Source organism: Micromonospora sp. CPCC 206060 (assembly GCF_036906895.1).
Lineage (GTDB): Bacteria > Actinomycetota > Actinomycetes > Mycobacteriales > Micromonosporaceae > Micromonospora.
In genome coordinates this window covers 170,319-225,121 of sequence record NZ_JBAKHU010000002.1, presented here as the reverse complement: position 1 = coordinate 225,121, position 54,803 = coordinate 170,319, and the positions used below count along the sequence as shown (strand labels likewise).

66 protein-coding genes, 3 tRNA genes and 1 riboswitch (2 of these 70 cut by a window edge) are annotated in these 54,803 nt (G+C 69.6%); of the genes, 2 read left to right on the top strand and 67 right to left on the bottom strand.

What is annotated here, in order from left to right; translation table 11 throughout:
* Positions 1–506, top strand: partial view of a hypothetical protein gene (locus tag V6U90_RS03445; RefSeq protein WP_334431058.1) — the final stretch only. It extends 1,171 nt beyond the left edge of the window; the window shows 506 of its 1,677 coding nt (coding positions 1,172–1,677); the start codon falls outside the window, past its left edge; its stop codon occupies positions 504–506.
* Between the two features lie 325 nt (positions 507–831).
* Here the strand turns inward: V6U90_RS03445 and thiC are convergent, their stop codons facing one another.
* The 11 genes from thiC to V6U90_RS03390 form a co-directional block, all read right to left on the bottom strand.
* The gene (gene thiC, locus V6U90_RS03440; RefSeq protein WP_334431057.1) at positions 832–2,424 is read right to left on the bottom strand and encodes a phosphomethylpyrimidine synthase ThiC; all 1,593 of its coding nucleotides are present in this window, start codon (positions 2,422–2,424) and stop codon (positions 832–834) included.
* 16 nt (positions 2,425–2,440) lie between these two features.
* Positions 2,441–3,238 carry a bifunctional hydroxymethylpyrimidine kinase/phosphomethylpyrimidine kinase gene (gene thiD, locus V6U90_RS03435; RefSeq protein ID WP_334431056.1) on the bottom strand — a complete coding sequence of 266 codons (798 nt, stop codon included), beginning with the start codon at positions 3,236–3,238 and terminating at the stop codon, positions 2,441–2,443.
* On the bottom strand, positions 3,235–3,849 hold the full coding sequence (locus tag V6U90_RS03430; protein WP_334431055.1) for a thiamine phosphate synthase: 615 nt from the start codon (positions 3,847–3,849) through the stop codon (positions 3,235–3,237). The genes thiD and V6U90_RS03430 overlap by 4 nt, the downstream gene beginning before the upstream one ends.
* Before the next feature lie 106 nt (positions 3,850–3,955).
* Entirely contained in the window at positions 3,956–4,744 is a 789-nt protein-coding gene (locus V6U90_RS03425; RefSeq protein WP_334431054.1) for a thiazole synthase, read from the bottom strand.
* On the bottom strand, positions 4,741–4,941 hold the full coding sequence (gene thiS / locus V6U90_RS03420) for a sulfur carrier protein ThiS (RefSeq protein ID WP_334431053.1): 201 nt from the start codon (positions 4,939–4,941) through the stop codon (positions 4,741–4,743). The genes V6U90_RS03425 and thiS overlap by 4 nt, the downstream gene beginning before the upstream one ends.
* Positions 4,932–6,068: a glycine oxidase ThiO gene (gene thiO / locus V6U90_RS03415; protein WP_334431052.1), complete on the bottom strand. Its 1,137-nt coding sequence runs from the start codon at positions 6,066–6,068 to the stop codon at positions 4,932–4,934. The genes thiS and thiO overlap by 10 nt, the downstream gene beginning before the upstream one ends.
* Positions 6,062–6,589: a thiamine phosphate synthase gene (locus V6U90_RS03410; RefSeq protein WP_334431182.1), complete on the bottom strand. Its 528-nt coding sequence runs from the start codon at positions 6,587–6,589 to the stop codon at positions 6,062–6,064. Before V6U90_RS03410 ends, thiO begins: the two co-directional genes overlap by 7 nt.
* Before the next feature lie 198 nt (positions 6,590–6,787).
* Positions 6,788–6,896, bottom strand: a riboswitch (TPP riboswitch).
* 108 nt (positions 6,897–7,004) lie between these two features.
* Positions 7,005–7,949, bottom strand: coding sequence for an aldo/keto reductase (locus V6U90_RS03405; protein ID WP_334431181.1), 945 nt, complete (start codon positions 7,947–7,949; stop codon positions 7,005–7,007).
* A gap of 109 nt (positions 7,950–8,058) precedes the next feature.
* The gene (locus tag V6U90_RS03400; RefSeq protein ID WP_334431051.1) at positions 8,059–8,856 is read right to left on the bottom strand and encodes a nucleotidyltransferase domain-containing protein; all 798 of its coding nucleotides are present in this window, start codon (positions 8,854–8,856) and stop codon (positions 8,059–8,061) included.
* On the bottom strand, positions 8,853–10,532 hold the full coding sequence (locus V6U90_RS03395; RefSeq protein WP_334431050.1) for an ABC-F family ATP-binding cassette domain-containing protein: 1,680 nt from the start codon (positions 10,530–10,532) through the stop codon (positions 8,853–8,855). Before V6U90_RS03395 ends, V6U90_RS03400 begins: the two co-directional genes overlap by 4 nt.
* Positions 10,533–10,573: 41 nt before the next feature.
* Positions 10,574–11,179 (bottom strand): class I SAM-dependent methyltransferase, encoded by a 606-nt coding sequence (locus V6U90_RS03390; protein ID WP_334431049.1) that lies wholly within the window; start codon positions 11,177–11,179, stop codon positions 10,574–10,576.
* Positions 11,180–11,838: 659 nt separating this feature from the next.
* Between V6U90_RS03390 and V6U90_RS03385 the strand changes: the two genes are divergently transcribed.
* Positions 11,839–12,630 (top strand): hypothetical protein, encoded by a 792-nt coding sequence (locus V6U90_RS03385; protein WP_334431048.1) that lies wholly within the window; start codon positions 11,839–11,841, stop codon positions 12,628–12,630.
* 109 nt (positions 12,631–12,739) lie between these two features.
* Here V6U90_RS03385 and truA read toward each other — a convergent pair whose 3' ends face one another.
* From truA to V6U90_RS03105, 56 genes are all read right to left on the bottom strand, one after another.
* Complete coding sequence (gene truA, locus V6U90_RS03380) at positions 12,740–13,570, bottom strand: tRNA pseudouridine(38-40) synthase TruA (protein WP_334431047.1); 831 nt, start codon at positions 13,568–13,570, stop codon at positions 12,740–12,742.
* 70 nt (positions 13,571–13,640) lie between these two features.
* Positions 13,641–14,198, bottom strand: a complete 558-nt coding sequence (gene rplQ, locus V6U90_RS03375) for a 50S ribosomal protein L17 (RefSeq protein WP_334431046.1) — start codon at positions 14,196–14,198, stop codon at positions 13,641–13,643.
* A gap of 32 nt (positions 14,199–14,230) precedes the next feature.
* A complete protein-coding gene (locus tag V6U90_RS03370) occupies positions 14,231–15,253 on the bottom strand; it encodes a DNA-directed RNA polymerase subunit alpha (RefSeq protein WP_208810899.1) in 1,023 nt (340 codons plus the stop codon).
* Positions 15,254–15,348: 95 nt separating this feature from the next.
* Positions 15,349–15,975, bottom strand: coding sequence for a 30S ribosomal protein S4 (gene rpsD / locus V6U90_RS03365; protein ID WP_334431045.1), 627 nt, complete (start codon positions 15,973–15,975; stop codon positions 15,349–15,351).
* Between the two features lie 14 nt (positions 15,976–15,989).
* A complete protein-coding gene (rpsK, locus tag V6U90_RS03360; RefSeq protein WP_208810897.1) occupies positions 15,990–16,397 on the bottom strand; it encodes a 30S ribosomal protein S11 in 408 nt (135 codons plus the stop codon).
* A gap of 18 nt (positions 16,398–16,415) precedes the next feature.
* Positions 16,416–16,796: a 30S ribosomal protein S13 gene (gene rpsM, locus V6U90_RS03355; protein ID WP_184534351.1), complete on the bottom strand. Its 381-nt coding sequence runs from the start codon at positions 16,794–16,796 to the stop codon at positions 16,416–16,418.
* A gap of 263 nt (positions 16,797–17,059) precedes the next feature.
* A complete protein-coding gene (gene rpmJ / locus V6U90_RS03350; protein ID WP_208810910.1) occupies positions 17,060–17,173 on the bottom strand; it encodes a 50S ribosomal protein L36 in 114 nt (37 codons plus the stop codon).
* 97 nt (positions 17,174–17,270) lie between these two features.
* Positions 17,271–17,492: a translation initiation factor IF-1 gene (infA, locus tag V6U90_RS03345; RefSeq protein ID WP_007073013.1), complete on the bottom strand. Its 222-nt coding sequence runs from the start codon at positions 17,490–17,492 to the stop codon at positions 17,271–17,273.
* 303 nt (positions 17,493–17,795) lie between these two features.
* Positions 17,796–18,320, bottom strand: a complete 525-nt coding sequence (locus tag V6U90_RS03340) for a DUF1707 domain-containing protein (protein WP_334431044.1) — start codon at positions 18,318–18,320, stop codon at positions 17,796–17,798.
* Between the two features lie 71 nt (positions 18,321–18,391).
* A complete protein-coding gene (map, locus tag V6U90_RS03335) occupies positions 18,392–19,243 on the bottom strand; it encodes a type I methionyl aminopeptidase (protein WP_334431043.1) in 852 nt (283 codons plus the stop codon).
* Positions 19,244–19,308: 65 nt separating this feature from the next.
* The gene (locus V6U90_RS03330; protein WP_334431042.1) at positions 19,309–19,962 is read right to left on the bottom strand and encodes an adenylate kinase; all 654 of its coding nucleotides are present in this window, start codon (positions 19,960–19,962) and stop codon (positions 19,309–19,311) included.
* Complete coding sequence (gene secY, locus V6U90_RS03325; RefSeq protein ID WP_334431041.1) at positions 19,963–21,288, bottom strand: preprotein translocase subunit SecY; 1,326 nt, start codon at positions 21,286–21,288, stop codon at positions 19,963–19,965.
* A gap of 233 nt (positions 21,289–21,521) precedes the next feature.
* Positions 21,522–21,965, bottom strand: coding sequence for a 50S ribosomal protein L15 (rplO, locus tag V6U90_RS03320; RefSeq protein WP_334431040.1), 444 nt, complete (start codon positions 21,963–21,965; stop codon positions 21,522–21,524).
* Entirely contained in the window at positions 21,965–22,147 is a 183-nt protein-coding gene (gene rpmD / locus V6U90_RS03315) for a 50S ribosomal protein L30 (RefSeq protein ID WP_091555401.1), read from the bottom strand. The genes rplO and rpmD overlap by 1 nt, the downstream gene beginning before the upstream one ends.
* Complete coding sequence (rpsE, locus tag V6U90_RS03310) at positions 22,147–22,761, bottom strand: 30S ribosomal protein S5 (RefSeq protein ID WP_334431039.1); 615 nt, start codon at positions 22,759–22,761, stop codon at positions 22,147–22,149. Before rpsE ends, rpmD begins: the two co-directional genes overlap by 1 nt.
* A gap of 33 nt (positions 22,762–22,794) precedes the next feature.
* Positions 22,795–23,184, bottom strand: coding sequence for a 50S ribosomal protein L18 (gene rplR, locus V6U90_RS03305; RefSeq protein WP_208810890.1), 390 nt, complete (start codon positions 23,182–23,184; stop codon positions 22,795–22,797).
* On the bottom strand, positions 23,181–23,723 hold the full coding sequence (gene rplF / locus V6U90_RS03300) for a 50S ribosomal protein L6 (protein ID WP_334431038.1): 543 nt from the start codon (positions 23,721–23,723) through the stop codon (positions 23,181–23,183). The genes rplR and rplF overlap by 4 nt, the downstream gene beginning before the upstream one ends.
* Positions 23,724–23,739: 16 nt before the next feature.
* On the bottom strand, positions 23,740–24,147 hold the full coding sequence (gene rpsH / locus V6U90_RS03295; protein ID WP_013288624.1) for a 30S ribosomal protein S8: 408 nt from the start codon (positions 24,145–24,147) through the stop codon (positions 23,740–23,742).
* Positions 24,148–24,275: 128 nt separating this feature from the next.
* Positions 24,276–24,461 (bottom strand): type Z 30S ribosomal protein S14, encoded by a 186-nt coding sequence (locus V6U90_RS03290; protein ID WP_007073023.1) that lies wholly within the window; start codon positions 24,459–24,461, stop codon positions 24,276–24,278.
* A gap of 4 nt (positions 24,462–24,465) precedes the next feature.
* The gene (gene rplE, locus V6U90_RS03285) at positions 24,466–25,035 is read right to left on the bottom strand and encodes a 50S ribosomal protein L5 (protein ID WP_334431037.1); all 570 of its coding nucleotides are present in this window, start codon (positions 25,033–25,035) and stop codon (positions 24,466–24,468) included.
* Entirely contained in the window at positions 25,035–25,355 is a 321-nt protein-coding gene (gene rplX, locus V6U90_RS03280) for a 50S ribosomal protein L24 (RefSeq protein WP_208810887.1), read from the bottom strand. The genes rplE and rplX overlap by 1 nt, the downstream gene beginning before the upstream one ends.
* Entirely contained in the window at positions 25,352–25,720 is a 369-nt protein-coding gene (rplN, locus tag V6U90_RS03275; protein WP_007465279.1) for a 50S ribosomal protein L14, read from the bottom strand. The genes rplX and rplN overlap by 4 nt, the downstream gene beginning before the upstream one ends.
* Positions 25,721–25,820: 100 nt before the next feature.
* Positions 25,821–26,099, bottom strand: coding sequence for a 30S ribosomal protein S17 (gene rpsQ / locus V6U90_RS03270; protein WP_334431036.1), 279 nt, complete (start codon positions 26,097–26,099; stop codon positions 25,821–25,823).
* The gene (rpmC, locus tag V6U90_RS03265) at positions 26,096–26,332 is read right to left on the bottom strand and encodes a 50S ribosomal protein L29 (RefSeq protein ID WP_334431035.1); all 237 of its coding nucleotides are present in this window, start codon (positions 26,330–26,332) and stop codon (positions 26,096–26,098) included. Before rpmC ends, rpsQ begins: the two co-directional genes overlap by 4 nt.
* Complete coding sequence (rplP, locus tag V6U90_RS03260) at positions 26,332–26,757, bottom strand: 50S ribosomal protein L16 (RefSeq protein WP_007465292.1); 426 nt, start codon at positions 26,755–26,757, stop codon at positions 26,332–26,334. The genes rpmC and rplP overlap by 1 nt, the downstream gene beginning before the upstream one ends.
* Positions 26,758–26,760: 3 nt before the next feature.
* Positions 26,761–27,627, bottom strand: coding sequence for a 30S ribosomal protein S3 (gene rpsC / locus V6U90_RS03255; RefSeq protein ID WP_334431034.1), 867 nt, complete (start codon positions 27,625–27,627; stop codon positions 26,761–26,763).
* Complete coding sequence (gene rplV / locus V6U90_RS03250; protein WP_208810882.1) at positions 27,627–28,097, bottom strand: 50S ribosomal protein L22; 471 nt, start codon at positions 28,095–28,097, stop codon at positions 27,627–27,629. Before rplV ends, rpsC begins: the two co-directional genes overlap by 1 nt.
* Positions 28,098–28,198: 101 nt before the next feature.
* Complete coding sequence (gene rpsS / locus V6U90_RS03245; RefSeq protein ID WP_013735950.1) at positions 28,199–28,480, bottom strand: 30S ribosomal protein S19; 282 nt, start codon at positions 28,478–28,480, stop codon at positions 28,199–28,201.
* A 15-nt stretch (positions 28,481–28,495) separates the two neighbouring features.
* A complete protein-coding gene (gene rplB / locus V6U90_RS03240; RefSeq protein ID WP_334431033.1) occupies positions 28,496–29,335 on the bottom strand; it encodes a 50S ribosomal protein L2 in 840 nt (279 codons plus the stop codon).
* Between the two features lie 12 nt (positions 29,336–29,347).
* Positions 29,348–29,650 (bottom strand): 50S ribosomal protein L23, encoded by a 303-nt coding sequence (rplW, locus tag V6U90_RS03235; protein ID WP_334431032.1) that lies wholly within the window; start codon positions 29,648–29,650, stop codon positions 29,348–29,350.
* Complete coding sequence (gene rplD, locus V6U90_RS03230) at positions 29,647–30,297, bottom strand: 50S ribosomal protein L4 (protein ID WP_334431031.1); 651 nt, start codon at positions 30,295–30,297, stop codon at positions 29,647–29,649. Before rplD ends, rplW begins: the two co-directional genes overlap by 4 nt.
* On the bottom strand, positions 30,294–30,956 hold the full coding sequence (gene rplC, locus V6U90_RS03225) for a 50S ribosomal protein L3 (RefSeq protein WP_334431030.1): 663 nt from the start codon (positions 30,954–30,956) through the stop codon (positions 30,294–30,296). Before rplC ends, rplD begins: the two co-directional genes overlap by 4 nt.
* A gap of 11 nt (positions 30,957–30,967) precedes the next feature.
* Entirely contained in the window at positions 30,968–31,276 is a 309-nt protein-coding gene (rpsJ, locus tag V6U90_RS03220; RefSeq protein WP_007073037.1) for a 30S ribosomal protein S10, read from the bottom strand.
* A 349-nt stretch (positions 31,277–31,625) separates the two neighbouring features.
* Positions 31,626–32,819, bottom strand: coding sequence for an elongation factor Tu (gene tuf / locus V6U90_RS03215; RefSeq protein WP_334431029.1), 1,194 nt, complete (start codon positions 32,817–32,819; stop codon positions 31,626–31,628).
* Positions 32,820–33,029: 210 nt separating this feature from the next.
* Positions 33,030–35,126, bottom strand: coding sequence for an elongation factor G (gene fusA / locus V6U90_RS03210; protein WP_334431028.1), 2,097 nt, complete (start codon positions 35,124–35,126; stop codon positions 33,030–33,032).
* A gap of 76 nt (positions 35,127–35,202) precedes the next feature.
* A complete protein-coding gene (gene rpsG, locus V6U90_RS03205; RefSeq protein ID WP_121158400.1) occupies positions 35,203–35,673 on the bottom strand; it encodes a 30S ribosomal protein S7 in 471 nt (156 codons plus the stop codon).
* Between the two features lies 1 nt (position 35,674).
* A complete protein-coding gene (gene rpsL, locus V6U90_RS03200; protein ID WP_014440718.1) occupies positions 35,675–36,049 on the bottom strand; it encodes a 30S ribosomal protein S12 in 375 nt (124 codons plus the stop codon).
* 505 nt (positions 36,050–36,554) lie between these two features.
* On the bottom strand, positions 36,555–37,247 hold the full coding sequence (locus tag V6U90_RS03195; RefSeq protein WP_334431027.1) for a DUF4190 domain-containing protein: 693 nt from the start codon (positions 37,245–37,247) through the stop codon (positions 36,555–36,557).
* Between the two features lie 91 nt (positions 37,248–37,338).
* Positions 37,339–37,692 (bottom strand): hypothetical protein, encoded by a 354-nt coding sequence (locus V6U90_RS03190; RefSeq protein ID WP_334431180.1) that lies wholly within the window; start codon positions 37,690–37,692, stop codon positions 37,339–37,341.
* 89 nt (positions 37,693–37,781) lie between these two features.
* A complete protein-coding gene (locus tag V6U90_RS03185) occupies positions 37,782–41,669 on the bottom strand; it encodes a DNA-directed RNA polymerase subunit beta' (protein ID WP_334431026.1) in 3,888 nt (1,295 codons plus the stop codon).
* Positions 41,670–41,793: 124 nt separating this feature from the next.
* Entirely contained in the window at positions 41,794–45,225 is a 3,432-nt protein-coding gene (gene rpoB / locus V6U90_RS03180) for a DNA-directed RNA polymerase subunit beta (RefSeq protein WP_334431025.1), read from the bottom strand.
* Positions 45,226–45,780: 555 nt separating this feature from the next.
* Positions 45,781–46,164, bottom strand: a complete 384-nt coding sequence (gene rplL, locus V6U90_RS03175; RefSeq protein WP_334431024.1) for a 50S ribosomal protein L7/L12 — start codon at positions 46,162–46,164, stop codon at positions 45,781–45,783.
* A gap of 56 nt (positions 46,165–46,220) precedes the next feature.
* Positions 46,221–46,766: a 50S ribosomal protein L10 gene (gene rplJ, locus V6U90_RS03170; RefSeq protein ID WP_334431023.1), complete on the bottom strand. Its 546-nt coding sequence runs from the start codon at positions 46,764–46,766 to the stop codon at positions 46,221–46,223.
* 373 nt (positions 46,767–47,139) lie between these two features.
* Complete coding sequence (locus tag V6U90_RS03165; protein WP_442933520.1) at positions 47,140–47,832, bottom strand: hypothetical protein; 693 nt, start codon at positions 47,830–47,832, stop codon at positions 47,140–47,142.
* Between the two features lie 5 nt (positions 47,833–47,837).
* Positions 47,838–48,587: an ABC transporter ATP-binding protein gene (locus V6U90_RS03160; protein ID WP_334431021.1), complete on the bottom strand. Its 750-nt coding sequence runs from the start codon at positions 48,585–48,587 to the stop codon at positions 47,838–47,840.
* An 82-nt stretch (positions 48,588–48,669) separates the two neighbouring features.
* Positions 48,670–49,386, bottom strand: coding sequence for a 50S ribosomal protein L1 (gene rplA, locus V6U90_RS03155; RefSeq protein WP_334431020.1), 717 nt, complete (start codon positions 49,384–49,386; stop codon positions 48,670–48,672).
* 79 nt (positions 49,387–49,465) lie between these two features.
* Entirely contained in the window at positions 49,466–49,900 is a 435-nt protein-coding gene (gene rplK, locus V6U90_RS03150) for a 50S ribosomal protein L11 (RefSeq protein ID WP_334431019.1), read from the bottom strand.
* A gap of 188 nt (positions 49,901–50,088) precedes the next feature.
* Positions 50,089–50,805, bottom strand: a complete 717-nt coding sequence (nusG, locus tag V6U90_RS03145; protein ID WP_208810862.1) for a transcription termination/antitermination protein NusG — start codon at positions 50,803–50,805, stop codon at positions 50,089–50,091.
* 30 nt (positions 50,806–50,835) lie between these two features.
* A complete protein-coding gene (secE, locus tag V6U90_RS03140; protein ID WP_334431018.1) occupies positions 50,836–51,222 on the bottom strand; it encodes a preprotein translocase subunit SecE in 387 nt (128 codons plus the stop codon).
* A gap of 215 nt (positions 51,223–51,437) precedes the next feature.
* Positions 51,438–51,510: transfer RNA gene (locus V6U90_RS03135), tRNA-Trp, on the bottom strand.
* 170 nt (positions 51,511–51,680) lie between these two features.
* A complete protein-coding gene (locus V6U90_RS03130; RefSeq protein WP_334431017.1) occupies positions 51,681–52,070 on the bottom strand; it encodes a MaoC family dehydratase in 390 nt (129 codons plus the stop codon).
* Between the two features lies 1 nt (position 52,071).
* Positions 52,072–52,515 (bottom strand): MaoC family dehydratase N-terminal domain-containing protein, encoded by a 444-nt coding sequence (locus V6U90_RS03125; RefSeq protein WP_334431016.1) that lies wholly within the window; start codon positions 52,513–52,515, stop codon positions 52,072–52,074.
* Positions 52,516–52,636: 121 nt separating this feature from the next.
* A complete protein-coding gene (rpmG, locus tag V6U90_RS03120; protein ID WP_013288652.1) occupies positions 52,637–52,804 on the bottom strand; it encodes a 50S ribosomal protein L33 in 168 nt (55 codons plus the stop codon).
* Positions 52,805–52,934: 130 nt separating this feature from the next.
* A tRNA-Met gene (locus tag V6U90_RS03115) sits at positions 52,935–53,007 on the bottom strand.
* 26 nt (positions 53,008–53,033) lie between these two features.
* Positions 53,034–53,106: transfer RNA gene (locus V6U90_RS03110), tRNA-Thr, on the bottom strand.
* A gap of 103 nt (positions 53,107–53,209) precedes the next feature.
* Positions 53,210–54,803, bottom strand: the 3' portion of a protein-coding gene (locus tag V6U90_RS03105; protein WP_334431015.1) for a putative bifunctional diguanylate cyclase/phosphodiesterase. Its footprint extends 932 nt past the window's final position; only the last 1,594 of its 2,526 coding nucleotides appear in the window; the start codon falls outside the window, past its right edge; its stop codon occupies positions 53,210–53,212.

Genomic DNA, 54,803 nt, shown 5'->3' with positions numbered 1-54,803 from the left:
CCGCGCCCGCCCTCGCTACCCACACGGAAACAACCCTCGCTCCCCACGCGGAAGCCACCACCAGTCCCGGTATGGAATCCACCACCGGCCCGAGCATGCAGATGAAATCGTCTGCCGGTCCCGCTACGGAGCCGGCCACCGGCCTGCCCGACGGTCCGGCCCCGGAGAGGGACGATCCCCCGCCCCCGCCCCCGCCCACGACCCCGGGACCGGGGACGGGGACGGGGACGGGGACGGGGACGGACGATCCCACGATTCCGGTCCCGGAGACCCCACCGGGGCGGGGCGAGCGGAGCCGCCGAGGTCTGTTCCGGCGGGGCCGGGCCGAGCGGAGCCCGGACACGCCGGCCGGCCGGGACGGCGATGCGCCCCTACCCGACCAGGACGCGGAGTACGTCGACTGGGTCAACCGGCTGAGCAATCCGGTCCCCGACCCGGTGCCCCGGCGGGACGACCACATCCCGCGCCGTACCCTGCGCTCGCCGGGTCGGCACCAGGCCGACTGACCGGTCGCCGGTTCGCCGGACTGGCCGACGGCCAGCTCTACGGCGACAGCCAGGATGTCCGGGTGGCCTTCGAGGCGTTGGACTCTCGGGCATCCAGGCGACCATCGGCACGCTCGACGGTAGGACGTACGCCACCGGCACGTTGCAGGCCAGGTACGAGCTGACCCGCGGCCTGCACGAGCTGGCCGTGACCGCCACGGACAAGGCCGGCAACCCGACGACCTCGACCGTGCGGTTCTACGTCATCACCTCGCAACGGGACATGCAGAACCTGCTCGACCGGTTCAGGGCGACCGGCCGGTACCAGCCCGATCAGCGGATCAGGTCAGGCCAACGGCAGGTAGACCCGGCCACCGCCGGAGCGGAACTCCTCCGACTTGTCGGCCATCCCCCGCGCCGCGTAGTCCTTCAACTCCTGGGTGATCTTCATCGAGCAGAACTTCGGCCCGCACATCGAACAGAAGTGGGCCGTCTTCGCCGGCTCGGCCGGCAGCGTCGCGTCGTGGTACGACCGGGCGGTGTCCGGGTCCAGCGCCAGGTTGAACTGGTCGGACCAACGGAACTCGAACCGGGCCTTCGACAGCGCGTCGTCCCAGGCCTGCGCGCCCGGGTGACCCTTGGCCAGGTCGGCCGCGTGCGCCGCGATCTTGTACGCGATCACGCCGGCCTTCACGTCGTCCCGGTCCGGCAGCCCGAGGTGCTCCTTCGGGGTCACGTAGCAGAGCATCGCGGTGCCGAACATGCCGATCATCGCGGCGCCGATCGCCGAGGTGATGTGGTCGTACGCCGGGGCGATGTCCGTGGTCAGCGGACCGAGGGTGTAGAACGGCGCGGAGTGGCACAGCTCCTGCTGGAGGTCGACGTTCTCCTTGATCTTGTGCATGGGTACGTGCCCCGGGCCCTCGATCATCACCTGCACGTCGTACTCCCAGGCGATCCTGGTCAGCTCACCCAGGGTGCGCAGCTCGGCGAACTGCGCCTCGTCGTTGGCGTCCGCGATCGACCCGGGGCGCAGCCCGTCGCCGAGGGAGAACGTCACGTCGTACGCGGCCAGGATCTCGCAGAGCTGGACGAAGTTGGTGTAGAGGAAGTTCTCCTCGTGGTGCGCCAGGCACCAGGCGGCCATGATGGATCCGCCCCGGGAGACGATCCCGGTGACCCGGTCCACCGCCAGCGGCACGTACGGCAGCAGCACCCCGGCGTGCACCGTCATGTAGTCGACGCCCTGCTCGGCCTGCTCGATGACGGTGTCCCGGAAGACCTCCCAGGTCAGCTTCACCGGGTCGCCGCCGACGGACTCCAGCGCCTGGTAGATCGGCACGGTCCCGATCGGCACCGGCGAATTGCGGACGATCGCCTCGCGGGTCTCGTGGATCCGCTTGCCCGTGGACAGGTCCATCACGGTGTCCGCACCCCACCGGGTGGCCCAGGTCAGCTTCTCCACCTCCTCGGCGACGGAGGAGGTGACCGCCGAGGTGCCGATGTTGGCGTTCACCTTCACCAGGAACCGGTTCCCGATGATCATCGGCTCGGACTCGGGATGGTTGACGTTGGCCGGCAGCACCGCCCGCCCGGCGGCGATCTCGTCGCGGACCAGCTCCACCGGCAACTGCTCGCGCAGCGCCACGAACTCCATCTCCGGGGTGACCTGCCCGGCCCGGGCGTACGCGAGCTGGGTCGGCCGCCGACCGGGGCGACCGGCCAGCGGGGTACCGGCACCCCGCGCCGGCGCCACGTCGTCCCGCTCGGCGATCCACGCCCCGCGCAGCGGTGGCAGCCCCACCTCCGGGTCCGACCCCGGTCCGGCAGTGTCGTAGAGCCGGACCGGCGGGTTCTCCCCGGTCAGCGTGACCTCGGTGAAGGGCACCCGGATGTCCGGGCGGGAACCCTGGACGTACACCCTGCGCCGTGCGTTCATGCAAGCCTCCTGATATTCATCGGTGGGACCAGCCGAAGTGGTCGAGTGGGCCGCGTCCCGCGCCCAGCTCCCAGTTCCGGGCGCCGGCCAGCGCGCGGGTGACGTACTCCTTGGCGGTACGGACCGCGACCGGCACCGGGTCGCCGAGCGCCAACCGGGCGGTGATTGCCGCCGAGAACGAGCAGCCGGTGCCGTGGGTGTGCCGGGTGTCGACGCGGGCCGCCCGCAGCAGCGTGGTCACCCCGCCGCTGTGCAGCACGTCCACCGCGTCGCCGCCGGCCGACTCGGCCAGGTCACCCCCGGTGACCACGACCGCCGCCGCGCCGCCGGCCGTGAGCTGCGCGGCGGCGGACACCATCTCGTCCAGGGTGGTCACCGGACGACCGAGGATCGCCGCCGCCTCCGCGCAGTTCGGCGTCGCCACCATCGCGTACGGCAGCAGCCGCTCGACCGCGTCCACCACGCCGAGCCGGACCCCGCTGGTGGCCACCAGCACCGGGTCGACCACCAGGTTCGGCAACCGGCCGGCCCGGGCGGCGACCGCCACCGCCTCGGCGACCTCCGGTCCGCCGAGCATCCCGGTCTTCACCGCCCGCACGCCGAAGTCCCCGAGCACCGCGTCCAGTTGGGCGGTCACCGCCTGCGGGGACATCGGGAACACCGCGTCCACGCCCCGGGTGTGCTGGGCGGTGACTGCGGTGATGACCGACGTGCCGTACGCCCCGAGCGCGGCGAAGACCTTCAGGTCGGCCTGGATGCCGGCACCCGCGCCGGAGTCCGAACCGGCCACGGTGAGCACCACCGGGGGCGTCACCGGTCAGCCCTCGCCCCGACGGTCGTCCCACCTGCGGCGGCGACCAGGTCGGCGGCCACCCGGGCCGGGTCGGTGGCCCGCATCAGCGCACCGAGCACCGCGACCCCGACCGCCCCGGCGGCCAGGCAGGAGGCAACCCGCTCCGGGGTGTCCACCCCGCCCAGGGCGAGTACCGGCACCCTGGCGAGCCGGGTCAGCCGACCCAGCCCCTCCGGTCCCAGCACCGGCCCGTACCCGGGTTTGCTCGGGGTGGGGAAGACCGGCGACAGCGTCACGTAGTCCTCGGTGCTCAGCCGGGCCAGTTCGGCCTCGTCGTGGCAGGATCGGCCGACCAGCGCCAGTCGGGGCGGCGGGTACGGCCCGGCGGCCGGCAGGTGCACCGCCGCACCGCCGAGCGGGTCCGGACCGGCCACGACCAGCGTCCCACCGGCCGGGTGCAGGATGTCCCGCAGCTCGGCGGCGAGCGCGGCCCGCTCGGCACCGGGCAGATCCTTCTCCCGGAGCACCACCCAGCGCACCCCGCCGTCGACCGCCGCCCGGACCATTTCGGTCAACGGCCGGCGGGCCTGCCGCCGGTCGGTCAGCAGCACCACCCCACGTGGGTTGTTCACAGAGCCCGCCCGCCGTTCGCGACTGCGGGGCTCCGCTCCGCTCTCCCTCGCATTCCTGCGCGGTCGCGTCCCACGCGAACCGCCCAGGAACGCTCGCTCCTCGCGCTCACAGGTCAGGGCGCCCTTCGTCCGGGGTGGAGGCCAGCGCGTGGAACCGGCGGGCAATCCGGCCGGAGCGGGCGGCGAGCCGACCGGCGAGCACCGCATGCCGCATCGCGGTGGCCATCCCGACCGGGTCCTCGGCCCGGGTGACCGCGCTGGCCAGCAGGACCGCGTCGCAGCCCAGTTCCATGGCGAACGCGGCGTCCGAGGCGGTACCGATACCGGCGTCGAGGATCACCGGTACGTCCACGCTCTGCCGGATCAGCCGGATGTGGTGCGGGTTGCCGATGCCGAGGCCGGAGCCGATCGGCGCGCCGGCCGGCATCACCGCCGCACAACCGGCGTCCGCCAGCCGGCGGGCCAGCACCGGGTCGTCGGAGGTGTACGGCAGCACGGTGAAGCCCTCGTCGACGAGCTGCTCGGCGGCGCGCAGCAGCTCCACCCCGTCCGGCAGCAGCGTACGGTCGTCGCCGATGACCTCCAGCTTGATCCAGTCGGTGGCGAAGGCGTCCCGGGCGAGCCGGGCGACCTTGACCGCCTCGGCTGCGGTGTAGCAGCCGGCCGTGTTGGGCAGCAGCCGCACCCCGCACCGGTCCAGCAGGTCCAGCAGACCGCCGGGCTGCCCGGCGGTCTGCGGGTCGACCCGGCGCAGCGCGAGGGTGACCAGCTCGGTGCCGGAGGCCCGGATTGCGCCCTCCAGGACGTGCAGGTTCGCCGCCCCGCCGGTGCCCAGGATCAGCCGCGAACCGAACGTCTCACCGCCGAGCAGGAAGGTGTCCGTCACCCCGGTCACCCGCCCTGGCTCGCGGTCAGCACCTCGACCCGGTCGCCGTCCCGCAGCGCGGTACCCGCCCAGGCCGCCCGTGGTACGACCTCACCGTTGACCGCGACCGCCACCCCGCGCGCCACGCTGGTCAGGGTGACGACCAACTCGGCCACCGTCGTCCCGCCGGGCAGCGTCCGCCCGGCCCCGTTCACCGTCAGCTCCATGGCTGCCCCTCCGCGATCCTGGTTGTCGTGAACCGGTCGGGTGCGAACGCCGCGAGCTGCGGGTCCGGCACGCCGGTCGAGATCAGGTCGGCGATCAGGTCGGCGGTCAGCGGGGTGAGCACGATGCCGTGCCGGTGGTGCCCGGCGGCCACGAGCACACCCGGCCGACCGGGTAGCGGCCCGAGGACCGGGGCGTTGTCCGGTGTCCCGGGGCGCAGCCCGGCCGCCGTCTCCACCAGCTCGTACTCGGCCAGCTCGGGTACCAGCTCGACGGCGGCGCGGAGCAGTCGCAGGACGGCGTCGACGGTCACCTGCCGGTCGGACCGCTCCTCGACGGTCGCGCCGACCACCACCTCACCGTCGACCCGGGGCACCAGATAGACCTGCTGGCCGTCGGCGTACCCCCGGACCACGTGCCGGAAGCCGGGTACCCCGCCGTCCGGGGTCCGCAGCCGCAGTAGCTGCCCCTTGACCGGCCGGACCGGCAGCCCGGTGAGATCGGCGGTGGCCCAGCCGGCCGCCACCACGACCGGCCCCTCCGCCACATCTGACAGTTGCTCGACGGGTTCCGGCACAAGGACCGCCCCGGCCCGCTCAGCCGCCACCCGCAGCGCGGCGACCAGCCGCCGGGGGTCCACCTGATGGTCGCCGGGGGCCCAGGCACCGCCGCGCACCCGGGGTGCCAGCAGCGGCTCCCGTTCCCGCAGTTCCGTTGGGCGCAGCGGGGTGATGGCCAGCCCCAGCTCCTGCTGGTACGCCCAGAGCCGGCGCGCCTCGGCCACATCGTCGCCGGTCAGGCCGACCATCAGCGTGCCCTCGGTCCGGTAGCCGAGGTCCAACCCACTCGCCTCGGTCAGCTCGGCGGCGAATCCGGGCCAGCGGGCGGCGGACCCCACGAGCAGCGCGGTCAGCTCCCGTTCCCCGAAGTACGCCTCGGCGACCGGGGCGAGCATCCCGGCGGCCACGCCCGACGCCCCGGACCCGGGGGCCGGATCGTGCACGGTGACCCGCATCCCGCGCTGGGCGCACCGCCAGGCGACCGCCAGCCCGACAACCCCCGCCCCCACCACCGTAAGGAAGGGCCCCCTGTTAACGCTTTCGGTAGAGGAAGGGCCCCCGCTTAACATCCGAGGGCCGCCAGCAGCTCAGTCGTCGCCCGCGCCGGATCGGCGGCTCCGGAGACCGCACCGACCACCGCCACCCCGTACGCCCCGGCGGTCAGCAGCCGTGGCACGTCGGTCACGGTCACCCCGCCGATCGCGATGACCGGTACGGGCACCGCCTCGGCGACCGCGCGTACCCCGGCCAGCCCGATCGGGTCCGGCAGACCGTCCTTGGTGCTGGTGGCCCGGTACGGCCCGACCCCGAGGTACCCGGCACCGGCGGTGACCGCTGCCGCCGCCGTGACCGGCTCCCGGGCGGTCGCGCCGAGCACAGCCTCCGGGCCGAGTACCCGCCGGGCCGCAGCGACCGGCAGGTCGAGTGCACCGACGTGGCCGCCTGCGGCGCCCACCGCCAGGGCAACGTGCAGCCGGTCGTTGACCAGGCAGATGACCCCGGCCGGCGCACAGATATCGATGATCCGGCCGGCCAGGTCGTACGCCTCACGGTCGCTGGCCGAGTCCTCGACCCGGACCTGGACGACCAGTCCGGCCCCGGCGGACCCCGTGCCGGCGGCACGGACGTGGCCGGCGCCGGTCGGGACGGCAGCGCGGCCGGCCGAGACGGCAGCGCGATCAGCCGAGACGGCAGCGCGACCGGCCACGGCGCGGACCGCAGCCTGGACCACGGTGAGCGGATCGCGCCCGGGACGGGTGTCGGTGATCAGATGCAGTCGTCCAAGGGACGGCACGGCAACTCTCCTCCCTGCGCCGGCATTACCCGGATCAGGTTCGACGGTCGGGGGCTCCAGCCCCCCTCTCAGCCCGGTACACCGGGCTCCCGTGGGTTACTTGCGTGCCACACCGTACGACGGAACGGCGGGACGAGCCAATACCCCTGTTGCCGGGATCCTGGTGACCTACGCCGCAGCGGGGGCGTAGGTCACCAGGACCGCCAGGACGTCAGAGGATCGCGCGCAGCGCGGCCAGGTCCTCATCGGACGGCTGCCACGCACCGGCGGCAGCGTTGTCGCGTACCTGCTCAGGCGTGGTGGCACCGGCGATGACCGAGGTCACCGCCGGCTGCGCGGCCAGTCCACCGATGGCCACCTGGAGCAGGTTGAGCCCCCGCTCGGCGGCGTACGCCTCGATCGCCTCGATGGTGTCCCACGGCGCGGCGGCGAGCCGGGCCGCGTACCGGCCACCCTGCGACAACCGGCTCCCGGCCGGTGGCGCCTCGCCTCTCCGGTACTTGCCGGTGAGCAGCCCGTTGGCCAGCGGGAAGAACGGCAGCAGCCCGAGACCGAAGCGCTCGCAGGCCGGCGCCACCTCGGTCTCGGCGGACCGTTCCACCAGGCTGTAGTGGTTCTGCGCGCTGATGAACGGGGTCATCCCGGCGGTGCGCGCCACCCAGTCGGCGTCCGCGATCTGCCAGCCGCTGAAGTTGGAGTTGCCCAGGTAGCGGACCTTGCCGGCGGTCACCAGATCGTCCAGGGCGCGCAGCGTCTCCTCGATCGGCGTACCCGGGTCCGGCTCGTGCATCTGGTAGAGGTCGATGTGGTCGGTGCCGAGCCGGCGCAGCGACGCCTCCACCGCGCGGGCGATGTACCGGCGCGCACCCCGGGCGCCGAAGTCCGGCCCGTTCATCCCGGACATGTCCATGCCGAACTTGGTGGCGAGCACCACGTCGTCCCGGCGTCCCTTCAATGCGGCACCGAGCTGTTCCTCGGACCCGCCCTGCGGTTCGCCGTAGATGTCGGCGGTGTCGAAGAAGTTGATGCCGGCGTCGAGGGCGGCGTCGACCACTGCCAGGGTGCCGTCACGGTCGAGTTTGCGGCCGAAGTTGTTGCAGCCTATGCCGACCACGGACACCATGAGCCCGGAGTCGCCCAGCCGGCGGTACGTCATTTCAGTCACATGATCAACCCTATGCCGCCGGTGCCGGTCCGCGCCTGCGAGAACCCGGCCCGAGGCAGCAGCCGGCCCGACGCAGCAGCGGCCAGGACAGCCCAGCGGCTCAGGTGAGCACGTCGGCGACCAGATGCCGGGCTTCGGCCAGGGTCGCGGCCAGCTCGTCCGGCCGCCGACCCGGCGTGGCCAGCAGCCGGTGGGCACGCTCGGCGAAACCCGGCGGGGCGTCCGGCAGCGTACCGGCCACGTCGACCATCCCCTTCTCGTTGACCAGCCAGCGGCCGGCCCGGCCGTGCAGCGCGTGGACCAGCACCCCGACCACCCGGAACAGACAGCCGGCGACATAACTGCTGTCCCCGGCCGGTACCGCCTTGGCCGCGCCGTCGAGCAGGAAGCCGGCCTCCCAGCCGCCGGCGACCAGGGCCGCGCCGAGCGCGGGCGGATAGTGCCGGGTCGCGGCGTGCAGCGTGGCCAGCTCCCCGGTCGGGTCGGCCAGCACCCGTCCGAGGGCCACCTCCCCGGCGTACGCGTGGGAGTAGAAGCCCAGCGGATGCCCGGCCTGCGTGCCCACCTGGTACCGGCCGGCCCGGCAGTCACCCCAGACCGACCGCACCCGGTCCAGGTCCCGGTAGATCCAGTCGACCGCGACCCCGCCGATGCGCAGCCAGCCGCCGCCGTCGACCCATGGCCCCCAGCCGCCCGGGGCGGTCAACTCGACCGGGCCGTCCGCCACGGTGGCGGCGACCGCGCGCAGCCCGTCGACGTCCAGCCGGCCCCGGTAGTAGATGCCGAGATCCCAGTCCGAGTCGGGCCGGTGGGTGCCCCGGGCCCGGCTACCGCCGAGCGCGACCGCCACCACCCCGTCGACCTGCGCGAGCCGGTCGGGCAGATCGTCCGGGATCACGCCACGTCCCAGACCGGCTCCGGGGTCTCCACCACCTCGTTGTCTCCCCGGAACAGCAGGAACCGGTCGAAGGAGCGGGTGAACCAGCGGTCGTGGGTCACCGCGATCACTGTGCCCTCGAACGCGCGCAGCGCCTCCTCCAGAGCCTCCGCGCTGGCCAGGTCCAGGTTGTCGGTGGGTTCGTCGAGCAGCAGCAGGGTCACGCCCGACAGCTCCAGCAGCAGGACCAGGAACCGCGCCTGCTGCCCACCGGAGAGGGTGCCGAACCGCTGGTCGCCCTGCGCGGCCAGCTCGTACCGGCTCAGCGCGGCCATCGCCGCGTGCCGGTCCATTCCGGCCCGGTGGTCGTCGCCCCGCCAGAGCACCTCGACCAGGGTCTTCGCCATCAACTCCGGCCGGTCGTGGGTCTGCGAGAAGTGGCCGGGGCGGACCCGGGCGCCGAGCCGCGCCACTCCGTCGTGTCTCACCGGGGCGAGGGCCAGGCCGCTGTCGACCGGGGTGTTGGCCGGGTCGGGGTCGGTGCCGCCCCGGGCCAGCAGGCGCAGGAAGTGCGACTTGCCGGTGCCGTTGGCACCGAGCACCGCCACCCGGTCGCCGTACCAGATCTCCAGGTCGAACGGGTAGGTCAGGCCGTCCAGTTCGAGCTGTTCGCAGACCACCGTCCGCTTGCCGGTCCGCCCGCCACCCAGCCGCATTCGGATGTCCTGGTCCTTCGGCGGTACCGGCGGCGGCCCGGCCTCCTCGAACTTACGCAGCCGGGTCTGCGCGGCGTGGTAGCGCGACGCCATCCCGTCGTTGTACGCGGCCTTCTGCTTGTACATCAGCATCAGCTCGCGCAGCTTCTGGTGCTCCTCGTCCCAGCGGCGGCGCTGCTCGTCGAGCCGCGCGTGCCGGGCCACCCGGGCGTCGTACCAGCTCGCGAAGCCGGCCGGGTGGGTCCAGGCCGAGCCGCCCTCCACGGCCACCACCCGGTCGCTGCTCTGCGCGAGCAACTCCCGGTCGTGCGAGACGTAGAGCACCGACTTCACCGACTCGCGGAGCCGCCGCTCCAGCCACCGCTTCCCGGGTACGTCGAGAAAGTTGTCCGGCTCGTCGAGAAGCAGCACCTCGTCGGTGCCGCGCAGCAGCAGTTCCAGCGCGAACCGTTTCTGCTGCCCGCCGGAGAGGGTCCGGACCGGACGGTCCCGGCAGGCATCCCAGGACAGGTCGAGCACGATGGTGGCGACGGTGTCGAAGAGCACCTCCGCGTCGTACCCGCCGGACTCGCCCCAGGCGGCCAGCGCGTCCGCGTACGCCAGTTGGGCCTTCCCGGCGGCGGTGCTGTACTTCCCGCGCACCTCGGCCGTCCGCAGCGCCGCCTCGGTCTCGGCGAGCCGTCGCCCGGCGGCCTGCAACGACGGTGGGGAGAGGGAGAGCGCCAGGTCGGCGAGGGTCGTCTCGTCGCCGATCATGCCGATGAACTGGCGCATCACCCCGAGCCCGCCGAACCGGGCGATGGCACCGACCTGTACCGGCAGGTCGCCGGCGACCATCCGCAACAGGGTGGTCTTACCGGCCCCGTTCGGCCCGACCAGGGCCACCTTGGCGCCCTCACCGACCCGGAACGACACGTCGGTGAAGAGTTCCCGACCGTCCGGCAGCGTGTGCGCGACCCCGGCGACGTCCACGTATCCCACGCCGGCATCCTGCCGGAGCGGCCCGCACGGGCGACAGCCAATTACCGGGTGATCCGCAGGACGCGGTACCCCTTCTGGCTGGCGTGCCGGGTGACCTGCCAGCCCTGCTCCACCAGCCACTGGTGCAGCGAGTCGCCGCCCAGGTGCCGGGCGACCACCAGCCAGCCCACCCCGTCCGGGGCCAGCCGGGGCAGCCAGCGGCGCAGCAGTTCGTGCAGCTCGGCCTTGCCGATCCGGATCGGCGGATTGGACCAGAGCTGGGCGAAGGTGACCTCGTCCGGTACCTCCTCGGGGGCGACGACCCGGACCCGTTCGGCGACGCCGGTCCGTTCGGCGTTGGCCGCCGCCAGGTCCCGGGCCCGCGCGTTGACGTCGACCGCCCAGACGGTCGCCCGGGGCGCCTCGGTGGCCAGCACGCAGGTGATCGGTCCGTAGCCGCAGCCGAGGTCGAGCAGCGGGCCGTCCGTCGCGGCGGTCGGCAGGTCAGCCTTGCGCAGGAGTACGGCGGTACCGGGGTCGAGGCGGCCGGCAGAGAAGACCCCGCCGGCCGAGGCGAGGGCGTAGTCCCGCCCACCGGCGGAGAACCCGATCTCCCGTTGGTGGGTGGCGGTGCTGGGCTCGGCGCTGAAGTAATGGTCCCCGGTCACGCCTGGCATTCTCGCCTATCCGACACCGGCCACCACAATTCACCAGTTGCACGACTGAAACGCACGAAGCAACTACTCTCTGCAACATGGTCCATCGCCCGGAGTCCGACGAGGAACCGCTCACCATGTTCGACGCCGATCGTGCCGCCGGGCCAGCGGGACCGGTTCCCCCGCTCGGTCCCGCACCGGCCCGCTTCCCGACCCCGGCGCTGCCGCGGATACGGCGTGCGCCGTCGACGACCCGACCTGCTCCGCTGGAGCCGGCCGTCCGACCGGCACGGCGAACCGTTCCCGCCCCCGTCCCGCCCGACATCACGTCGGGGCAGGACTCCACGTCGGGGCAGGACACCACGCCGGGCCCCGACACCGCGTCACGACAGCCTGCCATGCCGGTCCCGCCGGCCGTTCCCGTTCCGGAGCCGGATCCCCCGGCAACCGTCCGGGCCTCCGCCCCGGTAACGCCGATGGCCCCGGTAACGCCGGTGACGCCGGTGACGCCGGTGACGCCGATGGCCCCGGTAACGCCGATGGCGCCGATGACGCGGATGACGCCGATGGCCCCGGTGCCGGTGCCGGCACCCGTCCCGGATGCCGCTCCCCCGGTACCGGTCCGGGCGTCGGCACCGGTGTCGCCGGCGGTCTGGCCACCTTCGGCCCTGTTGACGGACCTGCTGGCCACCAACGGTCGGGAGCGGGGCACCGGGGCCGACGAACGTACCGGCCACCGGCGCAGTCGCGGGGCCATCGTGGCAACCGCCGCGCTGCTCGTACTGGTGGCTGGGAGCGCCGTGACCGTCCCGCTGCTCATCGGCAACAGCCGGACACCGGATCCGGCGCCCCCGGCGGCGGCACCCCCCACCGACCCCATCTTCGGGGACGTGATGCCGGACGACCTCCAGTCGCGGACGGTCGACCCGCAGCCGCTGACCGCGAAGGAGGTCTTCCCGGCCCGCGACCTGGTGGTCACCGACGGCGGGCCGGCGTACCGGGTGCTGAAGACGCATTCGAGTGCCAGCTGCGGGGTCGCCGCGACCGGGGCGATCAACGACCTGCTCAAGCAGCTTGGCTGCAACCAGGTGGTACGCGGCACCCTGCGCACCCCGGACGGGACCTACCTGATGACGGCCGGTCTGTTCAACCTGGCCGACCGGGACGGTGCCGAGCAGGCCCGGGACCGGATCAAGTCCCTGGTGGACCGCCGCGAGGGCCGTTTCCAGGGCATGCCGGCAGGTCGGGGCACGGAGGCGGTGGCCCGGTCCTCGGCCCGGGTCGGCTGGCAGGCGCAGGGCCACTACCTGGCCTACTGCGTGGTGGCCCGGGCGGACGGGAAGAGCATCCGGTCCGGTGACCAGACCACCCGGAACATCCTCACCGACCTGCTCGAAGGACACCTGCGACAGGGCGTGCTGGCCCGGCGGGTGGGCACCGGCACCGCAGCTCCGGGCAACTGACTGGCCCGCACCGCGACTCGGAAACCTGACCCCGCCCGCGCCACGGCTCGGAAACCTGACCGGCCCGTGGCGTCGGGTCCGCGCCGTCCGGCCGGTCCCGCCTGACCGGTCAGCTCTGCGCGGGCAGGCGCAGCCGGCGGGTGAGCTCGGCGCGCCGGGCGTACCCGGCCGGATCGTCGGGATAGCCGACGGCCACCAGGGTCAGCCCGTGGGCCGGCGCGACCGTCACCTCGCTGGCCCGCTCCTGCCGGCGGAGCAGACCGGCCGGCCAGCCGACCGGCCGCCGACCGTCCCCGACCACCAGCATCGCACCGACCAGGCTGCGCACCATGGCCTGGCAGAAGGCGTCCGCCTGCACGGTGGCGACCAGGATCCCGTCCGGGTCGCGCCGCCAGTCCAGCCGGGTCACCTCGCGCAGCGTGGTGGCGTTCTCCTTACGCCGGCAGTACGCCACGAAGTCGTGTTCCCCCACCAGCCCGGCTGCGGCGGCGTTCAACGCGGCCAGCTCCAGCGGCCGCTGCCAGGCGATGATCTCGTGCCGGCGCAACGGCTCCACCCCGTACGGGGCGTCGCTGACCCGGTACTCGTACCGGCGGAACATCGCCGAGAACCGGGCGTCGAAGTCGGCCGGCACCTCGGTCAGGGCGCGTACCCGCACGTCGGTGGGGAGCAGGCCGGCGAGCCGGCGCAGCAGCGAACCGCCGAACTGCTCCCAGACCGTGGCGGGCAGGTCGACGTGACAGACCTGCCCGGTGGCGTGTACCCCCGCATCGGTACGCCCCGCCACGGTCAGCCCGGTGGCCGTACCCGCACCGAGGATCCGGGCCAGGGTGTCGGTGAGGACCCCGGCGACGGTACGCCGATCGGGCTGGGCGGCCCAGCCGGAGAAGTCCGTACCGTCGTAGGCGACGTCGAGCCGTACCCGGGTCTGCCCGTCCATCTTCCCGCCTCCATACATGGGTCGGGCCCGACACCCCCTGAAGGGATGCCGGGCCCGACGGTGCCCGAAATCAGGCCTTGTTCTCGGTGGCCTCGTCGCTGTCCCCGCGGGCCTCGGCGGTGTCGCCGGAGGCCGACTCCGGCGCGTCGGCGTCCTGGTCGGCCGAATTGGCCGCCGGGGTCTCCTCAGTGGGGGCGAGCGCCTCGACCTTGTCCTGCTGCGCCGCCTTGCGCGCCGCCGACTTCTTGTTCGCCTTGGGCTCGGCGACGGTCAGCTCCTCGACCAGCTCGATGATCGCCATCGGAGCGGCGTCACCCTTGCGCGGACCGGTCTTCACGATCCGGGTGTAGCCGCCGTTGCGGTTGGCGAACCGGGGCGCGATCTGGTCGAACAGGGTGTAGACCACGTCCTTGTCCCGGACGACGCCGAGTACCCGGCGACGCGAGGCCAGGTCACCGCGCTTGGCCTTGGTGATCAGCTGCTCCGCGAGCGGGCGCAGCCGCTTGGCCTTGGTCTCGGTGGTCTTGATCTTGCCGTGCTGGAACAGCGCGGTGGCCAGGTTGGCCAGCATCAGCCGCTCGTGCGCGGGGCTGCCGCCGAGGCGGGGACCCTTGGTGGGCGTGGGCATGGTTGGTGCGCTCCTCAGTAGTGGCAGCGGATCTAGAGCTGCTCGGTCTCGCGGTAGTCGTCGGTGTCGTAGTCCGCCTCGCCGAAGGTGTCCACGACGTGTGCCGGGTCGAAGTTCGGGGCCGAGTCCTTCAGCCCGAGACCCATCCCGGCGAGCTTCATCTTGACCTCGTCGATCGACTTCTGACCGAAATTCCGGATGTCGAGGAGGTCGGCCTCCGTACGCCCGATGAGCTCACCAACGGAGTTGATGCCCTCGCGCTTGAGGCAGTTGTAGGAGCGGACGGTCAGGTCCAGCTCCTCGATCGGCAGAGCCAGGTCGGCCGCGAGCTGCGCGTCCTGCGGCGACGGCCCGATGTCGATACCCTCGGCGGTCTCGTCCAGCTCCCGGGCCAGCCCGAAGAGCTCGACCAGCGTCGAGCCGGCGGAGGCCAGCGCGGTACGCGGGCCCATCGACGGCTTGGTCTCGACGTCGATGATCAGCCGGTCGAAGTCGGTCCGCTGCTCGACACGGGTGGCCTCCACGCGGTAGGTCACCTTGAGCACCGGCGAGTAGATCGAGTCGACCGGGATCCGACCGATCTCCGCACCGGCCTGCTTGTTCTGCGCGGCCGTGACGTAGCCCCGACCCCGCTCGACGGTCAGCTCCATGTCGAGCCGGCCCTTGCCGTTGAGGGTGGCGAGCTTCAGGTCCGGGTTGTGCACCGAGACGCCGGCCGGGGGCTGGATGTCACCCGCGGTCACGTCACCCGGGCCCTGCTTGCGCAGGTACATGCTGACCGGCTCGTCGTGGTCGGAGCTGACGCAGAGCTCCTTGACGTTCATGACGAGCTCGACCACGTCCTCCTTGACACCGGGGATCGTGGTGAACTCGTGCAGCACGCCGTCGATCTTGATCGAGGTGACGGCCGCACCCGGGATCGACGACAGCAGCGTACGCCGCAGCGAGTTCCCCAGGGTGTAGCCGAAGCCCGGCTCCAGCGGCTCGATGGTGAACCGGGACCGGGTCTCGTTGATCGACTCCTCGGAGAGGGTCGGTCGCTGGCTGATGAGCATGCCTTCTCTTTTCTTCCGGGGCGCCCGCTATATGACGCCCACGACACAACTGTTCCGGTGGCCCGCCCCGAAGGGCGGGCCACCGCAACGAGCCCCTACTTGGAGTAGAGCTCGACGATCAACTGCTCCTGGACCTGCGTGTCGATGACCTGCCGGGCCGGGAGCGAGTGCACCAGGATCTTCATCTGGCTGGGGATCGCCTCCAGCCAGGCCGGCACCGTCCTCGAACCCGCCTCGGCCTGCGCCACCTGGAACGGCGTCAGCTCCTTGGACTTGCCCCGGACCTCGACGATGTCGTGCTCCTTGACGCGGTACGACGGGATGTCGACCTTCTTGCCGTTGACCGTGAAGTGGCCGTGCTTGACCAACTGCCGGGCGTGGTCACGGGACTTGGCGAAGCCAGCCCGGTAGACCACGTTGTCCAGCCGCGACTCCAGGATCTGCAGGAGGACCTCACCGGTCTTCGCCTGCTTGGCGACCGCCTCCTCGTAGTACCCGCGGAACTGCTTCTCCAGCACGCCGTAGACGCGGCGGGCCTTCTGCTTCTCGCGGAGCTGGAGCAGGTACTCGGTCTCCTTGGTCCGGCCGCGACCGTGCTGCCCGGGCGGGAACGGCCGGGACTCGAACGGGCACTTCGGGCCATCGCACTTGCTGCCCTTGAGGAACAGCTTCATCTTCTCCCGCCGGCAACGGCGGCAGTCAGCACCGGTGTAACGAGCCATCTCTCTCTAACCTCTCAGACCCGGCGACGCTTCGGCGGACGGCATCCGTTGTGCGGCTGCGGGGTGACGTCGGCGATCTGGCCGACCTCCAGCCCGACCGCCTGCAGCGAACGGATCGCGGTCTCCCGGCCGGAGCCGGGGCCCTTGACGAACACGTCGACCTTGCGCATGCCGTGCTCCATGGCCCGACGCGCGGCGGCCTCGGCGGCCAGCTGCGCGGCGAACGGAGTCGACTTGCGGGAGCCCTTGAAGCCCACCTGGCCCGCGGAGGCCCAGGAGATGACCGCACCGGCCGGGTCCGTGATGGACACGATGGTGTTGTTGAAGGTGCTCTTGATGTGCGCCTGCCCGTGGGCGACGTTCTTGCGTTCCTTGCGCCGGACCTTCTTGACGGCGGCCCCGGCACGAGCCTTCGGTGGCATAAGTCTGTGCGCTCCTAATTACTTCTTGCCGGGCTTCTTCTTGCCGGCGACGGTCCGCTTCGGGCCCTTACGGGTACGAGCGTTGGTACGGGTCCGCTGGCCCCGGACGGGGAGGCCCCGACGGTGCCGGATGCCCTCGTAGCAACCGATCTCGACCTTGCGGCGGATGTCCGCAGCGACCTCGCGGCGCAGGTCGCCTTCTACCTTGTAGTTGGCCTCGATGTGATCGCGGAGCTGCACGAGCTCCTCGTCGGTGAGGTCCTTGGCGCGCTTGTCCGGAGAGATGCCGGTGGCGGCGAGAGTCTCGACCGCGCGGGTCCGACCGACCCCGAAAATGTAGGTGAGCGCGATCTCCATCCGCTTGTCGCGGGGGAGGTCCACGCCGGCTAGACGTGCCATGTGCGGGCGTACTCCTCAGTTTCTGTTGCGGAGGTCTATGCCCGACCCACCCCGCTCCGACCGTTCCGGTCCGCCGTGGCTGGCGCCACGGCGCGACCCGGAAGAGTCGCTGCCCGAGCGGGCCCCGGCCTCCGACCGGGGGTCAGCCACGAGGAGTACGTGTCGCGAGGACGCGCAGCTCGTGGCTGGGACGAGCTTGTGTGGTGTGATCTGCTACGGCACGGCTGTACCGCCGGCGGGCCTACCGGCCGACCGCGCGGATGTCAGCCCTGCCGCTGCTTGTGGCGCGGGTCGGTGCAAATGACCATGACCCGGCCGTGCCGGCGGATGATCCGGCACTTGTTGCAGATCGGCTTGACGCTCGGCTTGACCTTCACGGTTGCCTTACTTCCCATCTGGCCCGGTACGCGCGCGAGAGCGCCACCGGACGTCGAAGACGGACACGGAAAACCCGGCCGCCCGTCAGGACACCAATTACTTGTAGCGGTAGACGATGCGCCCGCGGGTCAGGTCGTACGGCGAGAGTTCGACGACGACCCGGTCCTCCGGCAGGATGCGGATGTAGTGCTGCCGCATCTTGCCGCTGATGTGAGCCAGCACCTTGTGTCCGTTCGCGAGTTCCACCCGGAACATAGCGTTCGGCAGAGGTTCGATGACCCGACCCTCGATCTCGATGGCTCCGTCTTTTTTCGGCATGTCCTCCGCTGTCCTGACGTCGGTTTCTCCGGACGGCCCCACAACGTCTTACACGGGCATCCGACCTGAGGTCGGGCACCCGAGCCAGCCGCGGCTCCGAGTCCCACCGAAGCGCGGGGTGGGCATGCCGGAGTGGACGCTGTGCGCCGATCTGACAGTGTACGCGCGCCGGAAGGCCGCCGCCAAACCGACCCACACCTGTTCCGGTGAAACCCCCAAAAAGGGGGAAATCTCCGCCGGTAGCAGCCCGGCTAGCCGGTGCCCCGCCGCACCGGGCCGGTCGGCCGCCTGGCGGCTGGTGGATCAGCGGTTCCGCTTGCCGGACTTCTTCCCCTTGCCCTTGCCCTTCCGCTCGGAGCGCCACCGCTGCGGTTCGCCCTTGGCGATCCCGGTCACCGTGCGCACCGCCAGCACCGCGCCCCACGGGCCGATCACCCAGCCGGGCCAGAAGTAGAGCAGATCGGTGGTGAGCGCCGAGGTGACCAACCAGATGGCCACCACGATCGCGGTCACCCGCAGCCAGGTCCCCCACACGTCGAAGAGCCAGGGGCCCATGCCCCCACCGACGGCCGGCCCGGAGATGGAGGTCGGGGTGACGACCTCGGCCGACGCCGCCGGCACCACCGCCGACCGCTCCAGCGGCACGGTACCGGGCAGATCGGTGGTCAACGCGTTCAGTTCGCCGTAGGTGCGCGCGTCGTAGGCCCGCCGCAGCCGGTCGTCGTACTCGTCGAGGCCCAGCCGGCCCTCGTTGAGCGCGAGCCGGAGCCGCTCGGCCACCGCCTCACGGTCCACGTCCGCCGCCCGCATCTCGTCCCGCCCATTCATGGTTACGAGCATGCCATCGACGTACCACCGGGGTGGTACCGGGCCGGGCGTCGTCCCGGGTACGCCGATGGTCAGACCACTGCCGGATCCACCGACTGCCGGCCGGTGACCAGGTCACCCAGTCGGGCCCGACCGCCGTCCGGTGCGGTCAGCACCCAGACCCCGTCCTCCAGCAGCGCCATGGTGTGCTCGACGTGCACGGCCATCGACCCGTCCCGGGTCACCACCGTCCAGCCGTCGGCCAACTCTGCCGTCCGCGGCGAACCCATGGTGATCATCGGCTCGATCGCCAGAGCCATCCCCGGCACCAGCCGGGGTCCCTTACCCGGCCGACCGTGGTTGAGCACGTGCGGGTCCTGGTGCATTTCGGTACCGATGCCGTGCCCGCCGTACCCGTCGACGATGCCGTACCGGCCGGCCCGGCGTACCGCGTTCTCCACGGCGTGCGAGATGTCGGTGAGCCGGCCCTTGCCGCTGGCCGCGCCCCGGGCCGCCGCGCCGATCCCGGCCCACATCGCGTCCTCGGCGACCTCGGCCATCCGGAGCAGCTCCGGCCCGACCTCACCGACGCCGACCGTGATGGCCGCGTCGCCGTGCCAGCCGTCGAGCACCGCACCGCAGTCGATCGAGATGATGTCACCGTCGGCGAGCACCTGCTGCGGCGACGGGATGGCGTGCACGATCTGCTCATTGACCGAGGAGCAGATCGAGGCGGGGAAGCCGTGGTAGCCCTTGAACGACGGCACCGCGCCCGCGCCCCGGATCACCGACTCGGCGATCGCGTCGAGATCGGCGGTGGTCACCCCGGGCGCGACAGCCTCGCGCATCCGGGCGAGCGCAGCCGCCACCACGAGCCCGGCGGCCCGCATCTTCTCGATCTGCTCGGGGGTCTTCAGCTGGATGTCCAGCTGGGGACGACGCATGGAGCCGTTACCTTTCGCCTGCGGAGGTGCGGGGCGTGTCGATGGACCCGCCCCGCCTTCCGACTCTATCCGCCGTACGACCGCAGGGCGTCGATGGCGCGGACGGTCACGTCCTCCACCGGGCCGGTGGCGTCGATCCCGACCAGCTTGCCCTGGGCGCCGTAGTAGTCGACCAGCGGCGCGGTCTTGTCGGCGTACTCCCGGAGCCGCTCGGCGATCGTCTCGGCCTTGTCGTCGTCCCGCTGGAAGAGCGGGGCGCCGCAGCGGTCGCAGATGCCCTCCTGGGAGGGTGCGTCGAACTCGACGTGCCAGATCTTGCCGCATCCCCGGCAGGTACGCCGGCCGGAGAGCCGCCGGATCACCTCGTCGTCGTCGACGACCAACTCCAGCACCAGGTCCAGCGCGGTGCCGAGGTCAGCGAGGAGCTTGTCCAGCGCGGCGGCCTGCGGCGTGGTACGCGGGAAGCCGTCGAGCAGGAAACCCTCGGCGGCATCCGGCTCGGCGAGCCGGTCCCGGACCATGTTGATGGTCACCTCGTCCGGAACCAGCTTGCCGGCGTCCATGTACCGCTTCGCCTCGACGCCCAGCGGGGTGCCCTGGGAGACGTTGGCCCGGAAGATGTCCCCGGTGGAGATCTTCGGCACCGCCAGGTGCGCGGCGATGAACTCCGCCTGTGTACCCTTGCCCGCCCCCGGGGGGCCAACCAGAACGAGTCGCATCTACCGCAGGAACCCTTCGTAGTTCCGCTGCATGAGTTGGCTCTCGATCTGCTTCACGGTCTCCAGACCGACGCCGACCATGATGAGCACTGCAACGCCGCCGAACGGGAAGTTCTGGTACTGCTCGTTGTCGAGCCAGATGAAGAAGAAGTTCGGCAGGATCGAGATCAGGGCCAGGTAGAAGGCGCCCGGCAGGGTGATCCGGCTGAGGATGAAGTCGAGATACTCCGCCGTCGGCTTGCCCGGCCGGATACCCGGTACGAACCCGCCGTACTTCTTCATGTTGTCCGCGACCTCGGTCGGGTTGAACGTGATCGACACGTAGAAGTAGGTGAAGAAGATGATCAGCAGGAAGTAGACCGCGATGTAGATCGGCGCACTCGGGTTCGCCAGGTTGTTCTGGATCCACGCCTGCGTCTTGCCCGGGTTCGTCTGGTCGAAGAACTGCAGGGCGAGCTGCGGCAGGTAGAGCAGCGACGAGCCGAAGATGACCGGGATGACACCCGCCTGGTTGACCTTCAGCGGGATGTAGGTCGAGGTACCGCCGTACATCCGTCGGCCGATCATGCGCTTGGCGTACTGCACCGGGATCCGGCGCTGGGCCTGCTCGATGAAGACCACCAGCGTGATGATCACCAGAACCAGGAGCAGCACCAGGGCGAACATCCCCCAGCCCTTGCTGGTCTTGATCGCCCAGCCCTCGCTGGGCAGCCGGGCGGCGATCGAGGTGAAGATCAGGACAGACATGCCGTTGCCGACGCCACGGTCGGTGATCAGCTCGCCGAGCCACATGACCATGCCGGTACCGGCGGTCATCGTGATGACCAGGATGGTCAGGGTCAGCCAGTCCGGGATCCCGGTCCCCTCGGGGATGATCGGGAACTGGTCGCACTGGTTGTTGAAGAGCTGCCCGGAGCGGGCCAGCGCCACGAACGCGGACGCCTGGAGGATGCCCAGGCCCAGGGTCAGGTAGCGGGTGTACTGGGTGATCTTCGCCTGACCGGCCTGCCCCTCCTTGCGGAGCTGCTCCAGTCGGGGGATCACCACCGTCAGCAACTGGAGGATGATCGACGCGGTGATGTACGGCATGATGCCGAGCGCGAAGACCGAGAGTGACAGCAGTGCGCCGCCGGAGAAGAGGTTCAGCAGGTTGAAGACCCCGGTACCGGTCTCCAGGGTGTCGAGGCACTTCTGCACGTTGCCGTACGAGACACCCGGGCTGGGCAGCGTCGCACCGAGCCGGTAGACCGCGATGATGCCTACTGTAAACAGCAGCTTCTTGCGCAGGTCAGGCGTGCGGAACGCACTGAGAAAGGCGGAGAGCAACTTCTTCCTCCTGCGCGAGGCGGGCCGCCGGATGACCCTGGCGGGGCGGGGTGGTGTCGGGCGGACTGCCCGATATCCATAGCTGGGAACGGACTCTAACAGTCCAGCACGTTCCCGGGCAGGCCTGCCCGGGAAGATATACCAGTTCCGATTTTACCGGAGCCACCGGCTCCGGGTAGACCGTGGCGCCCGCCAGTCCGAGAGAACTGAGCGAGCGCCACGTCGCTATCGCATTACAGCTCGGTGACCGAGCCACCGGCAGCGGTGATCTTCTCCTTGGCCGACGCACTGAACGCGTGCGCCGAAACCTGGAGCGCCACCCCACCGAGGTCGCCGGTGCCGAGGACCTTCACCGGCTGACCCTTGCGGACCGCGCCGGCGTCGACCAGCTCCTGCGGGCCGATCTGGCCGCCGTTCGGGAACAGCTCGGCCAGCCGGTCCAGGTTGACCACCTGGAAGACGACCTTGAACTTGTTCTTGAAGCCCTTCAGCTTCGGCAGTCGCATGTGGATGGGCATCTGCCCACCCTCGAACGCCGCCGAGATGTTCTTCCGGGCCTTGGAACCCTTGGTACCGCGACCAGCGGTCTTGCCCTTCGAACCCTCACCACGACCCACCCGGGTCTTGGCGGTCTTCGAACCGGGCGCCGGGCGCAGGTGGTGGACCTTGATCGTCATTACTCGACCTCCTCGACCTTCACGAGGTGGTTCACCGCGAAGATCATGCCCCGAATCTCGGGACGGTCCTCCTTGACCACCACGTCGTTGATCCGCTTCAGGCCGAGCGACCGCAGGGACTCCCGCTGGTTGTGCTTGGCACCGATCTCGGACCGGACCTGGGTGACCTTAAGACGTGCCATCAGGACGTCACCCCCGCCCGGGCAGCCAGCATGGCGGCCGGCGCGACGTCCTCGACCGGCAGGCCGCGACGAGCCGCGACCGCCTCCGGGGACTCGAGACCCTTCAGAGCCGCGACGGTGGCGTGCACGATGTTGATCGGGTTCGACGAACCGAGGCTCTTGGAGAGCACGTCGTGGATACCCGCGCACTCCAGCACGGCACGCACCGGGCCACCGGCGATGACACCCGTACCGGCGCTGGCCGGCTTGAGCAGCACCACGCCGGCCGCGTCCTCGCCGGTCACCGGGTGCGGGATCGAGGCGCCGATCCGCGGCACCTTGAAGAAGTGCTTCTTGGCCTCCTCGACGCCCTTGGCGATGGCCGCGGGCACCTCCTTGGCCTTTCCGTAGCCCACGCCGACCGTGCCGTCGCCGTCGCCCACGATCACCAGGGCGGTGAAGCTGAAGCGACGACCACCCTTCACAACCTTGGCGACACGGTTGATCGCGACGACCCGCTCAAGGTGCGGGGTCTTCTCGACGGGCGCGTTTCCGCGGCCGCCCTCACGGCGGTTGTCGCGGCGACCACCCTCGTTGCCACCGGACCCGCCGCCACGGCGCTGTTGACCTGGCATCAGCAGCCTTCCTTCTCTCTCGTGACGGGGTTGTTAGAAGTCGAGCCCGGCTTCGCGGGCGGCGTCGGCCAGGGCGGCGATTCGCCCCGCGTACCGGTTGCCACCGCGGTCGAAGACGACCTTGGAGACACCGGCGGCCTTGGCCCGCTCGGCGAGGAGCGTGCCGACCTTGCCGGCCAGGGCGCTCTTGTCGCCTTCGGCACCGCGCAGCGACGCGTCCATGGTCGACGCCGAGGCCAGGGTGTGCCCCTTGGTGTCGTCCACGATCTGGGCGTTGATGTGCCGCAGCGAACGGGTGACGACCAGGCGCGGACGCTCGGCCGAACCGCTGACGTTCTTGCGGACCCGGAAGTGCCGACGCGCCCGCCCGATGGCGCGCTTGGCGGCGACGCCGCGACGGCGCTTGAGCAGCGTGGCGGTCACTTCTTACCTGCCTTTCCAGCCTTGCGGCGGATGACCTCGCCCTGGTACTTGACGCCCTTGCCCTTGTACGGCTCCGGCGGACGGATCTTCCGGATGTTGGCGGCGACCTCACCGACCTGCTGCTTGTCGATCCCGGCCACGTGGAACAGGGTCGGCCTCTCGACGGTGAAGGTGATGCCGTCCGGCGCCGGGACGAGCACCGGGTGCGAGAACCCGAGCGCGAACTCCAGGTCGCTGCCCTTGGCGGTGACCCGGTAACCGGTACCGGCGATCTCCAGCGTCTTGCGGTAGCCCTCGGTCACCCCGATGATCATGTTCGCCACCAAGGTACGGCTCAGGCCATGCAGTTCCTTGGCCTTGCGCTCGTCGTTGGGCCGGTTGACGTGCAGCTGCCCGTCCTCGCCCCGCTCCGCCGTGATCGGCTCGGCCAGGGTGTGCGAGAGCTCGCCCTTGGGACCCTTGACCTTCACGGTCTGGCCCTCGATCGTGATGTCGACGCCGGCTGGTACCGGGATCGACTTACGTCCAATACGCGACATTTCTACCTGTCTCCCGTTACCAGACGAAGGCGAGGACTTCCCCGCCAACGCTCCGCTTGCGGGCCTGCCGGTCGGTCAGCAGACCCTGGGACGTCGAAATGATCGCCACGCCCAGACCGCCGAGCACCCGGGGGAGCCCGTCCGACTTGGCGTAAACCCGAAGACCGGGCTTGGACACACGCTTGATGCCGGCCAGGCTCCGCTCGCGGTTCTGGCCGTACTTCAGCTCGACGACCAGTCGCTTGCCGACGGCGCCCTCCTCGGGCTCCTCGACCGACCAGGTGGCGATGTAACCCTCAGCCTTGAGGACCTCGGCGATGTTCGCCTTGATCTTCGAGTAGGGCATCGTCACCCGGTCGTGGTACGCCTGGTTGGCGTTACGCAGACGCGTGAGCATGTCTGCGATCGGGTCGGTCATCGTCATGGATTTCGTCAGCCTTTCTCGCCGGGGTTCCCGGGGCGGTCAGCCCCGGGCCTACGGCGAAGAGCAATACCTAGTTGCCACGTTGCGATGCTGGGCCCCGACCGGCGGCCGGGGCGCGGTCGTCGCCCTTACCAGGAAGCCTTGGACACGCCCGGCAGCTCACCGCGGTGGGCCATCTCCCGGATGCAGACCCGGCAGAGGCCGAACTTGCGGTAGACCGCTTTCGGACGCCCGCACCGCTGGCAGCGGGTGTACGCGCGAACCGAGAACTTCGGCTTCGCGGCAGCCTTGAGGATCAGCGCCTTCTTGGCCATTGGCTCAGTTCTCCTTGAACGGGAAGCCCAGGAGCTTGAGCAGCGCCCGGCCCTCATCGTCGGTCTTGGCGGTGGTCACCACCGTGATGTCCATGCCCCGCTGACGATCGATCCTGTCCTGGTCGATCTCGTGGAACACCGACTGCTCGGTCAGACCGAAGGTGTAGTTGCCGTGACCGTCGAGCTTGCGCCCGTCCAGACCGCGGAAGTCGCGGATACGCGGCAGCGCGATCGACAGCAGCCGGTCGAGGAACTCCCACATCCGGTCGCCGCGCAGGGTCACCTTCGCGCCGATCGGCATGCCCTCGCGGAGCTTGAACTGCGCGATGGACTTGGTCGCCCGACGCACCTGCGGCTTCTGGCCGGTGATGGTGGCCAGGTCACGGACGGCGCCGTCGATCAGCTTGGCGTCCCGGGCGGCCTCGCCGACACCCATGTTGACGACGATCTTGACCATACCCGGCACCTGCATCGGGTTGCCGTAGTTGTACTGCTCCTGCAGCTTGGCCACGATCTCGTTGCGGTACCGCTCCTTGAGGCGCGGCAGGGCCTTCGTTTCAGTAGCCGTGCTCATCACAGGTCCTTACCGGTGCTACGCGCGATGCGGACCTTCTGGCCGTTGTCGTCGATCCGGTACCCGACGCGGGTCGGGTTGCCGTCGGAGTCCAGGACCTGCACGTTCGAGACGTGGATCGGGGCCTCCTGGGTGACGATGCCGCCGGTCTTGGCGCCACGCTGGGTGGTGCGGATGCGGGTGTGCTTCTTGACCCGGTTCACGCCCTCGACCAGGACCTTGTCCTGCCGCGGGTAGGCCGCGATGACCTTACCCTTGGCACCCTTGTCCTTGCCGGCGATGACGACGACCGTGTCGCCCTTCTTGACCTTCACGGTCACAACACCTCCGGCGCGAGAGAGATGATCTTCATGAACCGCTTGTCCCGCAGCTCACGGCCGACCGGGCCGAAGATACGGGTACCGCGCGGGTCCCCACCGTCCTTGATGATGACGGCGGCGTTCTCGTCGAAGCGGATGTACGAGCCGTCCGGGCGGCGCCTCTCCTTGGCGGTGCGGACGACAACGGCCTTGACCACGTCGCCCTTCTTCACACCGGCACCCGGGATGGCGTCCTTGACCGTGGCCACGATGACGTCGCCGATGCTCGCGTAGCGCCGACCGGAGCCACCGAGAACCCGGATGCACAGGATCTCCCGGGCACCCGTGTTGTCGGCGACGCGCAGTCGCGACTCCTGCTGAATCACGTCTATCTCCTATGTCTGCCGGTTCTCCGGCCGACTCGTCGTCGGCCGGAGCCTGGCGGAACCTGCGCCCGACTACCGCCGGGCGAGCTTGAAGCCTTCGCTACTTGGCCTTTTCGAGGATTTCCACGATCCGCCACCGCTTGGTAGCGGAGAGCGGACGGGTTTCCATGATCAGCACGCGGTCACCGATGCCGGCGGCGTTCTGCTCGTCGTGCACCTTCAGCTTGCTGGTACGGCGCATGACCTTGCCGTACAGCGGGTGCTTGACCCGGTCCTCGACCTCGACAACGACGGTCTTTTCCATCTTGTCGCTGACCACGAGCCCCTCGCGAACCTTGCGCTGGGCCCGCGGCTTCGCGGCGGTGGTGTTCTCGCTCATGATGCAGTCACCTCAGTCGGCGCGGCAGAGAGACCCAGCTCGCGCTCACGCATGATCGTGTAGATCCGGGCGATCTCCCGACGGATGACCTGCAGCCGCCGGTTGTTGTCCAGCTGACCGGTCGCGGCCTGCACGCGGAGGTTGAACAGCTCCGCCTTGGCCTCCCGCAGCTTCGCGACCAGCTCCTCGTCGGAGTGCTCACGCAGCTCGGCGGCCTTAACGCCCGCTGCCATCAGGATTCACCCACTTCGCGCGTAACAATGCGGCACTTCATCGGGAGCTTGTGGATCGCGCGACGCATCGCCTCTCGCGCAATCTGCTCATTGGGGAAGGACATCTCGAAGAGCACCCGCCCCGGCTTCACGTTCGCGACCCACCACTCGGGCGAGCCCTTACCGGAACCCATCCGGGTTTCGGCCGGCTTCTTGGTCAGGGCCTGGTCCGGGAAGATCGTGATCCAGACCTTACCGCCACGCTTGATGTGACGGGTCATCGCGATACGCGCCGACTCGATCTGGCGGTTGGTCACGTACGCCGGCTCGAGAGCCTGGATCCCGAACTCGCCGAACACCACCCGGTTACCACCCTTGGACGCGCCACTGCGGTCCGGGTGGTGCGGCTTGCGGAAGCCCTTCGGGGGCTTGCGCGGCATCAGCATCTGTCAGCCCTCCTGCTGCGTTTCTGCCGGAGCCGGCGCGGCGGCGACGGCAGCGCCGTCGGTCGACTCGCCGGTCGGGTTGTCGCCGCCCTGCGCGATCGTGCTGGCGGCAGCCCGCCCGGCCTCGGTCCCACCGGCGGTCGTTCCGGCAGAGCCGGACCGGCCACGACGGGGCCGCTCGGGACGGTCGCCACGCTCACGGCGCGGACGCGACGGGCCGGCCTCAGCCGGGGCCTCCCGGCCGGGAACGGCGTCGCCCTTGTAGATCCAGACCTTCACGCCGATCCGGCCGAAGGTGGTCCGGGCCTCGAAGAAGCCGTACTCGATGTTGGCCCGCAGCGTGTGCAGCGGAACCCGACCCTCGCGGTAGAACTCGGTGCGGCTCATCTCGGCGCCGCCGAGCCGGCCGGAGACCTGAACCCGGATGCCCTTGCAGATCGGGTTCTTCATCGCGGACTGCATGGCCTTACGCATGGCCCGACGGAAGCTGACCCGGCTGGAGAGCTGCTCGGCGACGCCCTGGGCGACCAGCTGCGCGTCCGACTCGGGGCTCTTCACCTCGATGATGTTCAGCTGCACCTGCTTGCCGGTGAGCTTCTCCAGCTCGCCCCGGATCCGGTCGGCCTCCGCACCCTTACGGCCGATGACGATGCCCGGCCGGGCGGTGTGGATGTCGACCCGGACCCGGTCCCGGGTGCGCTCGATGTCGACCTTCGAGATGCCGGCGCGCTCCAGGCCCTTGGACATCATGCGGCGGATCTTGACATCCTCGCCGATGTAGTCCTTGTAGAGCTTGTCCGCGAACCAGCGCGACTTCCAGTCGGTCGAGATGCCGAGCCGGAACCCGTGCGGGTGAACCTTCTGACCCATTACTCGGCACCCTCCGTCTTGCTCTGCGTGTCAGCGGCCTGCTGCTCCGGGGCCGCCTTCTGCGCAGCCGCGGCCTTCTTCGGCGCGGCCTTCTTCGGCGCCTTGGGCGCCACGGCCTCGACCACCATGGTGATGTGGCAGGTCCGCTTGCGGATCCGGTACGCCCGACCCTGCGCCCGCGGCCGGAACCGCTTCATCGTCGGGCCCTCGTCCACGAACGCCTCACTGACGAGCAGCGCATCGGGGTCCAGCCGCTCGTTGTTCTCCGCGTTGGCGATCGCGCTGGCGAGCACCTTGTACACCTGTTCGCTCGCGGCCTGCGGCGCGAACTGGAGCACCGTGAGAGCCTCCTTCGCGGGCAGTCCGCGGACGAGGTTGACCACCCGGCGCGCCTTCATCGGCGAGATGCGCACGTGCCGCGCAACCGCCCGCGCGCCCGGAAGCACCGGAGCGTCGCCCTTACCTGGCATCGCTGTAACCCCTTGATCCTCTATCCATGACTCGACCAATGTCCGGTCGGCATCGTCTGGCAGTGCGGTCCGCCGAACGGTGGACCGAACATGAGTCGGCCTTAGCGGCGGCGGCTCTTCCGGTCGTCCTTCTCGTGACCCTTGAAGGTGCGGGTCAGCGCGAACTCGCCGAGCTTGTGCCCGACCATCGCCTCGGTGACGAACACCGGGACGTGCTTGCGCCCGTCGTGCACGGCGATCGTGTGCCCCAGCATCTCGGGGATGATCGTCGAGCGCCGCGACCAGGTCTTGATGACGTTCTTCGAGCCCTTTTCGTTCTGCGTCTCCACCTTCTTGAGCAGGTGGTCGTCGATGAACGGGCCCTTCTTCAGGCTGCGAGGCATCTGTCAGCTCTCCTGTTAGCCGCGCTTGCGGGTGGCGTAGCGGCGGCGGACGATCAGCCGGTCGCTCGGCTGGCCCTTACGACGGGTGCGGCCCTCGGGCTTACCCTGCGGGTTGACCGGGTGGCGACCGCCGGAGGTCTTACCCTCACCACCACCGTGCGGGTGGTCGACCGGGTTCATGGCGACACCACGGACGGTGGGGCGCTTGCCCTTCCACCGCATCCGGCCGGCCTTACCCCAGTTGATGTTCGACTGGTCGGCGTTGCCGATCTCACCGATGGTGGCCCGGCAACGGACGTCCACCCGCCGGATCTCACCGGAGGGCATCCGCAGCGTGGCGTAGGCACCCTCACGGCCGAGCAGCTGGATGCCGACGCCGGCCGAACGGGCCAGCTTGGCGCCGCCACCCGGACGCAGCTCCACGGCGTGGACGCTGCTACCGACCGGGATGTTGCGCAGCGGCAGGTTGTTGCCCGGCTTGATGTCGGCGCCCGGACCGGACTCGACGGTGTCGCCCTGCTTCAGGTCCTTCGGCGCGATGATGTACCGCTTCTCGCCGTCGGCGTAGTGCAGCAGCGCGATCCGCGCGGTGCGGTTCGGGTCGTACTCGATGTGCGCGACCTTCGCCGGCACGCCGTCCTTGTCGACCCGCTTGAAGTCGATCAGACGGTACTGCCGCTTGTGTCCGCCACCGTGGTGCCGCGTGGTGATCCGGCCGTGGGCGTTGCGTCCGCCCTTCTTCGGCAGCGGGGCCAGCAGCGACTTCTCCGGAGTCGACCGGGTGATCTCAGCGAAGTCGGCGACGCTGGAGCCACGCCGGCCCGGCGTCGTCGGCTTGTACTTACGGATAGCCATTGTCTACACCCCTCAGCTGACCGGGCCGCCGAAGGCCTCGATGCGGTCACCGTCAGCCAGCTTCACGATCGCCCGCTTGGTCGCCTTGCGCTGGCCGTAACCGGTCTTGGTCCGCTTGCGCTTGCCTTCGCGGTTGAGCGTGTTCACCGTCAGGACGCGGACGTCGAAGATCTGCTGGATCGCGATCTTGATCTGGGTCTTGTTGGCGTCCGGGTGCACCAGGAAGGTGTACCAGTTGCGGTTGAGCTCGCTGTAGCTCTTCTCCGAGATGACCGGCGCCACGATGATGTCGCGCGGGTCGGCGATCGTGCTCACTTGCCACCCTCCTCGGTGGTCTCGGCCGGCACGCCCAGGAACTCGTCCAGGGCCTCCTTGGTGAAGACCACGTCGTCGGCCACCAGCACGTCGTACGTGTTGAGCTGGCCGGACTCGATCAGGTGCACCCGCGGCTCGTTGCGCAGCGACACCCAGTTCAGCTCGTCGGTGCTGCTCAGCACGACCAGGACCCGACGGGCCTCGGTCAGCTTGGCGAGCGTCGCCAGGGCGGCCTTGGTCGACGGCTTCTCGCCGGAGACGAAGGTCTCGATGACGTGCACCTGACCCGCGCGGGCCCGGTCGGAGAGGGCCCCACGCAGCGCGGCGGCCTTCATCTTCTTGGGGGTCCGCTGGCTGTAGTCGCGCGGCACGGGACCGTGCACGACGCCACCACCGGCGAACTGCGGAGCACGGATCGAACCCTGCCGGGCGCGACCGGTACCCTTCTGCTTGTACGGCTTCTTACCGCCGCCGGCGACCTCACCCCGGGTCTTGACCTTGTGCGTGCCCTGTCGGGCAGCCGCGAGCTGGGCCACCACGACCTGGTGCATCAGGGAGATGTTCGCCTGTACGTCGAAGATGTCCGCAGGCAGCTCGACCGAGCCGGTCTTCGCACCCTCGACGTTGTGCAGGTCAACGGTGGTCACTTGGCCCCACCCTTCTTCACCTTGGCCTTGGCCGCGGAGCGGACCAGAACCAGCGCGCCCTTGGGACCGGGGATGGCACCCCGGACGAGGAGCAGGTTGTTCTCGGTGTCGACCGCCTGGACGGTCAGGTTCTGCACGGTGTAGCGGACGCCACCCATCCGGCCGGCCATCCGTACGCCCTTGAAGACGCGACCCGGGGTCGCGCAGGCGCCGATCGAGCCCGGCGAGCGGTGCTTACGCTCGACACCGTGGCTCGCGCGCAGACCGTGGAAGCCGTGCCGCTTCATGACACCGGCGAAGCCCTTGCCCTTGGTCTTACCGGTCACGTCGACCGGAGCGCCCGGGGCGAACTGCTCGACGGTGACCTCCTGGCCGAGTGAGTACTCGGCCGCGTCGGCGGTGCGCAGCTCGACGATGTGCCGCCGCGGCGCCACGTCCGCCTTCGCGTAGTGGCCGCTCACCGGCTTCTTGACCTTGCGCGGGTCAATGACGCCGTACGCCAGCTGGACCGCCGAGTAACCGTCCTTGTCGGCGCTACGAACCTGGGTGACGACGCACGGGCCGGCCTGCACCACGGTCACCGGGACAACGCGGTTGTTGTCCCAGACCTGGGTCATGCCGAGCTTGGCGCCCAGGATCCCCTTAACTTGCCTGTCCATTAGTCCGGTCCCTACAGCTTGATCTCGATGTCGACGCCAGCCGGCAGGTCGAGGCGCATAAGCGAGTCGACCGTCTTCGGGGTCGGGTCGATGATGTCGATCAGACGCTTGTGCGTGCGCATCTCGAAGTGCTCGCGCGAGTCCTTGTACTTGTGCGGCGAACGGATCACGCAGAAACGGTTGATCTCCGTGGGCAGCGGCACCGGGCCTGCGACCTGCGCCCCGGTGCGCGTCACCGTCTCGACGATCTTCCGCGCCGAGGAGTCGACGACCTCGTGGTCGTAGGCCTTGAGCCGGATGCGGATCTTCTGTCCCGCCATGGTGGCTTCTGTTCCTTCTCTCGATGCCGCTGTGTTGCGGGCGCCTGCACCGGCTGGCACAGGCCCACTTCGCCGACCCCCGCGGTCGGGCGTGTCGCGCCCTGGGGCCAGACTCCGCCCCGGGGATCCGGAACGGCTCTGACCGCGCGGAGGGTCAAGGCGCCGATCGCGTCACCGCGACCTGGACGCCGTGCGGGGGTGGTTGACCATTGGGTAGTCAACCACCCCGCACGCGACGGTCTTCGTTGCCGGTGACCAGCTGGGCCGGACACCGAACGACGGACTGTCGTTACGCAACCTGACTAGTATGCCGTACGCAGAACAGCGACGCTAATCGGGGTTACCTAGCTCACTTGATGATCTTGGTGACGAACCCCGCGCCAACCGTGCGGCCGCCCTCACGAATCGCGAACTTGAGGTTCTCCTCCATCGCGATGGGCTGGATCAGCTTCACGGTCATCGTGGTGTTGTCGCCCGGCATGACCATCTCGGTGCCCTCGGGCAGCGTGACGACGCCGGTAACGTCCGTGGTCCGGAAGTAGAACTGCGGACGGTAGTTCTGGAAGAACGGGGTGTGCCGGCCACCTTCCTCCTTGGAGAGGATGTAGACGGTCGCCTCGAACTCGGTGTGCGGGGTCGTGGTGCCCGGCTTGACGACCACCATGCCGCGCTCGACGTCCTCGCGCTTGATGCCCCGCAGCAGCAGACCGACGTTCTCACCCGCGCGGGCCTCGTCGAGCAGCTTGCGGAACATCTCGATACCGGTGCAGACCGTCTTCTGCGACTTCTCGCGGATACCGACGATCTCCACCTCCTCGTTCGGCTTGAGCACGCCGCGCTCCGCGCGACCGGTGACGACGGTGCCACGACCGGTGATCGTGAAGACGTCCTCGATCGGCATCAGGAACGGCTTCTCGGTCTCGCGCTCCGGCTGCGGGATCGCGGTGTCGACAGCGTTCATCAGGTCCAGCAGCTTGCTGGTCCACTCGGGGTCACCCTCGAGGGCCTTCAGCGCCGAGACCCGGACGACCGGCAGGTCGTCACCCGGGTAGTCCTGGTTCGAGAGCAGCTCACGGACCTCGAGCTCGACAAGCTCCAGGAGCTCCTCGTCGTCGACCATGTCGCTCTTGTTGAGCGCCACGACGATGTACGGCACACCGACCTGACGGGCCAGCAGCACGTGCTCGCGGGTCTGCGGCATCGGACCGTCGGTCGCCGCCACCACCAGGATCGCGCCGTCCATCTGCGCGGCACCGGTGATCATGTTCTTGATGTAGTCAGCGTGACCGGGGCAGTCCACGTGCGCGTAGTGCCGCGCCTCGGTCTGGTACTCGACGTGCGCGATCGAGATCGTGATACCCCGGGCCTTCTCCTCCGGCGCCTTGTCGATCTCGTCGAACGGCGTGTACGGGTTCAGGTCCGGGAACTGGTCGTGCAGGACCTTGGTGATGGCCGCCGTCAGCGTCGTCTTACCGTGGTCGATGTGACCAATGGTGCCGATGTTGACGTGCGGCTTAGTCCGCTCGAACTTCGCCTTCGCCACTGGTGTCCTCCTGTGGACTTCTTGGTTCGTACGCCCGGCGCGCCACTCGGCGCTTAGGACTCTGTCGACAGCCTTTCCGGTCTCGCGACCGGAGAGCTTGTGGGTCTTGCGGCGGTGAAGCCTACAGGCCCGGTCTTCATGCGGTCCGACCGCGTCGGCCTCGGGTGGGTGGACCCACCCGGGGCCGACCCGGATCGTCCAGCTCGGGAACTACTCGCCCGTGGCCTTCGCGATGATCTCCTTCGCCACGTTCTGCGGAACCTCGGCGTAGGAGTCGAACTGCATGCTGTAGCTAGCCCGGCCCTGGGTCTTCGACCGCAGGTCGCCGACGTAGCCGAACATCTCCGACAACGGCACCAGGGCGCGGACGACGCGGGCACCGCCGCGCTCCTCCATCGCCTGGATGATGCCACGGCGGGAGTTGAGGTCGCCGATCACGTCACCCATGTTCTCCTCAGGAGTGGTGACCTCGACCGACATCATCGGCTCGAGCAGCGCGGGGTCGGCCTTGCGGGCCGCCTCCTTCATCGCCATCGAGCCAGCGATCTTGAACGCCATTTCCGACGAGTCGACCTCGTGGTACTGGCCGTCCACCAGGGTCAGCTTGACACCGACCAGCGGGAAGCCGGCCAGGATGCCGTACTGCATGGAGTCCTGGGCACCGGCGTCCACCGAGGGGATGAACTCCCTCGGGATACGACCACCGGTGACGGCGTTGACGAACTCGTACGTCGGGGCGTCGTTCTCCAGCGGCAGCGGCTCCAGGCTGATGATCACCCGGGCGTACTGGCCGGAACCACCGGTCTGCTTCTTGTGCGTGTACTCGACCTTCTCGACCTTACGGCGGATGGTCTCGCGGTACGCCACCTGCGGCTTACCGATGTTCGCCTCGACGTTGAACTCACGCCGCATCCGGTCGACCAGGATGTCCAGGTGCAGCTCGCCCATGCCGGCGATGACCGTCTGCCCGGTCTCCTCGTCGTTCTTCACCCGGAAGGTCGGGTCCTCCTCGGCCAGCCGCTGGATGGCGGTGCCGAGCTTCTCCTGGTCGGCCTTGGTCTTCGGCTCGATGGCGACCTCGATGACCGGCTCGGGGAAGGTCATCGACTCCAGGATGACCGGGTTCGCCGGGTCGCAGAGCGTGTCGCCGGTGGTGGTCTGCTTCAGACCCTGCACCGCGATGATGTCGCCAGCCTGGGCCGAGCCGCGCTCTTCCCGCTTGTTGGCGTGCATCTGGTAGATCTTGCCGATCCGCTCCTTGCGGTCCTTGGTGGAGTTCACCACCTGGGCGCCGGTCTCGACCGTGCCGGAGTAGACCCGGACGTAGGTGAGCTTACCGAGGTGCTTGTCGGTCTGGATCTTGAAGGCCAGGCCGGAGAACGGCTCGTTCTTCGACGGCTTCCGCTGCAGCGGCGTCTCGCCGTCGGTCGCGGTGCCCTCGATTGCCGGGATGTCCAGCGGCGAGGGAAGGTACGCCACGACCGCGTCGAGCATCGGCTGGATGCCCTTGTTCTTGAAGGCGGTACCGGTCAGCACCGGGTTGGCCTTGCCCGCGATCGTCGCGCGCCGGATCGCGCTGTGGATCTCCTCGACGGAGAGTTCCTCACCCTCGAGGTACTTCTCCATGATGGCGTCGTCGACGTCGGCGAGGGTCTCGAGCAGCTTCTCGCGCCACTCGTTGGCGGTGTCGACGAGGTCGGCCGGGATCTCCTCGATCGCGTAGTCCTCGCCCTTCTGGGTCTCACCACGCCAGGTGAGGGCACGCATCTGGACCAGGTCGACCACGCCGATGAAGTCGGACTCGGCGCCGATCGGCACCTGCAGCACCAGCGGGGTGGCCTTGAGCCGGTCGATCATCATCTGCACGCAGCGGAAGAAGTCGGCACCGGTCCGGTCGAGCTTGTTGACGAAGCACATCCGGGGCACGTTGTACTTGTCGGCCTGGCGCCAGACGTTCTCCGTCTGGGGCTCGACACCGGCGACACCGTCGTAGACCGCGACCGCACCGTCCAGGACCCGCAGCGACCGCTCGACCTCGACCGTGAAGTCGACGTGGCCGGGCGTGTCGATGATCTGGATCGTGTGGCCCTTCCACTCACACTTGGTGGCGGCGGAGGTGATGGTGATTCCCCGCTCCTGCTCCTGCTCCATCCAGTCCATGACGGCAGCGCCCTCGTGGACCTCACCGATCTTGTACGTGATGCCGGTGTAGAACAGGATCCGCTCGGTGGTCGTGGTCTTACCAGCATCGATGTGCGCCATGATGCCGATGTTGCGTACGTTGGCGAGCGCGTCTGCGGCGGCCACTTCAATCCCTACTTATCGTCGTCTCGACTCACCTGGTGGTGGTTCCGGGCGCCGCGCGGCGCCCGGAACCGGTGTCTTACCAGCGGTAGTGCGCGAAGGCCTTGTTCGACTCGGCCATCTTGTGGGTGTCCTCGCGCCGCTTGACGGCGGCACCCAGACCGTTGCTGGCGTCGAGCAGCTCGTTCATCAGCCGCTCGATCATGGTCTTCTCGCGGCGGGCCTTCGAGTAGGTCACCAGCCAGCGCAGACCGAGGGTGGTGGCCCGGGCGGGACGAACCTCGACCGGCACCTGGTAGGTCGCGCCACCGACCCGGCGGCTGCGGACCTCGAGGGTGGGCTTGACGTTGTCCATCGCCCGCTTGAGGGTGACGACCGGGTCGGTGCCCGACTTCTCGCGGCAGCCCTCCAGGGCGCCGTAGACGATGCGCTCGGCGAGCTGCCGCTTGCCGCGCAGCAGGATCTTGTTCACCAGCTGGGTGACCAGCGGCGAGTTGTACACCGGGTCAGCGACCAGCGGCCGCCGCGGAGCGGGTCCCTTGCGCGGCATGTCAGCTCTTCTCCTTCTTCGCGCCGTAGCGGCTGCGCGCCTGCTTGCGGTTACGGACACCCTGGGTGTCCAGCGAGCCGCGGACGATCTTGTAACGCACGCCCGGGAGGTCCTTGACCCGGCCACCACGTACGAGCACGATGGAGTGCTCCTGAAGGTTGTGGCCGACGCCGGGGATGTACGCCGTCACCTCGATCTGGCTGCTGAGCTTGACACGAGCGACCTTGCGCAGCGCCGAGTTCGGCTTCTTCGGAGTGGTGGTGTAGACGCGCGTGCACACGCCGCGCCGCTGAGGACTCCCCTTCAGCGCTGGCGTCTTGGTCTTACTCGTCTTCGCTTGGCGGCCCTTTCGGACCAGCTGCTGGATCGTGGGCACCGGGTTTCTCCGCTCCCTTCGGCCGCCACTGGGCGGCCGCGCCGTCTGCCGTAGCCGCCCTCATGGGCGACTCTCCTACATTCCGGCCAGGGCCCCCGGACGGGGTCCCGGCACCCGCGGTCGGGCGTGTCGCCCGATTCACGGTTCCGGCACGGACTCTCGCCCGCGTACCGGCTATCTCTCGGCACGCGTCGAGACGCGTGCCCTGTTCTTCGACTTTGTCGTGATCACCCTCAGTCGCCTGGACACCGCGACGAGCGCACGCACGAGTTGCCCGGGCAAGCCCGGGCACGAGGGAAAAGAGTACCTACCACAGCCGCGCGGGTCAAAACGGGGTGGTTGGGGAAAGCCGGCCGGCCTCCCCGTCGGATCCCGTGACGACCGCCCGCGATGAGCCCGCACGTCGGTGATGAGCAACTCCAGTAGCCCATTGTAACGCTCGGCCCGAACCCCTGACCGGCGGCCCCGGGCAAGCCGGCCACCCGCCCCGGCGCCCTGCCCCGGGTCAGCCGAGTTGGAGCAGGAGAGCGAGCCCGAGGCTGAGCACGGTCAGCACCAACCCCACCGCGCCACAGACGATACCGGCGATGGCCAGACCGCGCCCGGTGAAGCGGACCGCCGGCGGTGCCGCCGCCCGACGGATCTGCCGACGCCCCAGCAGGCCGGACACCACGCCGGCCAGGCCGGTGAGCACCCCGAGCAACGCGAAGGCTCCCCCGGCCCAGGCACCCCAGCCGCCCTGCGCGCCCAGCACGCCGAAGCAGCCCACCAGCACGGCGACCAGGATCGAGACGATTCCGGCGACCAGCGCCCCGATCGCCAGACCTGAGGTGACCGGCGCGACCTCCACCTGTACCAGACCGAAGGGGGTGCCCTCGACCGACGTCACCCGGCCCGGGGCCTGCCAGGCATCCCGGGGTGGTGCCGGCACCGGACCCCGGAACCCACCGGCGTGCGGAACACCGGGCGTGGGGACCGGACCGGGGTGGCCCGGCACGGCAGCGAACGGACCGGGATCGGCCTGGTGCGGACCGGGATGCCCCGGCACCGCCGATGAGACGGCCTGGCCCGGGTCCCCCGGTGGTGGGCCCGACACCCCCGGGTCGACCGGCCTCGCCCACTCACTCGGCGGCGGGCTGGCCGGCGACGCCCATCCGCCGGGCCGGTCCGCCCCGGTCGCCGAGACCTCTTCCGCCACGACATCCCCTCCGAGAACACGGATCACCGCCACGGTGACGCGACGGATCTCAGGTCAGGCTACCGCCGCCGGGGTAACGCACGACGGTTAGCTAGTCGACCGTGGGCGCGAAGTCCTGACCGACCGGCGTGCCGGCGTACTGCAGCAGCCCGACCACCAGCGCCGCCACCACCGCCGTGGCGGCCAGCGCGACGCCCGTCCAGGCCAGCCGCTCACCGCGCCGCAGCCAGGCCGCCCCGGTGAGGAAACCCCCCGACGCGTACGCCTCACGGCGCGCCTGCCGGGCCAGCCAGAGCCCGACCGTCGCCGGGACCAGCCCGGCCACGAAGAGCCCGGTCAGTGCCGCCACCAGGCCGAGGGCGAACACCGCTCGCGCCTTGGTGGAGCGGACCGGGTCCGGGTCCAGCGGATCCCGCAGAGGTGGACCGGACGGCACCAGCGGCATGGTCTGCACCAGGTAAGCCTACAAAGGCGACGGGCGCCCCGGGTGTCGAGCGGATCGACATCCGGGGCGCCCGTCGGCGCTGATCCTGATTAGCGGTACGACCCGAAGTCGAAGTCGTCCAGCGGAACAGCCTGGCCACTGGCCGGCCCGAAGCCGTAGTCGCTCTCCGGGTAGCCGGTCATCGAGTACACCTTGGCCTTCGCCTCCTCGGTGGGCTCGACCCGGACGTTGCGGTACTTGCTGATGCCGGTACCGGCCGGGATGAGCTTACCGATGATGACGTTCTCCTTCAGGCCGATCAGCGAGTCGCTGCGGGCGTGGATCGCCGCGTCCGTCAGCACCCGGGTGGTCTCCTGGAAGGAGGCCGCCGACAGCCACGAGTCCGTGGCCAGCGACGCCTTGGTGATACCCATCAGCACCGGACGACCGGCGGCGGGCTCGCCACCCTCGCTCACCAGTCGGCGGTTCTCCGACTCGAACAGCGCCCGGTCGACCAGCACGCCCGGCAGGAACTCGGTCGAGCCGGAGTCGATGACCGTCACCCGCTTGAGCATCTGCCGGATGATGATCTCGATGTGCTTGTCGTGGATGAGCACACCCTGCGAGCGGTAGACCTCCTGGACCTCCTGGGTCAGGTGGACCTGGACCGCCCGCGGGCCGAGGATCCGCAGCAGCTCGTGCGGGTCGATGGTGCCCTCGGTGAGCTTCTCGCCGACCTCGACGTGATCGCCGTCGTGGGCCCGCAGCCGGACCCGCTTGGAGATCTTGTCGTAGACGATCTCGTCGCTGCCGTCGTCCGGCACCACGATGATCTTCCGGGACCGCTCGCCGTCCTCGATCCGGATCCGGCCGGGGGTGTCGGCGATCGGCGCCTTACCCTTCGGCACCCGCGCCTCGAAGATTTCCTGGACACGCGGCAGACCCTGGGTGATGTCCTCACCGGCGACACCACCGGTGTGGAAGGTACGCATCGTCAGCTGCGTACCGGGCTCACCGATGGACTGGGCGGCGATGATGCCGACCGCCTCGCCGACGTCCACGGTCTTGCCGGTCGGCAGCGAGCGGCCGTAGCACGCACCGCAGACGCCCAGCTTCGACTCGCAGGTGAGCACGCTGCGGACCCGCACCGTGTCCACCCCGGCCGCGACGATCCGGTCGACCAGGATCGAGTTGAGGTCCGCACCCCGCTCGGCGACCACGGCCCCGTCCGGGCCCTTGATGTCGTCGGCCAGGGTCCGGGCGTGCACCCCGGTCTCGGCGTGCTCGTGCACCACCAGCTTGCCGTCGAGCCGCTCACCGACCTGCATGGTGATGGCCCGGTCGGTGCCGCAGTCCTCCTCGCGGATGATCACGTCCTGCGAGACGTCGACCAGACGACGGGTCAGGTAACCCGAGTCGGCGGTCCGCAGCGCGGTGTCGGCCAGACCCTTACGGGCACCGTGCGTGGAGATGAAGTACTCCAGTACGGACAGACCCTCCCGGTAGCTGGCCTTGATGGGCCGCGGGATGATCTCACCCTTCGGGTTGGCCACCAGGCCACGGATCGCGGCGATCTGGCGGAGCTGGAGCAGGTTACCGCGGGCGCCCGAGTTGATCATCTTCCACAGCGGGTTCTCCTGCGGCAGCGCGGTGTCCATCTCCTTGGCGACCTCGTTGGTCGCCTTGGTCCAGATCTCGATGAGCTCGCCGCGACGCTCCTCGGCGGTCATCAGACCACGCTGGTACTGCTTGTCGATCCGGTCGGCTTCCTTCTCGTACCGCTCCAGGATCTCCCGCTTGCGCGGAGGCGCGATGACGTCCTCCATGCCGATCGTCACGCCGGACCAGGTGGCCCAGTGGAAACCGGCCTCCTTGAGCCCGTCCAGGGTCGCGGCCAGCGCCACCTTCGGGAACCGCTCGGCGAGGTCGTTGACGATCGCGGAGAGCTGACCCTTGCGGATCTCGTAGTTCACGAAGCGGTAGCCCTGCGGCAGCGTCTCGTTGAACAGCACCCGGCCGAGCGTCGTCTCGACGGTCAGCGGCTCGCCCTCGGTCCAGCCCTCCGGCGCGGTCCACGGCTCGGCGCCGGCACCGTTGTCGACCCCGACCAGGCCCTTGAGCCGGATCTTGACCGGGGCCTGGAGGTGCAGCTCGCCGTTGTCGAACGCCATCCGTGCCTCGGCGTCCGAGCTGAACGCGCGACCCTCGCCCCGCTCGCCCTTGGTGAGGTGGGTGAGGTGGTAGAGACCGATGACCATGTCCTGGGTCGGCATGGTGACCGGCTTGCCGTCGGCCGGCTTGAGGATGTTGTTCGACGACAGCATCAGGATCCGCGCCTCGGCCTGGGCCTCGGCGGAGAGCGGCACGTGCACCGCCATCTGGTCACCGTCGAAGTCCGCGTTGAACGCGGTGCAGACCAGCGGGTGGATCTGGATGGCCTTGCCCTCGACCAGCTGCGGCTCGAACGCCTGGATACCCAGCCGGTGCAGGGTGGGCGCCCGGTTCAGCAGCACCGGGTGCTCGCCGATGACCTCTTCCAGCACGTCCCACACGACCGGCCGCTGCCGCTCGACCATCCGCTTGGCGGACTTGATGTTCTGCGCGTGGTTGAGGTCGACCAGCCGCTTCATCACGAACGGCTTGAACAGCTCCAGCGCCATCTGCTTGGGCAGGCCGCACTGGTGCAGCTTGAGCTGCGGACCGACCACGATGACCGAACGGCCGGAGTAGTCGACGCGCTTACCGAGCAGGTTCTGCCGGAACCGGCCCTGCTTGCCCTTGAGCATGTCGGACAGCGACTTGAGCGGGCGGTTACCCGGACCGGTGACCGGCCGGCCCCGACGGCCGTTGTCGAACAGCGCGTCGACGGCCTCCTGGAGCATCCGCTTCTCGTTGTTGACGATGATCTCGGGGGCACCGAGGTCGATCAGCCGCTTGAGCCGGTTGTTCCGGTTGATCACCCGGCGGTACAGGTCGTTCAGGTCGGAGGTCGCGAAGCGGCCACCGTCGAGCTGCACCATCGGACGCAGGTCCGGCGGGATGACCGGTACGCAGTCCAGCACCATGCCGAGCGGCGAGTTACGGGTGTTGAGGAACGCCGCGACGACCTTCAGCCGCTTGAGGGCACGGATCTTGCGCTGGCCCTTGCCGCTCCGGATGATCTCGCGGAGGTTCTCCGCCTCGGCCTCCAGGTCCATGTTCTGGACCAGGGCTTTGATGGCCTCGGCGCCCATGCCACCGGTGAAGTACTCGCCGAACCGGTCCCGGAGTTCGCGGTAGAGCAGCTCGTCGGTGACCAGCTGCTTGGAGTCCAGCTTGCGGAAGGTGTCGAGGACCTCGTCGAGCCGGTCGATCTCGCGCTGCGCCCGGTCGCGGATCTGGCGCATCTCGCGCTCGCCGCCCTCTTTGACCTTGCGACGCACGTCGGCCTTGGCGCCCTCGGCCTCCAGCTCGGCCAGGTCGGCCTCCAGCTTGGCGGCCCGCTTCTCGATCTCCGAGTCCCGGCTGTTCTCCGCCTGGCGCTTCTCGGCGAGGATCTCGTTCTCGATGGTCGACAGGTCGCGGTGCCGCGACTCGGCGTCCACGCTCGTGATCACGTACGAGGCGAAGTAGATGATCTTCTCAAGGTCCTTGGGAGCCAGGTCGAGCAGGTAGCCCAGCCGGCTCGGCACGCCCTTGAAGTACCAGATGTGGGTCACCGGCGCGGCCAGCTCGATGTGGCCCATCCGCTCACGGCGGACCTTGGACCGGGTCACCTCGACGCCGCAGCGCTCACAGATGATGCCCTTGAACCGGACCCGCTTGTACTTGCCGCAGTAGCACTCCCAGTCCCGCTGCGGACCGAAGATCTTCTCGCAGAAGAGCCCGTCCTTTTCCGGCTTCAGGGTGCGGTAGTTGATCGTCTCAGGCTTCTTGACCTCGCCGTGCGACCACTGACGGATGTCGTCGGCGGTGGCGAGACCAATGCGCAGCTCGTCGAAGAAGTTGACGTCGAGCACGTTAAGTGTCCCCTATGTCGTCGTCTGTATTGCTAGCTACTGAGTGGGGTTGGGGGCCGGGTGACCCGCGAGGGGATCAAGCCTGACCGTCCACAGCGAGGCATCCGGCCCCCAACCCGCAACCTCACACTTCCTCGACGCTGCTCGGCTCGCGCCGGGACAGGTCGATGCCGAGTTCCTCCGCCGCCCGGAACACCTCGTCGTCGGTCTCCCGCATCTCCAGGGCCACGCCGTCGCTGGAAAGCACCTCAACATTCAGGCACAGCGACTGCAGCTCCTTGAGCAGCACCTTGAACGACTCCGGGATGCCCGGCTCGGGGATGTTCTCGCCCTTGACGATCGCCTCGTAGACCTTGACCCGGCCCAGGACGTCGTCGGACTTGATGGTCAGCAGCTCCTGCAGGGCGTAGGCGGCGCCGTACGCCTGCATCGCCCAGCACTCCATTTCGCCGAACCGCTGGCCACCGAACTGCGCCTTACCACCGAGCGGCTGCTGGGTGATCATCGAGTACGGGCCGGTCGACCGAGCGTGGATCTTGTCGTCGACCAGGTGGTTCAGCTTGAGGATGTAGATGTAGCCGACCGCGATCGGGTCCGGCAGCGGCTCGCCCGACCGACCGTCGAAGAGCTGGGCCTTACCGGTCGCCCCGATCAGCTGCTTGCCGTCCCGGTTGGGCAGGGTCGACGCGAGCAGGCCGGAGATCTCCGCCTCCCGGGCACCGTCGAAGACCGGCGTTGCCACGTTGGTGTCCGGCTCCGACTCGTGCGCGTCGATCGAGCGCAGCGCCTTCTTCCAGTCGGCGTCGTCGCCCTCGACCTTCCAGCCCGTCTTGGCCACCCACCCGAGGTGGGTCTCCAGCACCTGGCCGATGTTCATCCGGCTCGGCACACCGAGCGGGTTGAGCACGATGTCGACGGGCGTGCCGTCCTCCAGGAACGGCATGTCCTCGACCGGAAGGATCTTGGAGATGACGCCCTTGTTGCCGTGCCGGCCGGCGAGCTTGTCACCGTCCTGGATCTTCCGCTTCTGGGCCACGTAGACCCGGACCAGCTCGTTGACCCCCGGCGGCAGCTCGTCGCCGTCCTCCCGGGAGAAGGTGCGCACGCCGATGACCGTGCCGGTCTCACCGTGCGGAACCTTCAGCGAGGTGTCCCGGACCTCACGCGCCTTCTCACCGAAGATCGCGCGGAGCAGCCGCTCCTCCGGGGTCAGCTCGGTCTCGCCCTTGGGCGTGACCTTGCCGACCAGGATGTCGCCGGGGACGACCTCGGCGCCGATCCGGATGATGCCGCGCTCGTCGAGGTCGGCGAGCATCTCCTCGCTGACGTTCGGGATGTCGCGGGTGATCTCCTCCGGGCCGAGCTTGGTGTCCCGGGCGTCGACCTCGTGCTCCTCGATGTGGATCGAGGTGAGCACGTCCTGCTGCACGAGCCGCTGCGACAGGATGATCGCGTCCTCGTAGTTGTGTCCCTCCCAGCACATGAAGGCCACGAGCAGGTTGCGCCCGAGTGCCATCTCGCCCTCGTCGGTACACGGACCGTCGGCGATGACCTGACCGGCCTCGACCCGGTCGCCTTCGAAGACCACCGGCTTCTGGTTCACGCAGGAGCCGGCGTTGGAACGGCGGAACTTGTGCAGCAGGTAGGTCCGACGGTGTCCGTCGTCCTGGTGCACGGTCACGTAGTCGGCGCAGAGGTCCTCGACCACACCGCCGACCTCGGCGACCACCACGTCACCAGCGTCGACTGCGGCCCGGTACTCCATGCCCGTACCGACCAGCGGCGACTCGGCCTTGACCAGCGGCACCGCCTGGCGCTGCATGTTCGCGCCCATCAGGGCCCGGTTCGCGTCGTCGTGCTCAAGGAACGGGATCATCGCGGTCGCGACCGAGGTCATCTGCCGCGGCGAGACGTCCATGTAGTCCACGGCGGCCGGTGTCACGTCCTCGGTCTCGCCACCCTTACGGCGGACCAGGACGCGGTCCTCGGCGAACGTGCCGTCAGCCTTCAGCGGCGCGTTCGCCTGGGCCTTGACGAACCGGTCCTCCTCGTCCGCCGTGAGGTAGTCGATCTGGTCGGTGACCCGACCGTCGACGACCTTGCGGTACGGCGTCTCGATGAAGCCGAACGGGTTGACCCGGGCGAACGTCGACAGGGCGCCGATCAGACCGATGTTCGGGCCTTCCGGCGTCTCGATCGGGCACATCCGGCCGTAGTGCGACGGGTGTACGTCCCGGACCTCGAAGCCGGCCCGCTCCCGGGACAGACCACCCGGGCCGAGCGCGCTCAGCCGGCGCCGGTGGGTAAGACCCGCCAGCGGGTTGGTCTGGTCCATGAACTGGGACAGCTGCGACGTACCGAAGAACTCCTTGATCGCCGCCACCACGGGGCGGATGTTGATCAGGGTCTGCGGCGTGATCGCCTCGACGTCCTGGGTGGTCATCCGCTCCCGGACGACCCGCTCCATCCGGGACAGACCGACCCGGACCTGGTTCTGGATCAGCTCGCCGACGGTACGCAGCCGCCGGTTACCGAAGTGGTCGATGTCGTCGGCCTCGTAGCCCTCCTCACCGGCGTGCAGCCGGCAGAGGTACTCCACGGTGGCGACGATGTCGTCCTCGGTCAGCGTGCCGGTGGTGATCGGCACGCTGAGTTCGAGCTTCTTGTTGAACTTGTATCGACCGACCTTGGCGACGTCGTACCGCTTCGGGTTGAAGAAGAGGTTGTCGAGCAGGGTCTGGGCGTTCTCCCGGGTCGGCGGCTCGCCGGGCCGGAGCTTGCGGTAGATGTCGAGCAGCGCCTCGTCCACCCCGGCGATGTGGTCCTTCTCCAGGGTGGTCATCATCAGTTCGGACCAGCCGAACCGCTCGCGGATCTGCTCGGCCGACCAACCGACGGCCTTGAGCAGAACGGTCACGGCCTGCCGGCGCTTACGGTCGATGCGGACGCCTACCGTGTCGCGCTTGTCGATGTCGAACTCCAGCCAGGCACCCCGACTCGGGATGACCTTGACGCTGGAGAGGTCGCGGTCGGAGGTCTTGTCCGGCTGCTTGTCGAAGTACACGCCCGGCGAGCGGACGAGCTGGCTGACCACGACGCGCTCGGTGCCGTTGATGATGAAGGTGCCCTTCGGCGTCATCATCGGGAAGTCACCCATGAACACCGTCTGGCTCTTGATCTCGCCGGTGGTGTTGTTGGTGAACTCCGCGGTCACGAAGAGCGGCGCGCAGTAGGTCAGGTCCTTCTCCTTGCACTCCTCGATAGAGGCCTTGACCTCGTCGAAGCGCGGAGCGGAGAAGGACAGCGACATGGTGCCGGAGAAGTCCTCAATGGGACTGATCTCGTCGAGGATCTCCGCGAGACCAGAACGTGCGTGCGGGTCGTCGGCCGACCGGCCCTGCCAAGCCTCGTTGCCGACCAGCCAGTCAAAGGACTCGTTCTGGATGGCGAGGAGGTTGGGGACCTCGAGGTGTTCGGTGATCCTGCCGAATGAGACTCGGCGGGGCGCGAAAGCGCTCGACGTACGACTGGTCTTCGCAGGGCGGGAAGCTGCCAAGATGCGTCCTTCCGAGGACCGGTGCTGCAGAACGGCTGTTACGCGTGCATCCCGATGACCCTGCTCAAATCTCCAGAAACGGACATTCTGAGCAGGCAAAAAGCCGGAAGGCAGCGCAAACTAGCAGTGTAGCCGAAAGGCTAACCGCTGTCCAGCCACCCCGCAGGTCGACGCGGAACGTGCCTCGGGGAACCCTCATCGGGTCGCTCCCCGGGCCGCTCAGAACGCGGCGTACCCATCGGGCCGCCCGGGGCCACGGCAGTGACGTGTCGCCGCTGTCGTTACCCGGTCCATGGCCGTCGCAAGCGCGGAAGGTCTTGCAGATGTCAGCGTGCCTGCCGCACCGCACCGCGTCAAGGGCTGGTCCGTCTTTCCGACCACCCGCTCCGACCCGCCGCACCCCCACCCCGGGGTCCGTCGCCGACATCACCCCTGATCAGCAGGGGTAAGCCGCCCGTAGTCAGAACAAAGCGGGCGGTGACCCGATTCCGGATCGCCGCCCGCTGCGCTGAGCTGTGCCTCAGCTCACACGAGCTGGAGGCCGATGTTGCGAACCTACTTGAGGGTGACCTTGGCGCCTTCGCCCTCGAGCTTGGCCTTGGCCTTGTCCGCGGTCTCCTTGTTGACCTTCTCCAGGACGGCCTTCGGCGCGGCCTCGACCAGGTCCTTGGCCTCCTTGAGGCCCAGGCCGGTCAGCTCACGCACGACCTTGATGACCTGGATCTTCTTGCCACCGTCAGCGTCGAGGACGACGTCGAACTCGTCCTTCTCCGGCTCGGCCTCAACCGGGGCGGCAGCGCCACCGGCAGCGGCGACCGCGACCGGAGCGGCGGCGGTGACCTCGAAGGTGTCCTCGAACTGCTTCACGAACTCCGAGAGCTCGATCAGCGTCATCTCCTTGAACGCGTCGAGCAGCTCTTCGGTGCTGAGCTTCGCCATGTCTGGCGTCCTTTCCTAAAACTTCGGAAGTATGAACTGGTACGCCGGGAAGGCCGTCAGGCCTGCTCGGCGCCCTCCTTCTCGCGCTTTTCCTGCAGTGCAGCCGCCAGACGGGCGGTCTTCGACAGCGGCGCCTGGAACAGGGCCGCGGCCTTGCTCAGGTTGCCCTTCATCGCGCCGGCCAGCTTGGCCAGCAGCACCTCACGGGACTCAAGGTCGGCGAGCTTCGTGACCTCGGCCGCGGAGATCGCCCTGCCCTCGAAGACCCCGCCCTTGATGACGAGCTTCGGGTTGGCCTTCGCGAAGTCGCGAAGCCCCTTCGCCGCCTCGACGACGTCGCCCGAAACGAAGGTCAGCGCGGTAGGACCGGTGAACAGCTCGTCGAGGCCGTCGATGCCAGCGTCCGTTGCGGCCCGCTTGGCCAGCGTGTTCTTGGCAACCGCGTACGTGGTCTCCCGACCGAGCGAGCGCCGCAGCTGGGTCAGCTGGGCGACCGTCAGGCCGCGGTACTCGGTCAGCACGGTGGCGCCCGAGCTCCGGAAGTGCTCGGTGAGTTCGGCAACGGCCGTGGCCTTGTCGGCCCGAATCGGCTTGTCCGCCATGTCCCTCCTCTCTCGTTACTCCAGGCTGGTTACCTTCGCCAGCGCTGCGGCTGGAGAGGTCGGTAACAAAGGATCACCGCAACGAGAAAAGCCCCGGCGCAGGGCGCACGGGGCGAGAGTCAGCGCACAGCAGTGGTCGGCGGACCACAACACGAGCCGGTTTTCGCTTGCCGCCCTACGCGGGTCGCCCGTCACGACGGAACCTTCGACCGTGCCGAAGCACGGTGACCAGCGGTCTCTGGGTGGAACTTCGCCGGTAAGAGTACGCGACGCGCCGGGTGACCACCAAATCACCTTCGGGTGCCCCCGGTCACTCCGCCCCGAGCCCGCAGAAAGCGGCACGGACCGGCCCACGGACGCGGGCGCCCGCAGGTCAGGGGCGGCGCCTGCGCAACCAGGCGTACCCGGTGAGGGCAGCCGCGCTCCACAGCGCCGCCTGCGCGGTCAGCCCACCGACGGTGGCCGCATCCGGCGCCCCCGCCGTGACCCGGGCGACCGCCATCAGTGGCGGCGCCAGCCAAGGGGCCACCGAGTCCCGCAGACCGAGCACCAGCGAGCCGACCGATCCGCAGGCCAGCACCGCCACCCCGTACAGCGCGCTGCGGCTGACCGCCCGGCTGGCCACGGCCCCGAGCGCCACACCCACCACCAGGGCCAGCAGATGGGCCCAGACGCCGAGCGCGATCCCGTGTGCCAGGGACAGGTCGCCGGGCTGCTCCGGCCCGGCCAGGCCACCGATCAGCCAGGGTGCGCCGAGCCCGAGCAACACGGTCACCAGCCCGGCCAGAGCGGCAGCGAGGAGCCCGGCGAGCAGTTCCCGGCGTACCCCGCCGACCGCGACCAGGGCCAGTCGACGCTGGACGTCCGGCTCGACGTCGAGCAGCAGCTTGGTCTGCCAGGCCAGCACCGGGAAGAGCACGACGGCAGAGACCCCGTACCCCTCGCCGGCCTGCGCCCGGCCGCCCCCGTAGAGGACACCCAGCGCCACCAGACCGGCGAGCAGGGGCGCCAGCGCTCGCCCGGTACGCGTGAAACCCGCCAGCCGCATCCGGACCAGCGCCACCACCGGGGTCACGAGCCCGCCTCCACCGCGTCGTCCAGGCGTACCCGGAGCACCTGGTAGCCGGCGTCCCGCAACCCGGCGGCGGCACTGGTGGCCCGGTCCGCCGGAACCGCCACCTCGATCACCGCCAGCCGTTCGCCGTCGGGCGCGGCCGACTCGCCGACGGCGCCGTCGGCGACCGTCCACCGCCGTGCGTCCGGCAGCCGGGCGGTCTCCCCCCGGTGGTCGCTGACCAGCACCGCCCCGCCGGCGTCCCGCACCTCGCGGACCAGTTCCGGCACCAACTCCCGGGTCTGGGCGTCGAGCCCCTCCCAGGGCTCGTCCAGCACCAGCAGCCCGGGCATCCGGAGCATCGCCTGGGCGAGGCCGACCTTCTGCGCAGTGCCCTTCGACAGCTCGGGCAACCGGACGTCCCGGTACGGGGCGAGCCCGAGCCGGTCGACCCAGTCGTCGACCGCACGGGTGGCCGCCGCCGTCGACAGTCCGCGTGCCCGCCCCATGCCGAGGTACCGCCCGACGGTGCACGGCTGGTCGGCCGGGAACCGCTCGGGCACCCAGCCGACCACTGCCGGCCGGTCCCGCACCGCGCCCCGGTCGGGCCGGATGACCCCCGCCGCCACCTGGAGCAGGGTCGACTTGCCGGCCCCGTTACGGCCGAGCACGAGCACCGCCTCGCCCGGTTCCACGTGCACGTCGACGGACCGGAGCACCCAGGGCCCCCGCCGGTGGTAGCGCACCGAGACACCGTCCAGCCACATGGGACCGAGCGTGCCACAGCGAAATGACAATCGGGGCGTCGCCACCGACGGTGGCGACGCCCCGATCAACGGGTCCCGGAGATCAGGCCTCGGCCGAGCTCTCCTGGAGCTTCTTGACGATGTTCGGGTCGACCGGGACACCCGGGCCCATCGTCGTGGTCAGGGTGACCTTCTTGAGGTACTTGCCCTTGGCTGCGGACGGCTTGGCCCGCAGCACCTCGTCCAGCACCGCCGCGTAGTTGTCGATCAGCTGGGACTCGGAGAACGAGGCCTTGCCGATGATCAGGTGCAGGTTCGAGTGCTTGTCCACCCGGAAGGTGATCTTGCCGCCCTTGATGTCCGCGACCGCCTTGGTGACGTCCATGGTCACCGTGCCGGTCTTCGGGTTCGGCATGAGACCGCGCGGGCCCAGGATCCGCGCGATCCGACCGATCTTGGCCATCTGGTCCGGCGTGGCGATGGCCGCGTCGAAGTCCAGCCAGCCCTCCTGGATCCGGGCGACGAGTTCGTCGGTGCCCACCTCGTCCGCACCCGCAGCCACAGCCTCCTCGGCCTTGGCGCCAGCGGCGAAGACGATCACGCGGGCGGTCTTACCGGTGCCGTGCGGCAGGTTGACCGTGCCGCGGACCATCTGGTCCGCCTTGCGGGGGTCGACGCCGAGGCGCATGGCGACCTCGACCGTGGCGTCGAACTTGACGTTGGTGGTCTCCTTGGCGAGCTTGACCGCCTCGGCCGGGGTGTAGAGCTTGGTCCGGTCGATGACCTCGGCGGCCTTGCGGTAGCCCTTGCTGCGCTGCATGTCTGGTTACTCCTGTGGTTACTGGCGGGCCGCGGACGACGCGTACCCTCCCACGATCCTGAACTCGGGTGGGGCGAGACTAGTCGTTGACGGTGATGCCCATGGAGCGGGCCGTACCGGCGATGATCCGCTCGGCGTGGTCGAGGTCGTTGGCGTTGAGGTCGGACATCTTCTTCTCGGCGATCTCGCGCAGCTGGGCGCGGCTGACCGAGCCGACCTTCTCCTTGTGCGGCACGCCAGAACCCTTCGGCACGCCCGCAGCCTTGATCAGCAGCCGGGCGGCCGGCGGGGTCTTCAGCACGAAGCTGAAGGTCCGGTCCTCGTACACGCTGATCTCGGCGGGGACGATGTCACCACGCTGCGACTCGGTCTGCGCGTTGTACGACTTGCAGAACTCCATGATGTTCACGCCGTGCTGACCGAGCGCCGGACCGACCGGCGGCGCCGGGGTGGCCTGGCCCGCCGGGAGCTGAAGCGTGAAAGTCTTGACGAGCTTCTTCTTCTTCGGAGGCATGTCTACTTCCTGGGGCTTGGAACTGGGAATGATGCACCTGACTCCGCCAGCGGGTCGCACACGGCCAGCACGGCCCACGGCGGCGACGTTCTAGGGTAGCGCAGGGCTGTGCCCCGCTCTCCGACGAGGTCGCGGCGCAACGAGTGAGGCCGCGGAGCGGTACGTCGACCACCCCGCGGCACCCGAAGCTAGATCTTGGCGACCTGGTTGAAGTTGAGCTCGACCGGCGTCTCCCGACCGAAGATCGACACCAGCACCTTCAGCTTCTGCTGGTCGGCGTTGATCTCGCTGATCGTCGCCGGGAGCGAGGCGAAGGCGCCATCGGTCACCGTGACCGAGTCACCGACCTCGAAGTCGAGCACCTTGACCTCGGGCTTGGCCTTCTTGGTCTCGGTCTCCACCGCCGGCGCCAGCCACTTCAGCACCTCGTCGAGCGACAGTGGTGCCGGGCGGTCGGCCCGGTCGGTCGCCCCGACGAAGCCGGTGACCCCCGGGGTGTTCCGCACGCAGGAGTAGGACTCGGCGGTCAGCTCCATCCGGACCAGGATGTAGCCGGGGAAGACCTTGTTCTGGACCTGGAGGCGCTTACCGTTCTTGACCTCGACCTCCTCCCGGGTCGGCACCTCGACCTGGTAGATGAACTCTTCCATGTCGAGGCTGGTGATCCGGGTTTCGAGGTTGGTCTTCACCTTGTTCTCGTAACCGGCGTAGGAGTGCACCACGTACCAGTCGCCCGGGGCGTAGCGCAGCTTCTGACGCAACTCGGCAACCGGGTCGTACTCCGGCTCCGGCTCGGTGGTCGCGAATTCCGGTTCGCTGGCGGCCTCGACCGACTCGTCACCGGCCGCCGTCGCCACCGCGGACTGCTCGTCCATGGGTTCGGCGGTCTCGTCGTACTCAGGCACGCTCGCTCACTTCCGTCACTATCGCTTTAGTCAGCTGGAGTTACCGAACACCCACAGCGCGCCCTTGGCGAACACGAAGTCGAGTCCGACGACGAGCGCGGTGACCACCGCGACGAACGTGACGACGACGGCGGTGTAGGTCAGCAACTCCTTGCGGGTCGGCCAGATGACCTTACGCAGTTCGGCCACTACCTCGCGGAAGAACCGGGCGATCCGGCCGAAGAAACCCACCCGGCCGGTCTCCGACCGGGCCTTGGGCTTGCTGTCCGCCTCATCCGCCCGCTTCCGGGAACGGGTGGCGGTGCCACCGCGCGAGACCGGCTCATCCGCTTCGACGGCGTCAGCTTCGTCGGCGACGACCTCGTCATCGAGGCGGTCGTCCGCAGCGTCCTCGCCGCGCCGATTGCTCTCGGCCACTTCGCCCTCCGTCGCGGGTGATGGGTCACGCACCGGGATGGGGTACGCGCAGCGCTGTAGCGCCGGCCGGACCAGGCCGCTCCGCGGGCGGGCCGCGGCCAGCGGATCCGGCGGGAGGCCCCGATGCCTCGGAGCGACCCCGCCGATACCACCACCACGGGACCCACGCCACCTGACGGCGACGTCGACCCCCGGGAACGGTCGGGCCTGAGGCGCAGGGGTGACAGGACTTGAACCTGCAGCCTGCGGTTTTGGAGACCGCTGCTCTGCCAATTGAGCTACACCCCTGTGCGGCAATGCTCACCCTGACCCGACGAATGCCTGGACAGGGGTCACTTGCCCCACGGCGGACCAGTGTACGGGTAGCCGGCCGACTTTCCCAACCGGTACCGCCATTCGCGTTCTCAGCGCAGGTCAGGGCCGGTCCGGCAGGACGCCGGCACCGGCCCGACCGGGGTTCAGGACGGGGTACGGACGATCGCCCGGGCCTGCGACAGGACCTTCTCCCCCGCGCAGGTGGCGGTCACGTCGAGCCGGGTCAGACCCTCCCCCGCCTCCCGGGCGGTGGCCCGTACCTCGATCTCGGTGCCCGCGTCGTCGTCCGGCACCACCACCGGCCGGGTGAACCGGACGCCGTACTCCACCACCGCGTCCGGCGCGCCGGCCCACTCGGTGACGGCCCGGCCCACCAGGGCCATGGTGAACATCCCATGGGCAATGACGCCCGGCAGACCCACCCCGGTGGCGATCCGGTCGCTCCAGTGGATCGGGTTGAAGTCACCGGACGCGCCCGCGTAGCGAACCAGGTCCGCCCGGGTCACCCGGAACGTCTTGACCGGCAGCTCCATCTCAGGCCTCCCCGCGTACGACGATCTTCGACCAGGCGGTGACCACCGGCTCCCCGGCAGCCGTCACGTCGGTGCGGATGGTCAGGAAGTCGTGCCCGCCCCGGGAGACGATGTCCTCCACCGTGTTGACGCAGACCAGTTCGTCGCCGGCGGCCACCGGGCGGGTGTAGGCGAACCGCTGGTCGCCGTGCACCACACGGCTGTAGTCCACGCCGAGCTCGGGGTCGTTGATGATCTGCTCGCTGGCGGCCATGGTGATCACCACCGGGAAGGTCGGCGGGGCGACCACATCGGGATGACCGAGGCTGCGGGCGACCTCGGGGTCGTGGTACGCCGGGTCGGTCGCGCCGATCGCCGTGGCGAACTCACGGATCTTTTCTCGGCCCACCAGGTAGGGGGCGGTCGGCGGGTAGCTCCGGCCGACGAAGGACGGGTCCAGGGACATGCCGAGAACCTACACGCAACGCACAATCGCCGGTCCGGCACGCAGGTGCGGCGTAATGCGCGCCCCGTGCGCCGGACCGGCGATGGGAAGTGCGTGGCAAGCCGGCCGTGGCCGGCGTCGCTCAGCGGGTCTCGCGGTGAACGGTGTGCTTGCCGTCCCGGGGGCAGAACTTCTTCAGCTCGATGCGGTCCGGGTCGTTACGGCGGTTCTTACGCGTGATGTAGTTGCGCTCCTTGCACTCCACACACGCCAAAGTGATCTTTGGACGGACGTCGGTCGCCTTGGCCACGGCGGGGTGCCTTCCTCGCTAACGGATCAACTACGACGCACCAGCGTAGACCACTGCTACGCAGACACGCAAAGTGGGCGCCAATTGGCGCCCACGAAATCGGCCACCGGGATCGGCCCGGGTCCGAAAGTAGCGGTGGCCGGACTTGAACCGGCGACACAGCGATTATGAGCCGCTTGCTCTGCCATCTGAGCTACACCGCCGTGGGCGGGTCCAGCTGAACCCTTTGAGCCCCCTTACGGAATCGAACCGTAGACCTTCTCCTTACCATGGAGACGCTCTGCCGACTGAGCTAAGGGGGCCTGCGCGATCTCCGTGGAGCCGCGCAGAGGTAAGAGTACACGGCCTCGGCCGGTAGGTGAAATCGGATCCCCCGGCCTCGGCCAAAGGTAGCTTTTCCACAGGTCAGGGCACCGCACGCAGCCGCCGGACGTCGACAGCCAGCAGCGGCTCGACCTCTGCCTGGGCGCCGAACCACGCTTCCAGCCGCTCGTACGGCAGCGGTCGGCTGAACAGGAAGCCCTGCCCGATCTCGCAGCCGATGTCCTGGAGCAGCTCCAGGGTCAGCTCGCTCTCCACCCCCTCTGCGACCACCGCCAGGCCGAACTGCTGCGAGAGGGTCACCACAGCGTTGACGATCGCCAGATCGCTCGGGTCGGTCGCCATACCCTGCACAAAGGACCGGTCCACCTTCACCTCGTGCACCGGCAGCCGACGCAGATAGGACAGCGAGGAGTACCCGGTACCGAAGTCGTCCACGGAGAGGCGTACCCCGATCTCCCGGAGCCGGCGCAGTGCCGGCATCGGTCGGTCGGTGCCGTCCAGCACCCCGGCTTCCTTGATCTCGAAGGTGAGCTGCTCCGGCGGTACGCCGTACTCGGCCAGCAACTCCTGCACCAGGGTCGGGAAGTGCTGGTCGGTGAGCGTACGGGCGGAGAGGTTGACCGCGACCGAGAGCGGCTGCTCGGCGTGCGTCCAGTCCCGGCTACGCCGCAGCCCCTCCCGCAACACCGTCTCGGTGAGCCTGCCCAACTGCCCGGTGTGCTCGGCGACCGCCACGAAGTCCTCCGGGGCCACCACGCCGTGCGCGGGATGCTCCCACCGGGCCAGGCACTCCACCCCGACCAGCCGGCGGTCCCGCAGCGTCACCTTGGGCTGGAAGTAGACCTCCAACTCGCCGTTGTCCAGCGCCCGGCGCAGGTCCCCGGCGAGACCGAGCCGGCGCATCGAGCGGGACTCCAGGGCGGGGTTGAAGAGCTGGATGTTGCCCGGGGTGGACTTGGCGGCGGTGGCGGCCAGGTCGACCCGTTGCAGCAGGGTCGCCGGGTCGCTGCCGTGGTCGGGATGGACCGCGACCCCCACGGCGGTGTCCACGTCGAGGGTGAGAGCGTCGAAGACCATCTCGTCCCGGATCTGCTCCCGCAACTCGGCGGCGAGCGCCAGGGCCGCCTCGGCGTTCTCCACCCGCAGGGTCACCACGAACTCGTCCCCGCCGAGCCGCCCGACCAGCGCCGAGGACGGCGCCGAGGAGCGCAACCGGTCGGCCACCTCCACCAGCACCTTGTCACCGGCGGCATGCCCGAGGGACTCGTTGACCTGGCGCAGCCCGTCCACGTCGAAGAGGAGCACCGCGACGACCTCGCCCGGGGCCCGCACCCGGACCGCCTCCTCCAGCGCGTTGCTCACCCGCCGCCGGTTCGGCAGCTTGGTCAGGCCGTCGTGGTAGGCGTCGTGCCGGAGCCGGTCGACCAGACGGGAGTTCTCCAGCGCGACGGCGGCGTGCGCCGCGACCGTCTCGAAGATGGGCACGTCACCCGGGGTGAAGTTACCCATGTCGCCGAGACGGTTGGCCACCTCCAGGGTGCCGATCACCGCCTGCCCGGACCGCAGCGGAGCGACGATGACGTCCTTGACCCCGGCCCGCCGCAGCTCCGCGACCAGCTTCTCGTCCCCGCCGAGCCGGGCGCCCACCGCGACCGTCTGCCCCTCGCAGGCACGT

Excerpts from the sequence above, each read along its gene's own strand:
- thiC (WP_334431057.1), bottom strand. The coding sequence starts at position 2,424 with ATGAACGCACGGCGCAGGGTGTACGTCCAGGGTTCCCGCCCGGACATC.
- thiS (WP_334431053.1), bottom strand. The coding sequence starts at position 4,941 with ATGGAGCTGACGGTGAACGGGGCCGGGCGGACGCTGCCCGGCGGGACG.
- thiO (WP_334431052.1), bottom strand. The coding sequence starts at position 6,068 with ATGTTAAGCGGGGGCCCTTCCTCTACCGAAAGCGTTAACAGGGGGCCC.
- V6U90_RS03405 (WP_334431181.1), bottom strand. The coding sequence starts at position 7,949 with ATGACGTACCGCCGGCTGGGCGACTCCGGGCTCATGGTGTCCGTGGTC.
- truA (WP_334431047.1), bottom strand. The coding sequence starts at position 13,570 with ATGGACGGGCAGACCCGGGTACGGCTCGACGTCGCCTACGACGGTACG.
- rplQ (WP_334431046.1), bottom strand. The coding sequence starts at position 14,198 with ATGCCCACGCCCACCAAGGGTCCCCGCCTCGGCGGCAGCCCCGCGCAC.
- V6U90_RS03370 (WP_208810899.1), bottom strand. The coding sequence starts at position 15,253 with ATGCTCATCAGCCAGCGACCGACCCTCTCCGAGGAGTCGATCAACGAG.
- rpsD (WP_334431045.1), bottom strand. The coding sequence starts at position 15,975 with ATGGCTCGTTACACCGGTGCTGACTGCCGCCGTTGCCGGCGGGAGAAG.
- rpsK (WP_208810897.1), bottom strand. The coding sequence starts at position 16,397 with ATGCCACCGAAGGCTCGTGCCGGGGCCGCCGTCAAGAAGGTCCGGCGC.
- rpsM (WP_184534351.1), bottom strand. The coding sequence starts at position 16,796 with ATGGCACGTCTAGCCGGCGTGGACCTCCCCCGCGACAAGCGGATGGAG.
- infA (WP_007073013.1), bottom strand. The coding sequence starts at position 17,492 with ATGCCGAAAAAAGACGGAGCCATCGAGATCGAGGGTCGGGTCATCGAA.
- V6U90_RS03340 (WP_334431044.1), bottom strand. The coding sequence starts at position 18,320 with ATGAATGGGCGGGACGAGATGCGGGCGGCGGACGTGGACCGTGAGGCG.
- map (WP_334431043.1), bottom strand. The coding sequence starts at position 19,243 with ATGCGTCGTCCCCAGCTGGACATCCAGCTGAAGACCCCCGAGCAGATC.
- V6U90_RS03330 (WP_334431042.1), bottom strand. The coding sequence starts at position 19,962 with ATGCGACTCGTTCTGGTTGGCCCCCCGGGGGCGGGCAAGGGTACACAG.
- rplO (WP_334431040.1), bottom strand. The coding sequence starts at position 21,965 with ATGACGATCAAGGTCCACCACCTGCGCCCGGCGCCCGGTTCGAAGACC.
- rpmD (WP_091555401.1), bottom strand. The coding sequence starts at position 22,147 with ATGGCACGTCTTAAGGTCACCCAGGTCCGGTCCGAGATCGGTGCCAAG.
- rpsE (WP_334431039.1), bottom strand. The coding sequence starts at position 22,761 with ATGCCAGGTCAACAGCGCCGTGGCGGCGGGTCCGGTGGCAACGAGGGT.
- rplF (WP_334431038.1), bottom strand. The coding sequence starts at position 23,723 with ATGTCGCGTATTGGACGTAAGTCGATCCCGGTACCAGCCGGCGTCGAC.
- rpsH (WP_013288624.1), bottom strand. The coding sequence starts at position 24,147 with ATGACGATGACCGACCCGATCGCAGACATGCTCACGCGTCTGCGTAAC.
- V6U90_RS03290 (WP_007073023.1), bottom strand. The coding sequence starts at position 24,461 with ATGGCCAAGAAGGCGCTGATCCTCAAGGCTGCCGCGAAGCCGAAGTTC.
- rplE (WP_334431037.1), bottom strand. The coding sequence starts at position 25,035 with ATGAGCACGGCTACTGAAACGAAGGCCCTGCCGCGCCTCAAGGAGCGG.
- rpsQ (WP_334431036.1), bottom strand. The coding sequence starts at position 26,099 with ATGAGCGAGAACACCACCGCCGCGAAGCCGCGGGCCCAGCGCAAGGTT.
- rpmC (WP_334431035.1), bottom strand. The coding sequence starts at position 26,332 with ATGGCAGCGGGCGTTAAGGCCGCCGAGCTGCGTGAGCACTCCGACGAG.
- rplP (WP_007465292.1), bottom strand. The coding sequence starts at position 26,757 with ATGCTGATGCCGCGCAAGCCCCCGAAGGGCTTCCGCAAGCCGCACCAC.
- rpsC (WP_334431034.1), bottom strand. The coding sequence starts at position 27,627 with ATGGGTCAGAAGGTTCACCCGCACGGGTTCCGGCTCGGCATCTCGACC.
- rplV (WP_208810882.1), bottom strand. The coding sequence starts at position 28,097 with ATGCCAGGTAAGGGCGACGCTCCGGTGCTTCCGGGCGCGCGGGCGGTT.
- rpsS (WP_013735950.1), bottom strand. The coding sequence starts at position 28,480 with ATGCCTCGCAGCCTGAAGAAGGGCCCGTTCATCGACGACCACCTGCTC.
- rplB (WP_334431033.1), bottom strand. The coding sequence starts at position 29,335 with ATGGCTATCCGTAAGTACAAGCCGACGACGCCGGGCCGGCGTGGCTCC.
- rplC (WP_334431030.1), bottom strand. The coding sequence starts at position 30,956 with ATGGACAGGCAAGTTAAGGGGATCCTGGGCGCCAAGCTCGGCATGACC.
- rpsJ (WP_007073037.1), bottom strand. The coding sequence starts at position 31,276 with ATGGCGGGACAGAAGATCCGCATCCGGCTCAAGGCCTACGACCACGAG.
- rpsG (WP_121158400.1), bottom strand. The coding sequence starts at position 35,673 with ATGCCGCGCAAGGGACCCGCTCCGCGGCGGCCGCTGGTCGCTGACCCG.
- V6U90_RS03190 (WP_334431180.1), bottom strand. The coding sequence starts at position 37,692 with ATGCCGCTGGTGCCGTCCGGTCCACCTCTGCGGGATCCGCTGGACCCG.
- rplL (WP_334431024.1), bottom strand. The coding sequence starts at position 46,164 with ATGGCGAAGCTCAGCACCGAAGAGCTGCTCGACGCGTTCAAGGAGATG.
- rplJ (WP_334431023.1), bottom strand. The coding sequence starts at position 46,766 with ATGGCGGACAAGCCGATTCGGGCCGACAAGGCCACGGCCGTTGCCGAA.
- V6U90_RS03160 (WP_334431021.1), bottom strand. The coding sequence starts at position 48,587 with ATGTGGCTGGACGGTGTCTCGGTGCGCTACCACCGGCGGGGGCCCTGG.
- rplA (WP_334431020.1), bottom strand. The coding sequence starts at position 49,386 with ATGCAGCGCAGCAAGGGCTACCGCAAGGCCGCCGAGGTCATCGACCGG.
- rplK (WP_334431019.1), bottom strand. The coding sequence starts at position 49,900 with ATGCCTCCGAAGAAGAAGAAGCTCGTCAAGACTTTCACGCTTCAGCTC.
- V6U90_RS03130 (WP_334431017.1), bottom strand. The coding sequence starts at position 52,070 with ATGGAGCTGCCGGTCAAGACGTTCCGGGTGACCCGGGCGGACCTGGTT.
- V6U90_RS03125 (WP_334431016.1), bottom strand. The coding sequence starts at position 52,515 with ATGTCCCTGGACCCGTCCTTCGTCGGCCGGAGCTACCCGCCGACCGCC.